Source organism: Gordonia asplenii, assembly GCF_012933505.1.
Classification (GTDB): domain Bacteria; phylum Actinomycetota; class Actinomycetes; order Mycobacteriales; family Mycobacteriaceae; genus Gordonia; species Gordonia asplenii.
Genome location: NZ_JABBNB010000030.1, coordinates 1 through 57671 on the forward strand (window position 1 = coordinate 1; position 57671 = coordinate 57671).

General features: G+C 65.9%; 50 protein-coding genes (1 of these 50 running past the window's edge). 17 read left to right on the plus strand and 33 right to left on the minus strand.

Translation table 11 applies throughout. From position 1 onward, the window contains the following. Positions 1-262 precede the first annotated feature (262 nt). A complete protein-coding gene (gene lysX, locus HH308_RS22735; protein ID WP_170196542.1) occupies positions 263-3613 on the minus strand; it encodes a bifunctional lysylphosphatidylglycerol synthetase/lysine--tRNA ligase LysX in 3351 nt (1116 codons plus the stop codon). 58 nt (positions 3614-3671) lie between these two features. Here lysX and HH308_RS22740 point away from each other — a divergent pair, with 58 nt between their 5' ends. Further along, a complete protein-coding gene (locus tag HH308_RS22740) occupies positions 3672-3884 on the plus strand; it encodes an RNA-binding S4 domain-containing protein (RefSeq protein ID WP_170196543.1) in 213 nt (70 codons plus the stop codon). Positions 3885-3898: 14 nt separating this feature from the next. On the opposite strand, the gene HH308_RS22745 is transcribed toward HH308_RS22740, so the two are convergent. Together HH308_RS22745 and HH308_RS22750 are read right to left on the minus strand one after the other, a co-directional pair. Continuing rightward, a complete protein-coding gene (locus tag HH308_RS22745; protein WP_170196544.1) occupies positions 3899-4054 on the minus strand; it encodes a hypothetical protein in 156 nt (51 codons plus the stop codon). Positions 4055-4293: 239 nt separating this feature from the next. Then, positions 4294-5181, minus strand: a complete 888-nt coding sequence (locus HH308_RS22750) for a cutinase family protein (protein ID WP_170196545.1) — start codon at positions 5179-5181, stop codon at positions 4294-4296. Between HH308_RS22750 and HH308_RS22755 the strand changes: the two genes are divergently transcribed. Continuing rightward, the gene (locus tag HH308_RS22755; RefSeq protein ID WP_170196546.1) at positions 5180-5344 is read left to right on the plus strand and encodes a hypothetical protein; all 165 of its coding nucleotides are present in this window, start codon (positions 5180-5182) and stop codon (positions 5342-5344) included. The genes HH308_RS22750 and HH308_RS22755 overlap by 2 nt on opposite strands. On the opposite strand, the gene HH308_RS22760 is transcribed toward HH308_RS22755, so the two are convergent. After that, complete coding sequence (locus tag HH308_RS22760; RefSeq protein WP_170196547.1) at positions 5341-6792, minus strand: glutamate synthase subunit beta; 1452 nt, start codon at positions 6790-6792, stop codon at positions 5341-5343. The genes HH308_RS22755 and HH308_RS22760 overlap by 4 nt on opposite strands. After that, a complete protein-coding gene (gltB, locus tag HH308_RS22765; protein WP_170196548.1) occupies positions 6785-11428 on the minus strand; it encodes a glutamate synthase large subunit in 4644 nt (1547 codons plus the stop codon). The genes HH308_RS22760 and gltB overlap by 8 nt, the downstream gene beginning before the upstream one ends. A 399-nt stretch (positions 11429-11827) precedes the next feature. On the opposite strand from gltB, the gene HH308_RS22770 reads away from it, so the two are divergent. Continuing rightward, positions 11828-12922: an alpha/beta hydrolase gene (locus HH308_RS22770; protein WP_312870817.1), complete on the plus strand. Its 1095-nt coding sequence runs from the start codon at positions 11828-11830 to the stop codon at positions 12920-12922. 91 nt (positions 12923-13013) lie between these two features. Here HH308_RS22770 and HH308_RS22775 read toward each other — a convergent pair whose 3' ends face one another. Beyond that, positions 13014-13316, minus strand: coding sequence for a hypothetical protein (locus HH308_RS22775; protein WP_170196549.1), 303 nt, complete (start codon positions 13314-13316; stop codon positions 13014-13016). A gap of 336 nt (positions 13317-13652) precedes the next feature. Then, a complete protein-coding gene (locus HH308_RS22780; protein WP_170196550.1) occupies positions 13653-13958 on the minus strand; it encodes a hypothetical protein in 306 nt (101 codons plus the stop codon). A gap of 154 nt (positions 13959-14112) precedes the next feature. Between HH308_RS22780 and HH308_RS22785 the strand changes: the two genes are divergently transcribed. Continuing rightward, positions 14113-14880 carry an isocitrate lyase/PEP mutase family protein gene (locus HH308_RS22785; RefSeq protein WP_170196551.1) on the plus strand — a complete coding sequence of 256 codons (768 nt, stop codon included), beginning with the start codon at positions 14113-14115 and terminating at the stop codon, positions 14878-14880. A 150-nt stretch (positions 14881-15030) separates the two neighbouring features. Here HH308_RS22785 and HH308_RS22790 read toward each other — a convergent pair whose 3' ends face one another. The 6 genes from HH308_RS22790 to HH308_RS22815 form a co-directional block, all read right to left on the minus strand. Beyond that, on the minus strand, positions 15031-15957 hold the full coding sequence (locus HH308_RS22790) for a ketopantoate reductase family protein (RefSeq protein ID WP_170196618.1): 927 nt from the start codon (positions 15955-15957) through the stop codon (positions 15031-15033). A 38-nt stretch (positions 15958-15995) separates the two neighbouring features. Then, entirely contained in the window at positions 15996-17165 is a 1170-nt protein-coding gene (locus HH308_RS22795) for an enolase C-terminal domain-like protein (protein ID WP_170196619.1), read from the minus strand. Beyond that, positions 17162-18697, minus strand: a complete 1536-nt coding sequence (locus tag HH308_RS22800; protein ID WP_170196552.1) for a class I adenylate-forming enzyme family protein — start codon at positions 18695-18697, stop codon at positions 17162-17164. Before HH308_RS22800 ends, HH308_RS22795 begins: the two co-directional genes overlap by 4 nt. Before the next feature lie 71 nt (positions 18698-18768). Continuing rightward, positions 18769-19890: an alpha/beta hydrolase family protein gene (locus tag HH308_RS22805; RefSeq protein ID WP_170196553.1), complete on the minus strand. Its 1122-nt coding sequence runs from the start codon at positions 19888-19890 to the stop codon at positions 18769-18771. Then, the gene (locus HH308_RS22810; protein ID WP_170196554.1) at positions 19887-20459 is read right to left on the minus strand and encodes a VOC family protein; all 573 of its coding nucleotides are present in this window, start codon (positions 20457-20459) and stop codon (positions 19887-19889) included. The genes HH308_RS22805 and HH308_RS22810 overlap by 4 nt, the downstream gene beginning before the upstream one ends. An 88-nt stretch (positions 20460-20547) precedes the next feature. Further along, positions 20548-21174 carry a TetR/AcrR family transcriptional regulator gene (locus HH308_RS22815; protein ID WP_170196620.1) on the minus strand — a complete coding sequence of 209 codons (627 nt, stop codon included), beginning with the start codon at positions 21172-21174 and terminating at the stop codon, positions 20548-20550. A gap of 292 nt (positions 21175-21466) precedes the next feature. On the opposite strand from HH308_RS22815, the gene HH308_RS22820 reads away from it, so the two are divergent. After that, a complete protein-coding gene (locus HH308_RS22820) occupies positions 21467-22414 on the plus strand; it encodes a DUF389 domain-containing protein (RefSeq protein WP_312870818.1) in 948 nt (315 codons plus the stop codon). On the opposite strand, the gene HH308_RS22825 is transcribed toward HH308_RS22820, so the two are convergent. From HH308_RS22825 to HH308_RS22835, 3 genes are all read right to left on the minus strand, one after another. Next, complete coding sequence (locus tag HH308_RS22825; protein WP_170196556.1) at positions 22392-22934, minus strand: polyhydroxyalkanoate synthesis regulator DNA-binding domain-containing protein; 543 nt, start codon at positions 22932-22934, stop codon at positions 22392-22394. The two genes, HH308_RS22820 and HH308_RS22825, sit on opposite strands and share 23 nt — an antisense overlap. Before the next feature lie 135 nt (positions 22935-23069). After that, positions 23070-23360, minus strand: a complete 291-nt coding sequence (locus tag HH308_RS22830) for a YtxH domain-containing protein (protein ID WP_170196557.1) — start codon at positions 23358-23360, stop codon at positions 23070-23072. 100 nt (positions 23361-23460) lie between these two features. Beyond that, positions 23461-24852: a DUF445 domain-containing protein gene (locus HH308_RS22835; RefSeq protein ID WP_170196558.1), complete on the minus strand. Its 1392-nt coding sequence runs from the start codon at positions 24850-24852 to the stop codon at positions 23461-23463. A 192-nt stretch (positions 24853-25044) separates the two neighbouring features. Here HH308_RS22835 and HH308_RS22840 point away from each other — a divergent pair, with 192 nt between their 5' ends. After that, positions 25045-25620 carry a DUF937 domain-containing protein gene (locus tag HH308_RS22840; protein WP_170196559.1) on the plus strand — a complete coding sequence of 192 codons (576 nt, stop codon included), beginning with the start codon at positions 25045-25047 and terminating at the stop codon, positions 25618-25620. 70 nt (positions 25621-25690) lie between these two features. Here the strand turns inward: HH308_RS22840 and HH308_RS22845 are convergent, their stop codons facing one another. The 3 genes from HH308_RS22845 to HH308_RS22855 form a co-directional block, all read right to left on the minus strand. Next, complete coding sequence (locus HH308_RS22845) at positions 25691-26137, minus strand: DUF779 domain-containing protein (RefSeq protein ID WP_170196560.1); 447 nt, start codon at positions 26135-26137, stop codon at positions 25691-25693. 15 nt (positions 26138-26152) lie between these two features. Beyond that, positions 26153-27676 carry an acetaldehyde dehydrogenase ExaC gene (gene exaC / locus HH308_RS22850; protein ID WP_170196561.1) on the minus strand — a complete coding sequence of 508 codons (1524 nt, stop codon included), beginning with the start codon at positions 27674-27676 and terminating at the stop codon, positions 26153-26155. 110 nt (positions 27677-27786) lie between these two features. Continuing rightward, positions 27787-29040 carry a GAF domain-containing protein gene (locus HH308_RS22855; RefSeq protein ID WP_170196562.1) on the minus strand — a complete coding sequence of 418 codons (1254 nt, stop codon included), beginning with the start codon at positions 29038-29040 and terminating at the stop codon, positions 27787-27789. Positions 29041-29233: 193 nt separating this feature from the next. Here HH308_RS22855 and HH308_RS22860 point away from each other — a divergent pair, with 193 nt between their 5' ends. From HH308_RS22860 to HH308_RS22870, 3 genes are all read left to right on the plus strand, one after another. Then, positions 29234-29797 carry a LemA family protein gene (locus HH308_RS22860; RefSeq protein WP_170196563.1) on the plus strand — a complete coding sequence of 188 codons (564 nt, stop codon included), beginning with the start codon at positions 29234-29236 and terminating at the stop codon, positions 29795-29797. Positions 29798-29874: 77 nt separating this feature from the next. After that, entirely contained in the window at positions 29875-31170 is a 1296-nt protein-coding gene (locus HH308_RS22865; protein WP_211188757.1) for an oxygenase MpaB family protein, read from the plus strand. Between the two features lie 33 nt (positions 31171-31203). After that, complete coding sequence (locus HH308_RS22870; protein WP_170196564.1) at positions 31204-31587, plus strand: YccF domain-containing protein; 384 nt, start codon at positions 31204-31206, stop codon at positions 31585-31587. A 28-nt stretch (positions 31588-31615) separates the two neighbouring features. On the opposite strand, the gene HH308_RS22875 is transcribed toward HH308_RS22870, so the two are convergent. From HH308_RS22875 to HH308_RS22890, 4 genes are all read right to left on the minus strand, one after another. Beyond that, the gene (locus tag HH308_RS22875) at positions 31616-33133 is read right to left on the minus strand and encodes an ATP-dependent DNA ligase (RefSeq protein WP_170196565.1); all 1518 of its coding nucleotides are present in this window, start codon (positions 33131-33133) and stop codon (positions 31616-31618) included. After that, positions 33130-34935 carry a SulP family inorganic anion transporter gene (locus tag HH308_RS22880; protein WP_170196566.1) on the minus strand — a complete coding sequence of 602 codons (1806 nt, stop codon included), beginning with the start codon at positions 34933-34935 and terminating at the stop codon, positions 33130-33132. Before HH308_RS22880 ends, HH308_RS22875 begins: the two co-directional genes overlap by 4 nt. 4 nt (positions 34936-34939) lie before the next feature. After that, positions 34940-36229, minus strand: a complete 1290-nt coding sequence (locus tag HH308_RS22885; protein WP_211188763.1) for an MFS transporter — start codon at positions 36227-36229, stop codon at positions 34940-34942. A 166-nt stretch (positions 36230-36395) separates the two neighbouring features. Next, positions 36396-37595: a PucR family transcriptional regulator gene (locus tag HH308_RS22890; protein ID WP_170196568.1), complete on the minus strand. Its 1200-nt coding sequence runs from the start codon at positions 37593-37595 to the stop codon at positions 36396-36398. A gap of 143 nt (positions 37596-37738) precedes the next feature. Here HH308_RS22890 and HH308_RS22895 point away from each other — a divergent pair, with 143 nt between their 5' ends. From HH308_RS22895 to HH308_RS22915, 5 genes are all read left to right on the plus strand, one after another. After that, complete coding sequence (locus tag HH308_RS22895; RefSeq protein WP_170196569.1) at positions 37739-39160, plus strand: aldehyde dehydrogenase family protein; 1422 nt, start codon at positions 37739-37741, stop codon at positions 39158-39160. Between the two features lie 63 nt (positions 39161-39223). Next, positions 39224-41179 carry a GMC family oxidoreductase N-terminal domain-containing protein gene (locus HH308_RS22900; RefSeq protein ID WP_170196570.1) on the plus strand — a complete coding sequence of 652 codons (1956 nt, stop codon included), beginning with the start codon at positions 39224-39226 and terminating at the stop codon, positions 41177-41179. Between the two features lie 79 nt (positions 41180-41258). Continuing rightward, positions 41259-42047 carry an SDR family NAD(P)-dependent oxidoreductase gene (locus HH308_RS22905; RefSeq protein ID WP_170196571.1) on the plus strand — a complete coding sequence of 263 codons (789 nt, stop codon included), beginning with the start codon at positions 41259-41261 and terminating at the stop codon, positions 42045-42047. 1 nt (position 42048) lies between these two features. Beyond that, a complete protein-coding gene (locus tag HH308_RS22910; RefSeq protein WP_170196572.1) occupies positions 42049-42936 on the plus strand; it encodes an LLM class F420-dependent oxidoreductase in 888 nt (295 codons plus the stop codon). Then, positions 42933-43448, plus strand: a complete 516-nt coding sequence (locus HH308_RS22915; RefSeq protein ID WP_170196573.1) for a nuclear transport factor 2 family protein — start codon at positions 42933-42935, stop codon at positions 43446-43448. Before HH308_RS22910 ends, HH308_RS22915 begins: the two co-directional genes overlap by 4 nt. Here HH308_RS22915 and HH308_RS22920 read toward each other — a convergent pair. Beyond that, positions 43432-44058, minus strand: a complete 627-nt coding sequence (locus HH308_RS22920; protein ID WP_170196574.1) for an MBL fold metallo-hydrolase — start codon at positions 44056-44058, stop codon at positions 43432-43434. The genes HH308_RS22915 and HH308_RS22920 overlap by 17 nt on opposite strands. After that, entirely contained in the window at positions 44059-45147 is a 1089-nt protein-coding gene (locus HH308_RS22925; protein WP_170196575.1) for an S-(hydroxymethyl)mycothiol dehydrogenase, read from the minus strand. It lies immediately after the preceding gene. 178 nt (positions 45148-45325) lie between these two features. On the opposite strand from HH308_RS22925, the gene HH308_RS22930 reads away from it, so the two are divergent. Further along, positions 45326-46570 carry an NAD(P)/FAD-dependent oxidoreductase gene (locus tag HH308_RS22930; protein WP_170196576.1) on the plus strand — a complete coding sequence of 415 codons (1245 nt, stop codon included), beginning with the start codon at positions 45326-45328 and terminating at the stop codon, positions 46568-46570. Between the two features lie 755 nt (positions 46571-47325). On the opposite strand, the gene HH308_RS22935 is transcribed toward HH308_RS22930, so the two are convergent. Further along, a complete protein-coding gene (locus HH308_RS22935) occupies positions 47326-49065 on the minus strand; it encodes an acyl-CoA dehydrogenase family protein (RefSeq protein ID WP_170196577.1) in 1740 nt (579 codons plus the stop codon). A gap of 41 nt (positions 49066-49106) precedes the next feature. Next, positions 49107-49898: a helix-turn-helix transcriptional regulator gene (locus HH308_RS22940; protein ID WP_170196578.1), complete on the minus strand. Its 792-nt coding sequence runs from the start codon at positions 49896-49898 to the stop codon at positions 49107-49109. 99 nt (positions 49899-49997) lie between these two features. Here HH308_RS22940 and HH308_RS22945 point away from each other — a divergent pair, with 99 nt between their 5' ends. Next, positions 49998-51557, plus strand: coding sequence for an AMP-binding protein (locus tag HH308_RS22945; protein WP_170196579.1), 1560 nt, complete (start codon positions 49998-50000; stop codon positions 51555-51557). Between the two features lie 300 nt (positions 51558-51857). Here the strand turns inward: HH308_RS22945 and HH308_RS22950 are convergent, their stop codons facing one another. After that, positions 51858-52673 (minus strand): mycofactocin-coupled SDR family oxidoreductase, encoded by an 816-nt coding sequence (locus tag HH308_RS22950; RefSeq protein WP_170196580.1) that lies wholly within the window; start codon positions 52671-52673, stop codon positions 51858-51860. A 214-nt stretch (positions 52674-52887) separates the two neighbouring features. Here HH308_RS22950 and HH308_RS22955 point away from each other — a divergent pair, with 214 nt between their 5' ends. Beyond that, positions 52888-53466 carry a hypothetical protein gene (locus HH308_RS22955; protein ID WP_170196581.1) on the plus strand — a complete coding sequence of 193 codons (579 nt, stop codon included), beginning with the start codon at positions 52888-52890 and terminating at the stop codon, positions 53464-53466. A gap of 62 nt (positions 53467-53528) precedes the next feature. On the opposite strand, the gene HH308_RS22960 is transcribed toward HH308_RS22955, so the two are convergent. The 5 genes from HH308_RS22960 to HH308_RS22980 all read right to left on the minus strand — a co-directional run. Then, complete coding sequence (locus tag HH308_RS22960) at positions 53529-53951, minus strand: organic hydroperoxide resistance protein (RefSeq protein WP_170196582.1); 423 nt, start codon at positions 53949-53951, stop codon at positions 53529-53531. 48 nt (positions 53952-53999) lie between these two features. Next, positions 54000-54440: a MarR family winged helix-turn-helix transcriptional regulator gene (locus HH308_RS22965; RefSeq protein WP_170196583.1), complete on the minus strand. Its 441-nt coding sequence runs from the start codon at positions 54438-54440 to the stop codon at positions 54000-54002. Between the two features lie 55 nt (positions 54441-54495). Continuing rightward, positions 54496-55644, minus strand: coding sequence for an N-acetylglucosamine-6-phosphate deacetylase (locus tag HH308_RS22970; RefSeq protein ID WP_211188765.1), 1149 nt, complete (start codon positions 55642-55644; stop codon positions 54496-54498). A 5-nt stretch (positions 55645-55649) separates the two neighbouring features. Continuing rightward, positions 55650-56669 (minus strand): SIS domain-containing protein, encoded by a 1020-nt coding sequence (locus HH308_RS22975; protein ID WP_211188766.1) that lies wholly within the window; start codon positions 56667-56669, stop codon positions 55650-55652. Between the two features lie 94 nt (positions 56670-56763). Beyond that, positions 56764-57671: the 3' portion of an N-acetylglucosamine kinase gene (locus tag HH308_RS22980; RefSeq protein ID WP_170196586.1), read on the minus strand. It continues 10 nt past the right edge of the window; only the last 908 of its 918 coding nucleotides appear in the window; its start codon lies beyond the right edge, outside the window; it ends in the stop codon at positions 56764-56766.

Consider the following 57671-nt stretch of genomic DNA (forward strand, 5'->3'; position numbering starts at 1 on the left):
ATCCACTCCGCTGGTTGAACCGGGCCGGAGCGTTAGCGTAGGCCCGTGTCGAAACCACGCAACCCGACGATGCCAGCACACCAAACACCTAGCGACAGCTGGCAATTCATCTCACCATGATTTCGACACGCTCGTCGCTAACGCTCCTCACGGCTCAACCACCGGACGGGCACCACGGTTTCGACACGCTCGTCGCTAACGCTCCTCACGGCTCAACCAGCGGAGGGCCTGCCGCAGCGAATCCCGGCCCCAACACCGGGCCCTAAACCGGCTTCACCAATGGGAATGCGAGCGACTCGCGGATCGACTGGCCGGTGATCAGCATCGCGATGCGGTCCACCCCGAGTCCCAGACCGCCCGTCGGCGGCATCGCGTATTCGAGCGCCTGCAGGAAGTCCTCGTCGATTTCCATCGCTTCCGGGTCACCGCCCGCGGCCAGCAACGACTGTGCCGTCAGCCTGCGGCGCTGTTCCACCGGATCGGTGAGTTCCGTATAGGCGGTACCCAGCTCGACGCCCCAGGCGACCAGATCCCAGCGCTCCGACACGCCGTCGATGCTGCGGTGCGGTCGGGTCAGCGGCGACACCGACGACGGGAAGTCGATGTAGAAGGTCGGCGTGGTGGTCAGCGCCTCGCCGAAGTGCTCGTACAACTCCTGCACGATCTGCCCCGCATCCCACGTGGGGCGGATCGGAACGCCAACGCGCGCGCTGTGTTCGCGTAGTTCCTCGACGGTCGTCGACGGCGTCACCTCGACTCCGACGCCGTCGGTCACGACGTCGTAGACCGAACGCACCGGCCACTGTCCGGAGATGTCGACCCACTCCCGTTCGCCCGCATCGTCGGTGCGCACGATCTTCGGCGATCCGTGCACGGCGGTCGCCGCGTACTGGATCATGTCCCGGGTGAGGTCGAGCATCTTGCGGTAATCACTGTGCGCCTCATAGGCTTCCAGCGAGGTGAACTCCGGATTGTGCGAGAAGTCGACACCCTCGTTGCGGAAATTGCGGCCGATTTCGAAGACCCGCTCGACGCCGCCGACACAGAGTCGCTTGAGGTAGAGCTCGGGGGCGATACGCAGATACAGGTCGAGGTTGTAGGCGTTGATGTGCGTCAGGAACGGCGTGGCGTTGGCGCCGCCGTGAATCCGTTGCAGGATCGGCGTCTCCACCTCGATGAAGTCTCGGTTGTCGAGGAAGTCGCGCAGCGCGCGCACCACCGTGCTGCGGGTCTTGAGCAGGCGCCGACTGTCGGCGTTGATCGCCAGATCCACATACCGCTGCCGCACCCGCGACTCCGGGTCGGTGAGCCCACTCCACTTGTCCGGCAACGGATGCAGGCACTTTCCGATCATCGTCCACGACGTCGCCAGCACCGACGTCACGCCGGTTCGGCTGGTTCCCATCGGTCCGGTGACGCTGATCAGGTCGCCGAGATCGACGCTCGCGGCGAAGTCTTCAGTTCCGGGCCGCAGCGCGGCGGGCTCCACCAGGACCTGTACCTCGCCCGACCAATCGTGCAACTGCGCGAAGACCACCCCGCCGAAGTCACGCACCCGGGTGACGCGCCCCGCGACGACGACCCCGGTGCCCGCTTCGCTCGACATCGCGTCGACAACCGTGTGCGACGGCGGATCGGCGACCGGGTAGGGATCGATTCCCTTGTCGCGCAACGCTTGCAACTTCGCCATCCGCACCCGGACCTGTTCCGGGCGACGCGAGGTCTCCTTGTCGGCGACGCGCTCGACGTCGAGCTGAACGAGCAATGCACCGAGGTCCACACCCGCGGGCACCGACGATTGGCCCGCTACGTACTGGCGGCGCCGCCAGGTCAACGACGGCAATGTGATGAAGCCTTCGGCCACCACGCTGGCCAGACCCACCCGCGGGATCATCCGCGAGTCTTCGTAGCAGAGGTAGCGCGGCACCCAGTCCGGGAAGTATTTCGCGTTGGACTTGTACAGCGATTCCATCTGAAAGAACTTGGAGCCGAACATCAATACCGAGTACGACAGCCGCATCACCGGTCCCGCGCCGATCTGGCTGCCCTGTTCGAAGAACGCGCGGAAAGTCGCGAAGTTCAGCGAAATATCGGTCACGCCGACGTCCTCGGCGTTGCGGGCCAGCTCGCTGACCATCAGCTCGACGATGCCGTTGACCGATTCGCGGTCGCGCCGCATGACGTCGAGTGACACTCCGGTGCGCCCCCACGGCACGAAGGACAGCATACCGACCACCTTCGGATGGTCGGTCTCCAACCCCGAAACCGCCTCCACCAGAAGGCAATTGCCGTCTTGATCGTCGCCGAGCCGGCCGAGTGCCATGGCGAAGCCGCGCTCGTCCTCGGTGTCGCGCCACTGGTCGGCAAGGGACACCATCTCGGCGCGCTCGGCGTCGGACAGTTCCGAATGACGTCTGATCCGCACGCCGATACCGGCCCGTTTGGCGCGGGTCACCGCCTGTCGCACACTCTTCATCGTCGGACCGTTGAGGCTGAAACCCGCGGTGTGCAGAATCGCCTCGTCGCCGATGCTGAGACTGCTGAACCCGGCGAGATGGTAGGCCTGCGCGCCGCGGGAGCTCGCGCCCATCGCAGACGGATGCCATCCGTAGCGGTCACACAGGGTCAGAAAAGCCTCGATGGCGGCCGGCCACGACTGCGGGTCGCCGATCGGGTCACCACCGGCGACGCCGACGCTGAGTTCGACGCGGTAGGTGATCGCTGCCCGACCGTCCGGCGCGAACACCACCGCCTTGTCGCGCCGCGTCGAGAAGTACGCGAGCGAATCGTCGTCGTTGAACGTCGTGATCAGGGCCCGGACAAGCCGCTCGTCGTCGACTGTCATGAACGACTTGAGACGCTGCGAGCGCAGTAGTACGACGGCCGCGGCCATCAAGGCGAGCGCCCCGAACAAGCCGAGCAGTCCGTTGATCGGCGGATAGGTGTGGTGACCGTCGAAGGTCCGCGAGTCGACCGACCCGAACGCGACCACCCGGTTGAGGGCGTAGGCCAGGCGCTCACCGTGCTGCAGGTCACGCGGGAACAGCATCACCAGTCCCCAGCCGATCAGGGTGGCGACGGCAAGCCCGCCGAACAGCACCGCGAGCGCTGCCAATCCGGCGCCGCGCCGCACGCGCGTATAGAACTGGCGGTAGGTGACGATCAGAAAGGCCAACGCGACGACGTCGAACCCGAGACCCACGTAGATGCTGATGCGTTCGGTGTCGTCGACGTCGAACTGCGAGGCGATCGGGTCGAACAGGTACACGACGTTCGACGCCATGAAGAGTACGAGATAGCCGACGAAGATCCACCAGGCCATCCGCTTGCGCCGACCCAGCGCGATGGCGACCATGGCGAGCACGAACGCCCACGCGAAGCTCGTGTCGGGCATCGAGATGATGAAGCTGTCGATGAAGTCGCGCGGCACATGGATGAGACGCCGAAACGGCGGCAGGATGCTCGACGCCAGGGACAATCCCGCGAGCACGCCGAGAACCGTCGCGGCGATACGCGGGGCGTCGGCGCCGAACCCGCGGGGACGTCGAATATGTTCGATCAGGTCATTCGAGCGCCAGTTCGCCTCGCGCGCCCGCACCGTGTCCACTGCCATGGGTCAACGGTAGCCTCCGGGTCGGACAGGCACGGCAGTCGACACTACAATCGCAGCGGTGAGCGATATTCCGATCCGCGACGACTCAATTCGCTTGGGACAGTTCTTGAAACTAGCTAATCTGATCGACTCGGGCGCAGACGCCAAAGCTGTCATCGCCGACGGAATGGTCAGTGTCAACGGGGAAGTCGAGACCCGGCGGGGGCGGCAACTGGTCGTCGGCGACACGGTCGAGTTCGAAGGCGAGAGCGCCCGCGTCATCGGCGAGTAGCGCACGCCCCGCCGCTATGAGGTGAGGCTCTTGAGCTCCGCGCTCGTGATCAACCGCTCGGCTTCCTCGGGAAACAGGCGGGACACGCGTGGACGACGCAGGCGTCCGGCCGCGATGGTGGTCAACGACAACGACTTACGATGACTGAGACGTGCGGATGCGTGCCTCATATCAATCACTCCCCGGGAGTTACTCTGCTGCGGGTTGCAGCTGGCGGTCAATCTTCTACGTTCAACTGTAGTGGCAATTCTCGATGGCGCACTTCCAATGGCGAAGAAGTGGCCAACGACACTAGGCACTGCCCAGCAAGCGTTACATATGAACTATCGAGTAGGGCATCGACGCCGTTACCCGTGTAGGACGAACGGATGAACGCACGTGCGTCGACATGCGAGTTGCGAGCCTTCGGTTACCGCAGCTTCGCGAGGAAGTTGTGGGCCCAGGCCACCGCGGTCACGCCGGGCTTCACTTCGAATCTGGTGTAGTCCGAGTGGGCGCCCGACTCGAGGAACCGGTTGAACTCGATGATCTGCTCGCGTGCCTTGGCGTTGCTCAACTCGCCCGGAATGGCGCCCAGCCCGCCGCGCAGCGTCAGGTCGACGAAGATGGCTGCCGCCTCACCCTGATACTGCGCGATCTGACTGGGCGTCGGATCACTCGTCTCGGCCAGGTAGCCGACGATGCGGGTGACGTAGTAGTCCCGCGGAACGTTGCAGTAGAGGTCCTGCGGTGCGCAGATGGTGAAGGTCTTGTTGCTGACCCACCCGAATCCGTTGAGCCGCGCGCCGCCGCTTCCCTGACCGGTCAGCGGCGGCCCGACGAGCGCGTCGCGCCGCGACCGCCGCGGATCTGAGATGAGCACCGCCCCCGCGAACTGGCTCGGTCGGATCACGCCCTGGCCGGTTCCGATCTCCGATGCGACGTCACCCGCGGCGTCGGCGCCCTGGCTGTAGCCGGTCAGCGCGATCCGGGCGCCGGGACAGCGACGCAGCATGGCGAGCGCGAGTCCGCGGGTATTGGCGGCGGCCTGCGCCTTGGAATGTCCGTAGATGGCGCCGCCGTTCTCCCAGGGGAAGGCGGTCGCGTTGTATCCGACGATCTCGACCTGCGTCTGCGGCCCCAGTCCGGAGATGACCGAACCCAACACACCCGGGCCGGACGCCCACGTGCCGGGCACCGCGAGAACGAAGATCTTCGGGCATCCCGACGTGGGCTGCGCCTGAGTCGCCGCGGGCATGACCAGTCCCCCGGTGAGCGCCGATACCACTGCCGCCAACACGATAAGGCCGCGTCGCATGACCACGTTCATCTCCTTCCGAGCCCGCCGAGTGTTCTTCGGCGCGTTCGACGGTGCAAGTGTAGTTATCTTCGCCTACGTCGGCGAACCCGTCTTTTCCCGCAAAGACCGCGAGCCCGGACATATGTCCGGGCTCGCGACTGCGTTGCGTCTGACTATCTAGCGCTGTGCGACCTGAGTCGGAACGATCGGTGCGGGCAGATCCGACGATCCGGTCAGGAATTCATCGGCGGCAGCCGCGGCCGATCGGCCCTCGGCGATCGCCCACACGATGAGCGACTGACCACGGCCCGCGTCACCCGCGACGAACACACCGGGGACGGTGGTCTCGAATTTGTCGTTGCGCTTGATGTTGCCGCGAGCGTCGTATTCGACGCCGAGCTTGTCGAGCAGGTCGCCCCGCTCCGGCCCGACGAAGCCCATCGCGAAGAGCACGAGGTCGGCCTCGATCTCGAAGTCACTGCCTTCGACCTTCTCGAACCGTCCCGCGTTCATCTTGACCTCGTGGGCCTTGAGTGCGGTGACCTTGCCGTCGCTACCGACGAACTTCTCGGTGTTGACCGAGTAGACGCGATCGCCGCCCTCTTCGTGCGCCGACGACACGCGGTACATCAGCGGGTAGGTCGGCCACGGCGTGGACTCGGCGCGCTCGGTCGGCGGCTTGGGCATGATCTCGAACTGGTGCACCACCTCGGCACCCTGCCGCAGCGACGTGCCGAGGCAGTCCGCGCCGGTGTCGCCGCCGCCGATGATGACCACCTTCTTGCCGGTCGCGGTGATCTGGTCGACCACCTCGTCGCCGTGCTGGATGCGGTTGGCCTGCGGCAGGAACTCCATCGCCTGATGGATGCCGTCGAGCTCGCGGCCCGGCACCGGCAGGTCACGCGCGATGGTCGAACCGTTGGCCAGGATGACGGCGTCGAAGTCGCCGCGCAGTTGCTCGACGGTCACGTCGACGCCGACGTTGACGCCGGCCCGGAAGACGGTGCCCTCGGCTTCCATCTGCTCCAGGCGGCGGTCGATGTAGTGCTTCTCCATCTTGAACTCGGGGATGCCGTAGCGCATCAATCCGCCGATGCGGTCGGCCCGCTCGAAGACGGTGACGTCGTGTCCGGCACGCGTAAGCTGCTGCGCCGCAGCCAATCCGGCCGGACCCGACCCGACGACGGCAACCTTCTTGCCGGTCTTCTCGGTGGCCGGCAGCGGTGTGACCCAGTTACTCGAGTAGGCGTTCTCGATGAGCTCCACCTCGACCTGCTTGATGGTCACCGGCGGCTGGTTGATGCCCAGCACGCACGACGCCTCACACGGAGCCGGGCACAGGCGACCGGTGAACTCCGGAAAGTTGTTGGTCGCGTGCAGCCGGTCGATGCCGTCGGCCCACCGGTCGCGGTAGACCAGGTCGTTCCACTCCGGAATCAGGTTTCCGAGCGGACAGCCGTTGTGGCAGAACGGAATACCGCAGTCCATACACCGGCTGGCCTGCGTCTTGAGGGCGGACTTGTCGAAGTCGGTGTAGACCTCTTTCCAGTCCATCAGGCGCAGGTCGACGGGCCGGCGATCCGGGGTCTCGCGGTCGGTGTGCTTGAGGAATCCACGTGGGTCAGCCATTGTTTGCAGCCTCCATGATCGCGTCGTTGACGTCGCGGCCGGTCCGTTCGGCGGTTTCGATCGCCAGCAGGACTCGCTTGTAGTCGCGGGGCATCACCTTGCGGAAGGCGGCCTTCGCGGTGTCATTGAGCCCGCTCGCTCCGCTCCCGGCGCTCGTGTCGAAATTGTCGAGAATCGCTGCGGCGACAGGCGATTCGGTCTCGTTGCGGTGCTGGGCGATGATGTCGGTGAGGAACGCGACGTCGTCGTCGTCGAGTTCCTCGATGTCGACGAGCTCGCGATTCAGGTTCTCCGACAACACATTGCGCGGGTCGTAGACATAGGCCACGCCACCGGACATGCCGGCCGCGAAGTTACGTCCGGTGTCGCCGAGGACCACCACCCGACCACCGGTCATGTACTCGCAGCCGTGGTCGCCGACGCCTTCCACGACGGCGGTCACGCCCGAGTTGCGGACGCAGAACCGCTCACCGACGACGCCGCGCAGGAAGATCTGCCCCGACGTCGCGCCGAAACCGATGACGTTGCCCGCGATGATGTTGTCTTCTGCGACAAAGCCTTCCGGTGTGGCAGCCGCCGGCCGAACGACGATCCGGCCGCCGGAGAGTCCCTTGCCGACGAAGTCGTTGGCGTCGCCCGCCAGCCGCAGCGTGATGCCCTTGGGCACGAACGCACCGAAGCTGTTGCCCGCCGACCCGGTGAAGTCGATACGGATGGTGCCGTCCGGAAGTCCGTGGGCGCCATAGGCTTTGGTGACCTCGTGGCCGAGCATCGTGCCGACGGTGCGGTTGACGTTGGTGATCTTCGACGTGAACGACACCGGCTTCTGGGTGTCGATCGCCTCTCGCGCCTGCGCGATCAGCTGGTTGTCGAGGGCCTTGTCCAGACCGTGGTCCTGGGTGCCGGTGCAATACAGGTCCTGGTTCATGAACGGCGAAGCCGGGAAGGCCAGGATCGGCGACAGGTCGAGCTTGCCGGCCTTCGCCGAACTCCAGTGCGCCAACGCCTTTGCCGTGTCGAGCGCCTCGACCTGGCCGACAGCTTCCGCCAGGGTGCGGAAGCCCAAGCGCGCCAACAGTTCCCGAACCTCTTCGGCGATGAACAGGAAGAAGTTCTCGACGAACTCCGGCTTACCGGCGAACCGCTCACGCAGCAGCGGGTTCTGGGTGGCCACACCGACCGGGCAGGTGTCGAGGTGACACACGCGCATCATGATGCAGCCCGACACGACCAGCGGCGCGGTCGCGAAACCGAATTCCTCGCCACCGAGCAGCGCGGCGATCACGACGTCGCGGCCGGTCTTGAGCTGACCGTCGACCTGCACCACGATGCGATCGCGAAGTCCGTTGAGCAGCAACGTCTGCTGGGTCTCGGCCAGACCGAGCTCCCACGGTGCACCCGCATGCTTGAGCGAGGTGAGCGGCGTGGCTCCGGTGCCGCCGTCGTGACCGGAGATCAGCACGACGTCGGCGTGTGCCTTCGACACACCCGCGGCGACCGTTCCGACGCCCACCTCGGAGACCAGCTTCACGTGGACGCGGGCCTTCGGATTGGCGTTCTTCAGGTCGTGGATCAGCTGTGCGAGATCCTCGATCGAGTAGATGTCGTGGTGCGGCGGCGGCGAGATCAGCCCGACGCCCGGCGTCGAACCGCGGACCTCGGCGACCCACGGGTACACCTTGTGCGGCGGAAGCTGGCCGCCCTCACCGGGTTTCGCGCCCTGCGCCATCTTGATCTGGATGTCGGTGCAGTTGCTCAGGTAGTGCGACGTCACGCCGAAGCGGCCCGACGCGACCTGCTTGATCGCACTGCGCCGCCAGTCGCCGTTCTCGTCGTGGTGGAAGCGGCGCGGGTCTTCGCCGCCCTCACCCGAGTTCGAGCGGCCGCCGAGGCGGTTCATCGCGATGGCGAGCGTCTCATGGGCCTCGGCCGAGATGGAGCCATAACTCATCGCACCGGTGGAGAATCGCTTGACGATCTCGCTGGCCGGTTCGACCTTGTCGATCGGGATCGGGTCGCGGTCACCGAAGTTGAAGTCGAAGAGTCCGCGCAGCGAAGCCATCCGGCGAGACTGGTCGTCGACGAGCTTGGTGTACTCCTTGAAGATCGAGTACTGGCCGGTGCGTGTCGCGTGCTGCAACTTGAAGACGGTGTCCGGGTTGAACAGGTGGTATTCGCCTTCGCGACGCCACTGGTACTCACCGCCCACTTCGAGTTCACGGTAGGCGCGCTCGGCGGGCCGCTCGCTGAACGCCAACTGGTGGCGCGCGGCGACGTCGGCGGCGATCTCGTCGAGACCGATGCCACCGAGCTGGCTGTTCAGCCCGGTGAAGAATTCATCGGTGACTTCCTGCGAAAGGCCGATGACCTGGAACAACTGGGCACCGGTGTACGAACCGACAGTCGAGATGCCCATCTTGCTCATCACCTTCAGCACGCCCTTGCCGGCTGCCTTGATGTAGTTGGCACGGGCCTTGGCGAAGTCGGTCGCGAGGTCGCCGGTGGCGCCCGGCAGACCGAGTGCATCCCGTTCGAGCAGGTCTTCGATCGATTCGAAGGCCATGTACGGGTTGATCGCAGCCGCACCGAAGCCGACGAGGGTGGCCATGTGGTGCACCTCGCGGGCATCACCGCTCTCCACGACGATCGAGACATAACGGCGTGTCTTCTCGCGGACCAGGTGATGGTGCACGGCCGACATCAGCAGCAGCGACGGGATCGGCGCGAGAGTCTCGTCGGACTCGCGGTCGGACAGCACGATGATCCGCACGCCGTCGGCGATCGCCTTCGACGCCTCGGCGCGCACGGCGTCGAGCGCGGTCCGCAGTCCGGTGCCGCCCTCGGCGACCGGGTAGAGGCCGCGGATCACGATCGGTCGGAACTCCGGGTACTTCTCGACGTCGATCTCGACCAGACGCGCGAGGTCGTCGTTGGCGATGATCGGCGAGGCGCCGACGATCTGCCGGCACGACGTCGCGTCCGGGTTGAGGATGTCGTGCTCGGCACCGAGACGGATGCCGAGGCTGGTCACGACCTCTTCGCGAATGGCGTCCAACGGCGGGTTGGTGACCTGGGCGAACAGCTGCTGGAAGTAGTCGAAGAGCATCCGCGGGCGGTTGGAGAGAACCGCGATCGGGGTGTCGGTGCCCATCGAACCGATCGCCTCGGCGCCGGTGCGCGCCATCGGCGAGACGAGCAGGTTGAGATCTTCGGTGCTGTAGCCGAACACCTGCTGGCGCAACGCGACTCGGTCGTGCGGCATGTGGGTGTGCGGCGGCGACGGCAGATCGGCGAGGCCGACCTGGTTCTCGGCGAGCCACTGCTCGTACGGGTGTTCGGCGGCGAGCTGGTCCTTGATCTCGACGTCGTCGACGATGCGGCCCTGCACGGTGTCGACCAGGAACATCTTGCCCGGCTGCAGACGCAGCTTCTGCACGACGTCGGCGTGGTCGATGTCGAGGACGCCGACCTCCGAGCCGAGCACGACGAGGCCGTCGCGGGTGACCCAGATACGCGAGGGGCGCAGTCCGTTGCGGTCGAGCACGGCGCCGATCACGTCGCCGTCGGTGAAACACACCGACGCCGGACCGTCCCAGGCCTCCATCAGTGCCGAGTGGTACTCGTAGAACGCGCGGTGCTCGGGCTTCATCGACTCATGGCGTTCCCACGCTTCGGGGATCATCATCAGCACGGCGTGCGGCAGCGATCGGCCGGCGAGGTGCAGCAGTTCGAGCGTCTCGTCGAAGCGAGCGGTGTCCGACGCTCCCGGGGTGACGATCGGGAAGAGCTTCTCGCTGACGTCCTCGCCGAACACCGAGGTGTCCATGAGCGCTTCGCGGGCACGCATCCAGTTCTCGTTGCCGTTGACGGTGTTGATCTCACCGTTATGGGCGACCCGACGATACGGGTGCGCCAGCGGCCAACTGGGGAAGGTGTTGGTGGAGAACCGCGAGTGGACCAGGCCCAGCGCGCTCTCCACGCGACCGTCCTGCAGGTCGAGGTAGAAGTCGCGCAGCTGCGGGGTGGTCAGCATGCCCTTGTAGACGAAGGTCCGGCCGGACAGGCTGGGGAAGTAGACGGTCTCCGACGCTTCGGCGCCCTGACCCGCACCCTTGTTGCCGAGTTCGTGCTCGACGCGCTTGCGGATGATGTAGGTCCGGCGTTCGAGTTCCATACCCGACGCGCCGGCAATGAAGACCTGCTTGAAGGTAGGCATCGCATCGCGGGCGAGCGCGCCCAGGGAGGACTCGTCGGTCGGCACGTCACGCCAACCGAGGATTTGCAGGCCCTCTGCCTCGACGATCTTCTCGACGCCGGCGACCGCGTGGCGGGCGTCTTCGCTGCCCTGCGGCAGAAACGCGATGCCGGTCGCGTACTCCCCCTGCTCGGGCAGCGTGAAGTCGACGACCTCACGGAAGAACCGGTCGGGAACCTGGATCAGGATGCCCGCGCCGTCGCCGGTGTTCGGCTCGGCACCCGCCGCGCCGCGGTGCTCGAGGTTCACCAGCGCGGTGATCGCCTTTTCGACGATGTCGCGGCTGCGTCGTCCATGCATGTCGACGACGAACGCGACGCCACATGCGTCGTGTTCGTTGGCCGGATCGTACAGCCCCTGTGGGCCGGGAGCCTGCTTCATTATTGCCCCTACTCTGTGCGCGACGCTGCGCCGCGAAATTCAACGACAAGAATCATCCGGACATACTTCGCGCGAACCCAGGGGTTACGGGTGCGCTCGCTTGCGGCGGCTGGGCTGCAGTCGCCGTGATGTCGCGAGCGTCGCCCAGGTGTTTCTGGTAGCGACGTCCGGGCCAGCGTCGTTGCTGACCGAATTCGGATCGGAACACCGGGCTTGGTGGCCAGGCTTCTCGATGCCTACTGCCCACGAGAGCATTGGTTGTATTTTCGCACGCTTGGGCGCAACTATCGAAATCAATTGCCGAAGGCTGCCGCGGCTGGGCGCTGACCTGCGGTGATCGGGTCGGGAAAGTTCGCGATTCGGTGCGTGGCCCCAGCTTTGACATCTTATGGTGACTTTGTGTCAATACTTGCCTCGCCGCCGCTCCCGGCCGCCACCGGTCGGCCGACCATCAGCTGCGCGGCCCGTCGCTCGACGTCGCCGGCGGCCGCGCGCCACGACGACTGGCTGCGTCCACACGGATCAGTGCGTTCCCGGATGGTCAACGGCTACCTCTCGCTGGTCGCGCCGCGGGCGATGGCCGCGGTCGAGCTGATTCCGCCGGCATTCGCACCGGCGATGGTGACCACATTGCGTCCCGCGGTGAATTCGACGCTGGTCGCGCTCAGTCCGACACCTCGCGGGACCACTGCGCGCCCGGTATCGGTGTCGGTGCGCGGCACCCTGCCCGGCCGACCGGTCGAACATGTACGCGGCGAGTGGGTCTACGGACCCGATGTCGAAAGACCGGTGGACCCGGCGTCGGCGTCGATCATCTACTACCTGCACGGCAGCGGTTACGTCGTCTGCTCGCCGCGGACGCATCGCGGACTGGTGTCGAGACTGTCGCAGCGGACGAGTCGCGCCGTGTTCAGCCTCGACTATCGGCTCGGCCCCCGCTATCACCAGCCGGCGGGCGGCGACGACACCATCCGCGGCTACCACTGGCTGCTCGACCTCGGGTATCGGCCGGAGAACATCGTCGTCGCGGGCGATTCCGCGGGCGGGCATCTCGCGCTGGACCTACTCGCCGACAATCATCGGACCGGGACGGCGCAACCCGGCGGAATGGTCTTGTTCTCGCCGCTGCTCGACCCGACGTTCGGTCTCGCGGTGAACCGGCAGGCGCGCGGCGTTCGGGATCCGATCATCGATGCGGCGGCCGCCGCACGCTTCCTCGAGCTCTACACCGGTCGCGTCCAGCGCGACGACCCGCGCGTCATCGCGCCGATCACCGCGGGAATGTCGTTGCCGCCCACGCTGATTCAGGTCGGCGCGCGCGAGGTGATGGCCGACGACGCGCGTGGCATCTACGACGAATTGCGAGTCGCGGGCGGGTTCGTGCAGTTACAGGAGTGGCCGGATCAAGGTCACGTGTTCCAGATGTTCCCGTATCTCACGCCGGAGTCGAGGCGCGCGGTCAGCGAGGCGGCCCGGTTCATCCGCGGGTTGTAGTCCCCCGCCCCGCAACAACTGAAAACCCCCCGTCACGAGGAGGGATTCTCCTCGGGCCGGGGGATTGTTTTCAGAGTTGTGTTCGGCTGTCTCACGCGGTCTTGCGGACGATCGAGAGCTTCTCGACCGAATCGGTCAGCGAGATGACCTGCTTGCGAATCGACTCGATGTTCTTGTCGGTCGGGCGCACAGAGTCGCGGATGTCGACGACGCGGCGGCGAGTGCCTTTCTCGACGTCGGCGGCAGTGTCGATCAGGTCGTCGAGAACATCTTTGGTGGAGTCGACGAACGACGACAGGAAGTCAGCCAGATGAGCCGTCTGCTTGACGCTCTTCTTCTTGGTGCCCTTGGCCTTGGCGGTAGCGGCGGTCTTGGTGGTGGTCTTTGTAGCCATGTCAGTGTCTCCTTGGTTGAGGTGTTCCCGTTTGCGTAATCAATACTTTACGCATCGCGTTATTGATTACGCAATGCGTTGTGAGACAAGTCACGTGAGTGCCACCCGCCGGTTGAGCCGGGCCGGAGCGCAAGCGAAGGCCCGTGTCGAAACCACGCGACACACTCAAACTCGCGCGCCATGCCCGGGTTTCGACTCGGCTTCGCCTCGCTCAACCAACGGAAGAGGCGCTCGCTCAACAACGGAAGCAGTGGGCCCCGGACATGAAAATCCCCCGACGACGTGGAGAGATTCTCCACGGTCAGGGGATTGTTTTCAGAGCTGTGTTCGTCTGTCTCACGCGGTCTTGCGGACGATCGAGAGCTTCTCGACCGAATCGGTCAGCGAGATGACCTGCTTGCGAATCGACTCGATGTTCTTGTCGGTCGGGCGCACAGAGTCCCGAATGTCGACGACGCGGCGACGAGTACCCTTCTCCACGTCGGCGGCAGTATCGATCAGATCGTCGAGAACATCCTTGGTCGAATCGACGAACGACGACAGGAAGTCAGCCAGGTGAGCGGTCTGCTTGGCGCTCTTCTTCTTGGTGCCCTTGGCCTTGGTGGCGGTGGCGGTCTTGGTGGTGGTGGTCTTGGTAGCCATGTCAGTGTCTCCTTGGTTGAGGTGTTCCCGTTTGCGTAATCAATACTTTACGCACCGCGTTATTGATTACGCAATGCGTTGTGGCTGAGCTCACAGTTGAACCGGACCGCGCGAAACTCTCGACGATGTCGTACCCACGGAGTAGGCAGTACACATGACTACCCCCACCGACACCCTGCGCGGCTACGCCGACACCCTCCTCGCCCTGCATCAGCCCGGAAACCCCGTCGTCCTGCCCACCGTCTGGGACGCTTGGTCGGCAAAGCTCGCCGTCGACGCCGGATTCTCCGCACTCACCGTAGGCAGCCACCCGGTCTCGGACTCGATCGGCAAACCCGACAACGAAGGCCTTACCTTCGACGATCTGTTGACCCGGGTCGCACAGATCACCGCTGCCGTCGACGTCCCCATCTCCGTCGACATCGAGTCGGGTTACGGCGAGACCGCGCAGCGGTTGATCACCGGACTCCTCGACGCAGGGGCCGTCGGCCTCAATATCGAAGACACCGTGCACAGCGAGGGCGGACGCCTGCGAACATCGACCGAACACGCGGAACTCGTTGGCGAACTGCGAAAGTCAGCCGACGATGCCGGCGTGCACGTCGTCGTGAATGCACGCACGGACCTCTTCATCCGCAACGACGGCGACGATTCGGACCGAGTCGAACGCGTCATCGCCCGCCTCAACGAGGCCGCTGACGCCGGCGCCGATTCGCTGTACCCGGTCGGGCGCCACGACCCCGACACGCAACGTCGGCTCACCGGCGAACTGCGCCTGCCGGTCAATGCGATCGCGTTGCCCGGCGTCGACGATCCGGCGTCGTTCGGCCCGCTCGGCGTCGGCCGGATCAGCTTCGGACCGTTCCTACAGGGGGCGCTGGCCGGACACGCGACAACGCTGTTGGGTCGCTGGACCGACTGAGACATCGGCAGGCAGTGTTGCGGCCCCGAGGCGCGCAACTGTCGGTATCCGGTAGCAGCGTGGCGCCTGGAACACAGCGCGAACGAACTGGCGTGCCCGGCCACTTTCGCCTGCGGGTCCCGGCCGGCACTCCGTTACCGGCCAGGACGACTACGACCTTGTGTCCCAGCGGGATTCGACCGTCAGCACCAGTGCTGCCAACGTGGCATTGACCGGCGCATGCAATCCGACCTTGGCGGCCTCGACCGGCACGGCACCGTTTATCACCCCGATCTCGCTCGGGCGCAGCGCTTCATGATCGAGGAGTGCCGACGGCTTGGCGTCCGGCATCTGCCGGCCGAACGCGATCGCGAACTCCACTGGATCGGCGACGGTGATCGGGATCTCCAACGCACGGGCCGTAGTCCAGGCCTCTGTCGCTGCGTCCTGACTGATCGGGGCCATAACGGCATCATCGATCACCTCGCCGACCGTCATTCCGGTCAGCGCGCATGGTGCGCTGTACGCGACGTTGCAGATCAGCTTCTCCCATTGCATCGCAGCGATATTCGATACGGCTTCCGCATCGAAACCGCCAGCCCTCCAGGCCTGCGCAACCCGTTCGACGCGTTCTCCGCTGAGTCCCGCATAGCTGCCGAGTCGGATGGCTCGCATCGCGTTGTGGTGTGCACGGCCGGGTCCGGTGCGCGCGGCGCCGAAGCCGCTGGCGATCCCCACCGCCAGCCGATCCGCCCCGACATGTTCGGCCACGAGGTCCGCCGAACCCAATCCGTTCTGAATTGTCAGGACCACTGTGTCAGTGCCGAGGAGCGGCCCAAGTGACCGCGCTGCGGCCGCGACGCCCGCTGCTTTGACCGCGAGCACGACCAGATCGACTGGCACGTCGGGTACGGATGTGTAGGCAGGCAGTCGAATTCCGAATTCCCCGTCCGGGCCATCGACATATAGGCCCGCGGTGCTGATGGCAGCCACGTGATCGGCCCCTCGGTCGACCACGATCACATGGTGACCGGCACGAGCTAATCGTCCCGCATACACCGAGCCCATTGCACCGCAGCCGACCACGGCTACCGACATGGGTGCAGCGCGGTGTACCTGGCTCTCCTCGGCGTCGCTCATCCCAACAGTGCCCCGATCTCGACGTCCAGACCTGGTTTGCCTTCGAGTCCGAATCCTGGGCGCTGTCCCGGGGTGATGACGCCGTCGACGACCGCGCAGTCGTCCGTGTACCCGCCGAAAGGTGCGAATACACCCGGATACGCCTCGCAGCCACCGAGTCCCATACCAGTGACGATGTGCAGATTGATCAGGTGCCCACCGTGCGGCACCGCCTGCCTGCGATCAAACCCTCGCTGCTCCATCAGATCGATCATCGCGGCGTACTCGGTAAGGCCATAGCTCAGCCCCGCATCCATCTGCAACAGGTCGCGATCGGGCCGAAGTCCGCCGAAATCAAGGAGATTCACGGTATCGCCGACCGAGAAGAGGTTCTCACCCGTCGCGAGTGCGCCGCTATATGCCCCGGCGAGTTCACGATGCGACCGCAGATCCAGCGGGTCGACCGGTTCCTCGTACCAGCGCAGCCGATACGGCTCCAGCGCCTGGCCATACGCCAGCGCAGTCGCACAGTCGAAACGCCCGTTAGCGTCGACGGCCAGCCGTCCGCCATCACCGACGACGCTCAGCACTGCCTCGATGCGGCGTCGATCCTCGTCCAGCGGCGCGCCGCCGATCTTGATCTTCACCGCCTGATAGCCCGCATCGAGATAGCCGCACACCTCATCGACGAGTCCTCGGTCATCCCCGTCGCTGCGGTAATAGCCGCCCGCGGCATACACCGGAACTCCAGCGCTATTCGGTTGTCTGCCATGGTGATCGGCGATGATGGCATGCGCGGGTACATCGTCGATCTTGGCCAGCAGATCCCAGCACGCCAGTTCGATCGACGCGGCAGCCGCTGCGCGATCGCCGTGCCCTCCGGGCTTCTCGTCGCGCATCGCGGATGCCAGCACCCGCGCTGGATCGATCCGCCCGCTATCGGTGTCCAGCAATGTTTCTGGTGGTGCCGCAAGCACTCTCGGTATCATCCGGTCTCGGAGGATGCCGCTCTGAGCGAATCGGCCGATCGAGTTGAAAGCCACCCCTGCGACTGGGCGGCCGTCACGGATCACATCACTGATCACCGCGACCAGCGACACCGTGTGATCGGCGAAGCTGACCACCGAGTTGCTGATCGCTCCACGAAGCGGCACACTGCGCTCGCGAATATCGACGATGCGCATCAGGTGTCGGCCCGCTCTGCCACGAGGTCTGGTAGTCGGTGTTTGACGACCTTGCCGCTGGCCGTGCGCGGCAGCTCGTTGACTACCTCCACGTGTGTCGGGCATTTGTAGTGCGCGATCCGCTCCCGGCAGTACGCGATCAATTCCCTCGGGTCCGGGTCGGTTGCGTCGGCGGCGACAACCACCGCCACCACGGTCTCGCCCCAACGGTGATGCGGCATCCCGAACACGCCCACCTCACTGACCGCCGGATGCTCGGCCAGCACGTTCTCGATCTCGACCGGGTAGACGTTCTCGCCGCCGGTGATGATCATGTCCGACATGCGGTCGGTCAGATAGAGATAGCCGTCAGCGTCGAGGTGTCCGGCATCCCCGGTACGGAACCACCGATCCGCATCGAAGGCTTTGACGTTGTCCTCGTCGTTCTGCCAGTATCCGGGCGTGACCAGCGGGCTGCGCGTCCAGACTTCGCCGGTCTCCCCGATGGCGGCATCGCCAGCGGTTCCGGGTACCCGCACCGCGATCTCGACACCGGCGGCCGGCCGCCCGGCCGATGCCAGCCGCGCGCCGCCGGTCCGGTGATCCTCGATGTCGAGAAATGTGATGGGACCGCAGGTCTCGGTCATGCCATAGCTCTGGATGAAGTCGCAGCCGAGGACCGATTGCGCCTCGACGATCAACGCCGGCGGCATCGGTGACCCCGCATAGATGAGGGTCTGCAGTTGGGGCAGCTCGATGGTCGCCGCCTCGGGTACACGCACCATCTCCTGCAGGATTGCCGGCACCGTCAGCATGTGGGTGGCCCCTACCTCCACCATGGTCGCGAGCACGCTCGCCGGTGACGCGCCGCCGGTACCGACGAAGCGGGCGCCGCGACCCAAGCAGTAGAAGAGCCAACCGGTTCCGGACAAGTGGAACAGCGGCGCCGGAACGCAGATCACCGAGTTGTCGTCAATGACCCAGGGAGACGCGGCGGCCAGATTCGCCGCGATCTGGCCGTTGGTGACGCGTACCGCCTTGGGTGTGCCGGAGGTACCAGAGGTGTACATGAGAAGGACATCTTCGTCGGCCGGGTGATCGCGGGCGGGAACTTCAGTGGGCCCGTCCGCGCCCCAATCGGCATATTCTCCGACACGGTCTCGCTCTGCGTCGAACACCACGGTCACCGACTCATTCGACAGCGCCGGATTCACCAGCGCCGCAAACGCCACGTCGGCCACCACGACCGTCGGTCGGCAGTGACGGAGCAGACGATCGACCTCGCTCGGTGACAGCCGCCAGTTGATCGGGACCGCCGCGATGCCGGTCTTGCTGGCCGCGACCATGATCTCTGCCCACGTCACCGGGTCGGCACCGACATACGCGATCGGCCCGGGAATTCCGGCGAGAACGGTCGAGAGCTGCGACGCACGACGGTCCAATCCCGCGAAAGTCTGCCGATGGCCTGCGACACTTGCGACCGCGATCGCATCGGGTTGGACCACCGCCCAGTGCTCGGTCATCGAGGCGATCGATTCCCACATCCGTATGTCCATGTCGCCGTTTCTCTTTCGCGGAAGTCGGGTGAGGCTGGTGTCTCGTGTCGGAGCACTCGTGCCCCGGGTCGCTAGTTCAGCCGGTCGGCGATCCAGCCCGCGACGAGATCTGCCATCTCGACCCGGGCGCCGTCGTCGCCGTTCGGCCGCCGGAAGTAGTGGTCGGCCGAGATGACATGCTGCTGAATGTCTTTCGATCCCAAGGCGGCCACGATGGCTGCGGCATCGCTGGGAAACACACCGGTGTCGCCGTCGGCATTGATCACCAGTGCGGGTTCGGTGATCCGCCCGAGGTGGGGAGCCGCACTGGTCTGCGAATCCTGGAGACTCCAGAGCGAAAGCCAGGTGCGCAGACTATTGGTGCCGGCGATGCCGAAGATCGAGTAGTTGGCCCTTGCCGGAACACCGGCGTAGCAGGAATTCGGCTCTCGATTCGTCGGCTCGATCGACGGATCAACCATCCGCGGATCGGCCCACGCGCGGTACAGGTTGAAGAGCCGGTCGTGATATCCAGCCTCCTGCACGCGCGCGAGCTCCTTCTTGACCCAGTCGGTGATCCGATGATTGCGGGCCACCTGAGCCGCGCGGTACCGGTCGATGAACTCGGCGTCGAACGGTGGCGTGCGCCCATCTCGGAACAGGCTGAGCTCGGGATCGGTTGCCAGTGGATCGTTTTCGTCAGTTACCGACGGATCGAACCAGTTCGTCAGTACTTCTGGACGCCCCAGGTGCGCGGCGGTGGACACATAGAGATCGGCCGCGGGCAGGTCTTCCACGCCGGTCGCCGGGCGCATGCCGTCTAGCGGCCGGACATTCGCCTCCTTGGCCTGTGACTGATAGGCGGCCATCAATGAACCGCCACCCGAGTTCCCCAGCAGCACGACATTTTCCACACCCTGTTCGCGCAGCCAGCGCACCCCTTGTCCGATGTCGACGAGCGCGTGATCGAGCAGAAAGGTGTGCTCGTTCCCGCGGAAACGGGTGTTCCAGCCCAAGAATCCGATGCCCCGCTGGGCCATGTATTCGGCGAGATAGTGCTCGGAGAAGTCGATCGCATAATGCGCGGCGATCATCGCCGTCTTCGGCATCGCGCCGGCCGGCCGGTGATACACCCCCTGGCACGGATGGCCGCCCGCGCCGTGCCGCGCCGCCGTGGACGAATCGAGCGCGACCCAGTCGCGTTCGATTCTCACCGCTGATTCGCCAGGGCTCGGATCCGTCGCTCACTCGCTGTCCGCGGTGTATGCGCCACGTCGTCGGGCGTGAATTCCCGGAGCCAACAGGCGAATTCGAGGAGAATACCGTCAGGATCCTGGAAATAGAACGACCGCACGTACACGCCGGGATGCATCTGTCTCGCGACCTGGGTCTCGCTGTCGTCATGGTTGACCACCGGACCGACCGCGACTCCGGCCTCCTTGAGCTTGCGGCGGTACTCGACGAACTTCTCGGCCGGTACGTCGAACGCGATGTGGTTCATCGAGCTGACCGCGCTGATCCACTCGCCGAAACCGGGTTTCTCGACCGGTGCCGACGCACCCGGGATCCCGTCGGGGGCCTCGGTGAACCAGAAGAAGGCAAGCGAGTTGCCGTTACCGGCATCGAAGAAGAAGTGCTGTCCCAAGCCGCCGGGCAGCTCGACCGTCTTGGTCAGCGGCATCCCCAGGACGCCCGAGTAGAAGTCCACGGTCCGCTGCATGTCGGAGCAGACGAGTGCCAGATGGTTGAAGCCCCGGAATTCAAAGGGACGATCTGTGGTCATGGTCACACCTTTCGACAGACCTGATACTAACGTCAGATTCATATTTTGGAAACCCCTCGACCGGCGCGGACGAGTGTCCGGTCGGCGGCTACGGATACCAGTAGATGGCTCGATACCAGATGTCCGCGAGCGTGGACACGGCCACGTCCTCCGCCACCCCACGGCCGTGACGGCGGTCAGCCAGCTGCTCGTAGCAGAACTGGTTGAGCATTGCGACGATCGCCTCCGCCGTCACATCGGGCCTGATCCCCGGGCAGTATCCGTCCGACTGCGCGCGCACGATCGTCTGCGCGATGCCGTCGATCGCAACACCGCACAGGTCGTGCCAATAGTGGGCGAAATCGTCATCGACCATCGCCAGCTGACTGATCGCGATCATCTCCGCCAGCCGATCTCGGTAAGTGTCCCAATGCGCATGGGCAGAACGATCGATTCGATCACGCGCCGTGAGCCCGTGTTCGTACGCGGGAGCCACCCGCTCACGGACCTCGTCCTGGAATCCTTTCGCCCAGTACCTGACGAGATCTTCCTTGGAGTCGAAGTAGTTGTAGAACGACGCCGAGGACCGGCCCGACTCGGCAGCGATATCACTGACCGTCAGTCGCAGGAAGCCCTTGTCCTCGATGACCTTTCGCGCCGCCGCCTCGATCGCCGCCAGCGTCTCCCGCCCGCGCGCGGTCGGACGCGCAAGTGCCCTCTTCGGTTCCGGCTCCATCATCGGCGATGCCCGCCCGGCAGATCCCTCACGCGAGACACGTTACGACCCACCGGGCAACCGCACGTATGAAACATCGTGCGCTATCCGAGACCAGAGACCGCTATTTCAGCGCAGGTGAGTGACGGAGGCGTCGTGGTACGCGCGGCGAGCCGGCGTGGGAAAGTCGGCAAAATAGCAGGTCACCAAGGGCAGAATGCCCTTGCCGGAACAAATATCGACGGGTTTTCGCGAGCGGCCAGCCCCCCACGCAGCTGGCGTACACGCTCGGGTACCGGGCAGAATCTCGCCTGTGCTGAACATCCGGGTCATTGCGCCCGCTCACCTCTGCGACGCCGCCCGTGCACTCGTCGACGACGATCCCACCGTCGCCGACGTCGTGCAATTGGCCGGTACAGCCGACAACGGTCTGCTGCTGTTCGACGTCGCGCGCGAGAACGCCAATGCAGTCCTCGCCGGGCTTCGTGCGCTGGGCATCGAACGGTCGGGATCGATCACCCTCACCGAGCCGCTGACGACGATCTCCGACGCCGCGCACGCGGCCGAGGCCCACGCACCCGGCCATCCCGACGACGCCCTCGTCTGGGAGCAGATCGAAGACCAGGCCCGGGACAGTTCGCGTTGGTCGTGGTCGTTCATCGGATTTCTGTTGCTGGCGACGCTGATCGCCAGTGTCGGGCGGTACACCGATCAGCCCATCCTCATCGTCGGAGCGATGGTCGTCGGACCGGAGTTCGCCCCGATCAGTGCCGTCTGCATCGCCCTGGTGCGTGGGCGTCTATCGCTGATCCCTCGCGCGTTCGGCACTCTGCTGGGCGGATTCCTGCTGGCCTGCGCTCTGACGTGGATGCTGTGGGCGATCGCCTACGCACTCGGCTGGATCGACTTCACCAAGGCGACCACCGGCGAGCTCACCGAGTTCATCGTCGCCCCCGACATCTGGTCGTTCCTGATCGCTCTGCTCGCCGGGTGTGCGGGCGTGCTGTCGCTGACCTCGTCGAAGTCAGCGGCGTTGGTCGGCGTGTTCATCTCCGTCACGACCGTGCCCGCGGTGGCCACCCTCGGCCTGACCCTCGCGGTGGGCGCCTGGGCCGAGACCTGGTCGGCGTTCGTTCAACTGGCGGTGAACGTCGCCGGACTACTCATCGCGGGAACCGCGACGCTGCTGGCGCAACGGCTCGCGTGGCACCGGTTCGGCCGGCTGCCCAAGGCGATGATCACTCCCCGGTCTGCTGCTTGAGGAGCAGCGTCACCGCCTCGGTCAGCTGCGCGACCTGATCGCGCAGCTCCTGGATCTCGGCCTCCTGCCGCTCGATCTGGGCGTTGGCTTCGTTGAGACCGTTGGACTTGTCGGTATCCCCGCCGGCCAACGCTCGTGCGGCGTTCACCAGCGCGGCGATGTCGGCGGAGCTTGTTCGTTTTCCGGTCACCGCCTCCTCCTTCTTCTCCGAACCGATATCTGAAATGCGGCTGTCCAAACCCGTCCCCTCGACGACGGTCTTGGCGACGTCAGCCGGCGCCCGCAACAGATCGGCCAGGAAATTCGACGACCCCGGCGTCGACTGCGCTTTGCGCCGGAGCACCTGCGCGAGCACCTCGTCGGTACGATCGACACCCGAGTCATGGTCGCGCACAACGACTTTCTTCCCGTCGTCGAGTAACGCCGCCACCTCGTCGAGCGTCGTGAACTTGCGCCGGACCGAGTCGTACAGTTTGCGGTTCGAGTACCGCTTGATCAAATATTCTTCGTCGTCAGACATCTGCCGTCCTCATATCCGCGCCTGCCACGCCCGTTGCCGGCGTCATCGTCCCAGCCTAATCGTCGCCGAACACGACAAACGCCCGGACGCGGTCTTAGGACCTCGGCCGGACGTCAGCGCGGGAAAGCGCGTCGATCACTTAGTCGAAACGCGCAGGTTGGCGAGCTTCTCCACCTGATCGGACAGGTTGCGGACCTGCTTGCGCAGCGACTCGATGTCGATGTTCGACGGCGTGACCGTCTCGCGGACGTCGTCGGCGCGCTCACGAACGTCCTTCTCGACGTCGCCCGCGGTTTCGAGCAGGTCGTCGACGAGATCCTTGGTGGAGTCGATGACCGACGAGAGGAAGTTGGTGATGTGAGCTTCCTGGGTCTTCTTGGCCTTCTTGCCTTCGGTGGACTTGGTCGACTTCTTGCTGCTTGCCATGCTGATCACTCCTTGTTGGTGTTCGCGTTTGCGTAACTAAGACATTACGCAGACGCGTAAGTTTACGCAACGCGTTGTGATGCAGTTCACACCAATGGAGTTAGTGGACCAGGTTCTCCATCAGCACCACCTGCAGGTCACCGACGAGGAAGCCCAGGATGGCACCGACCATGATCAGGGTGTTCTCGTCGGCCTGGAAGGCCGGACGCAGCACGCCCTCGAACTCCTCCGGAGTCATGGCGACCATCTTCTCGACCATGGTCTCCTTAATGCGTAACGCCGAATCGAGATACTCCTCGGCCGGGCCGGCCATCAGCTTCGGCATCACATCGACGAGGTCTTCGGCCGCGGCCTGGCACATCGGCTGGATCTGCAGCACATCGAGCCCGACTCCGGTGACGCCCTTGAGCGGCACACTGGCCGCACCCGTGACCGCCCCCAACAGGTTGCCCACCGAGACCGGGCCCACGCCGAGCTCTTTGAGTCCCGACAAGTCGCCGACCTGGGATTCGACCATCTTGTCGACGTCGCCGACCTCGTCGCGCAGCGACTCTTCGATGATCCCCGCGAACAGGTCGACGAGCTTCTTGCGGTGCGGTCCTTCAAACAATCCGCGGACCAGCCGGTCAGCGGTAAGCACGCGCGTTGCGATCAGCACGCCGTATTCCTGCGAGACCGGGATCTTGTGCTTGAGGAACAGTCCGTGCCACTTGATCACGCCGAAGTACTTCTTCGGCTCCTTCGGGTTGAAGATCAGGCGCAGCGCGGCCCAGTCGGTGAACCAACCGGTGAACAGGCCGAACAGCGGCATCATGATCGGGCTGCGGAAGATCAGCCACACGCAAACCTGGACCAGACCGATGAGGAAACCGAAGAACAGGCCACTGCGCCGGATGAAGGCGAACTCGCGGCTGCCGACCTCCAGGAACATCTTCTCCAGGGTGTCTGGATCGGCAAGGAACTCCTTGGTCACCATCGCCTGCAGATCGAACACCTCGTCGATGTTTTCGGTCAGCGAATCCACCAGGGACACAACGGCATCGGGTGCGGCGCGCTGCGTCCTCTCCACGACGAGGTCGCGCGCCGGGCTGGGCAGGATGTTCCACGCCGCCGGCTGGTACTCCTCGGCGACGTCGCGGACGATCCGCGCCACTTCGGCACGCATCGGTCGATCGATGAGCGCCGCGAGTTCGGCGCCGTCGACGCGCTCGATGATCTCCTGGGACGAGATCAGCCGGCCGGTCAGGGTGTCGCAGAGCACCTCGACCATCTCCGGCGCCCGTTTGGGGATGATGCCCTGCCACCCGATCGGGCCGATGCCCTTGAACTTCTGCGGCCGGAACATCATCTTGATGGCCACGATCTTGGTGCCGTAACCGATGAGTGCCGCGATAATCGGCATCGTCGCGTACACCCACCAGTGATGTTCGATGTCGGTGATGATCTCGGGAACGGATTGAATCGTCGCCGTAAAGATGTCGGACCATTGCATGACAGCGATTGTTCCGCACATAACCGCGGTGATAGGCCGTTTCCCGACACACATGGTCGGTCGACCAGAATCTTGTCCCACGACTCGTAAAGGCGATGGACGCGCCGCTATCCGACGTCCAGCGCGTTGACATGTCCGATCGGACGAGTCGGGCAGTAGTGTGATGCCCGACTCGTCCAATCAAGGAGAAGAATGTCCGACCTCGATGAACTCTTGAAGCAGATTCCCCTCGACGACATCGCCGCGCAACTCGGCGTCGAACCCGCCGAAGCCGACGCTGCGGTCAAGCAGGCTGTGCCCGCATTGCTGCACGGACTGCAGAACACCGCCGAGGCCGGGGACGGCACAGCTGACCTGGAAGCGGCGGTCGGCGACGAGGACGGTGACCGGATCGTCGCGTCGCTGTTCGGGGACAAGACCGACGACGTCGCGCACGCACTGTCGGGTCAGGTGCCCGCCGCGTCGGTCAACCAGGATCTGGTCAAGCAGTTGCTGCCGATCCTCGCGCCGATCGTCATCGCGTTCGTCTTGAAACGGGTCGGCGGCGGGCACAATGACACGACCGAGCAATCGACACAGCCCGAGCAGCCCCAGCAGAACAACGGCGGCGGCGGTCTGGGTGACATCCTGTCCGGCGCGCTGGGCGGCAACGGAGGCGCGCTCGGCAGCATCCTCGGCGGTCTGCTGGGCGGCTCCAACAGCGGCGGCGGCAACGCCGGGGGCGCACTCGGCAGCATTCTGGGGAGCATCCTCGGCGGCAAGAAGTAGCCCGCTCCCGAACCCGACGAAAGACCCCGATGTGGTTGTACGACAACCACATCGGGCCTTCTGCCAGACTTCACTGCTCCAGTTGAGCACCCACCATCGGCGGATTCTGCGCGAGGATCGCGTTCTCCTCGGGGGTGAAAGTCCTTGAGCGGGAAAGGAACCGCACTCCCTCCGGCGCTTCGAGACTGAATCCGGCACCGCGCCCGGGCACGACGTCGAGGATCAGCTGGGTGTGCTTCCACAGATCGAACTGATCGCCGTTGATCCAAATCCGCACTGCCGGAAGCGGATCGGGCAAGCCGATCTCACCGACCAGGACGTCGCGTTGACCGATGCGATAGTCACCGACGGGGTAGCACATCGGTGCCGACCCATCGCAGCAACCGCCGGATTGATGGATCATGAGCCCGCCGTGCAACTCCGACAGTTTGGTCAGGAGCTGCACGGCGGAGTCTTTGGCGACAACGCGATCGGGAACCGCACCGGTGGATGTGTCCGTCACGTCTTGCGCTGTCATCGTTATCTCTCTTCTTTAGAAGAATCCCTTGGCGCTCTGGGCGTAGCCGACCAGCAGGTTCTTGGTCTGCTGGTAGTGCTCGAGCATCATCAGGTGGTTCTCGCGGCCGATGCCCGACTGCTTGTAGCCACCGAATGCGGCGTGGGCCGGGTAGTCGTGGTAGGTGTTGGTCCACACCCGACCGGCCTGGATCTCACGGCCCGCACGGTACGCGGTCGCACCGTCGCGGCTCCACACGCCGGCGCCGAGGCCGTACAGCGTGTCGTTGGCGATGCTCATTGCTTCTTCGTAGTCGTTGAAGCTGGCGACGGCAAGCACCGGTCCGAAGATCTCTTCCTGGAAGATGCGCATCTTGTTGTCGCCCGCGAACACGGTCGGCTGGATGTAGTAGCCGCCGGACAGGTCACCGCCGAGGTCGGCCGGCTCGCCGCCGGTGAGGACCTTCGCACCTTCCTGCTTGCCGATCTCCAGGTACGACTTGATCTTCTCCCACTGGTCGTTCGACGCCTGGGCGCCCATCATGGTGTCGGTGTCGAGCGGGTTGCCCTGCTTGATCGCCTTGACGCGCTCGATGGCACGGCCGAGGAAGTCGTCGTAGATGCCCTTCTGGATGAGCGCGCGGCTCGGGCAGGTGCAGACCTCGCCCTGGTTGAGCGCGAACATCGTGAAGCCTTCGAGGGCGCGATCGAGGAAGCCGTCGTCTTTCGACGCGACGTCGTCGAAGAAGATGTTGGGGCTCTTGCCACCGAGTTCCAGGGTGACCGGGATCAGGTTCTCCGACGCGTACTGGCTGATCAGGCGGCCGGTGGTGGTCTCACCGGTGAAGGCGATCTTGCGGATGCGGTTGCTCGACGCGAGCGGCTTGCCCGCTTCCACACCGAAGCCGTTGACGATGTTCACGACGCCCGGCGGGAGAAGGTCCGCGATGAGCGACATGACGTAGAGGATCGACGCCGGGGTCTGCTCGGCCGGCTTGAGGACCACCGCGTTGCCCGCGGCCAGCGCGGGAGCAAGCTTCCAGACCGCCATCAGAATCGGGAAGTTCCACGGGATGATCTGGCCGACGACGCCGAGCGGCTCGTGGAAGTGGTAGGCGACGGTGTCTTCGTCGACCTCGGAGATGCCGCCCTCCTGGGCGCGCAGAGCGCCGGCGAAGTAGCGGAAGTGGTCGATGGCCAGCGGAATGTCGGCGGCGAGCGTCTCGCGGACCGCCTTGCCGTTCTCCCAACATTCGGCCACGGCGACCTTCTCGAGGTTCTCCTCGATGCGATCGGCGATGCGCAGCAGCACCAGCGAACGCTCGGCGACCGAGGTCTTGCCCCATGCGGGTGCGGCGGCGTGCGCAGCGTCGAGGGCCAGATCGATGTCCTCAGCGGTGGAGCGCGCGACCTCGCAGAAGGTCTGACCGTCGACCGGCGACGGATTCTCGAAATACTGTCCCTTGACCGGCGGTACCCATGCACCACCGATCCAGTTGTCGTAACGGGACTCGTAGCTCATCACCGAACCCGGCGTGCCCGGCTTTGCATAAACAGTCATGTGTGCGCTCCTTCTCAAGGCGGAACTGAATGTGAACTGATTCACACCCTAGGGTCGGCAACGTTGCAACGAGGTTGCACGCGTGGTTGCACGGGTGCCGACGTCCCGTATTACCTGCTCAGACGCCGATCCAGCACGCGGATCCGACCGGTGACCAACGCGCGGTCGGGGTGGTCGGCGCCCAGGCGGCGAGCGAGCGCCTGCCACGCTTCGAGGTCTTCCCGGCCGTGCACCGATTCGGTCCAGCGGGTCAACGCCGCGACGTCCCGACTCGATATGGCCCGCGACCGAATGTCCTCACGGAGTTCCTCGAACAGATCGACGATGCCCGGTGCGATGGAATCGGCCAGCAGTCCGCCCCTGCCGAGCGCGTCTATCGCCGACGACAGCGGCAGCCCGGCCCGGACCTGAACCTGCACCTTGTGCCAATCGGACTCGACGTCGACGCCCAGCCGGTACGGGCGCGACGCGATGATGTCGGCGCCGAGGTCGCGCCGTAGTCGAGAGATCTCCGCGCGTACGGTCACCGCATCGACGCCGTCCTCGGCCAGAGCCATCGCCAATTGCTCGGTGTTCATTCCCTCCGGATGCGCCTGCAGCAATGTCAGGATCTCGGCATGCCGCCGCGACAGTTGACTGACCGAGCCGTCCGCGGGAATCCACGTGTACGGATCCCCGCCGAGGACGCGCAGTTCGGCCGTCGCCCGGGCAAACACTCTCGGATCAGCGAGATCGACACTGGGAGAACGTAATTCACGTTCCACCGCCGCGACGACGGACCGCACCGCGGCCAGCGCGAAGGGCGCCGCGGCCGCGCGGCCGCCGGTGACGTCGACGACGCCGATGACATGCCCGGTGATCGGATCGTGCACGGGCGCCGCCGCGCAGTTGAATTCCTGAACCGATTCGGTGAAGTGCTCGGCTCCGACGATCTGCACTCCGCGGTCGACGGCGAGTGCGACCCCGGGCGCATTGGTGCCGACGGCGTCCTCGCTCCAGATAGCTCCCTCGACGAAGTCGATCCGGGCGGCCTCGTCGCGCGCGGACCGGTCACCCTCGACCCACAGCAGACGGCCGTGTTCGTCGGTCAGCGCGACCACGACACCGGTGTCGGCGATGTCGTCGAGCATCAGCGATCGAACGAGCGTGCGCGCCGCCGACATCGGATGCGCCTGCCGGTACGCCTGGAATTCGGCGGCCGACATCGTGGCTCCGCCGGGATGCTGCCGGGCCGGGTCGACGCCGCGCAGGACCGATCGGCTCCAGGATTCACGAACGATGGTGCGGACGCCGGGATCATTGGGTGTGCCACCGGACCGCAATTTCTCGTAGGCAGCGCGGACTGCAGATGCCGCGTCGCCCATACCGCCTCCGGTTCCCGCGGGCCGCATCATTCTCAAGTGCCGACGGCCCGAATTCCAGTGTAGCGAGTGCGCTGTGACCTGGGTAACTACGGTCGGCGAGGTCGGCAGACTGCGAATCCATCGCCGCAGGTGCCCCTACGATCGCGCATAACCGAGTAACTTCGGCAATTACCGCACACGGAAGGCGACGATCATGAATGAATCGACCGCGACACTGGTGGTAGTCGGCGTGCTCATCGCCGCACTCACGATCCTCGGGATCGTCGCCTTCCGTAGGCTGCGACGCGCCGATCGCGCGACGTCGACGGCCCTGCGCGAGATCGACGCAGCGTTGCATCGACGCGCCGCCCTCGTCGACGAGATCGCCGCCCTGATGGACACCTTCGGCGCGCATGACGATCCCGCGCTGCTCCACGCGCGCAAGGCCGCGGCCTATGCCGTCGACACCGACAGCGTCGAGCACAAAGCCGCCGCCGACGACTGCACGCTTCGAGGTCTGACGAAGACGCTGGCGGCCACCGAGAACATCCCCGACCTCGCCGACTCGTCGGATCTGCGCCGAATCCGCGCCGAACTGTCCGACGCCACCGAATCGCTCGCCTTCGCCCGGCAGTTCTACAACGACGGCGTGCGGCAACTCAACGACCTGACGAAGACGGTTCCGTGGGTGTTCTTCGCCGGGTTCGCCGGCGTCAAACCACGCTGCTACTTCCAGGTGCCCCAGCGCCCCGGCACCGGACCCCGCGTCGAATCCTGACTATCTCGTGGTAGCCTACCTGCGAATTGAGACGCATTCGAATATCCGTCTCACCCCATTCGTCTCAGGAGGCGACGATGACCGACGCAGTTGAACTAACGGCCGACCAGACTGGCGACCGCATCGTCACGCGTCCCCGCCCCACGGCCTTCACCTGGCGGCCCGGCTATCCGGGCACCGCCCACGGTCGGGTGCGCGAGGCCGTGCTGCGCGCCGCCGGCTTCGACCTCGCGCCCCGCGACGACCTCGCCGCCGACTACTTCGACCGGCTCTGGCTGACCGATCCGCTCGCCGAACGCTTCGTCGACGAGGTCTATTACGGCGACATCGGCTTCGAACGCGGCAAACAGATGTTGGAGCAGGCGGCGCGGGACGGCATCGATTCGATGCCCGACGCCCCGGCGTCGATGCGTGCGTTGTTCGACGAGCTCGAGGCGGTTCCGGAGTGGGCCGACGTCGAAGAGATCGAGCGCGGCGCAGCCGTCTGGCGACGCTGGGCCTACGACATGGGTGCGATGGGCAACGCGGGCACCATCGACACCTACACCGAGGCGTGGCTGGCGGTTCCGTTGTCGCTGTCCGGTGGGTACGCCGGGGCCAGCGCGCTGAACCGCTATCTGGAGACGAGCCGCTGGTGGATCGAATGCGCACAGCCCTACGCGGTGACGACCGTCGGATCGATGGCCAAGTTGCTGTCGATCAAGGTCCGGGTGATGCATGTGTCGGTTCGACGCGGCGTCGCCAACCACCCGGAATGGGATGAAGCCAAGTGGGGCAAGCCGATCAGTCAGTCGGCGCAGATGCTCACGCTGCTCGGCGGCAGCGTGGCGCCGGGACTCGCGCTGTTCGGGATCGGCCATCTGTCGAGCCCCGCCGAGCTGCGCGCGGTGCTGGAGTTCAACCGCTACCTCGGCTACCTGCTCGGCGTGGACCCGCAACTGTGCCCGGCGACCGTCGCCGACGGTGTGCGGATGCTCTTCCACTTCGACGCCACGCGCTCGCTCGACTCCGGCGACGTCGGGTCCGAACTCGCCGCCTCGTTCGTGCCGTCCTTTGAGCCACAGCCGGATTGGTCGTTGCGCGACAAGATCCGCGGCCACTTCCACCTCCAGTTGCAGGCCGGTTTCTCGCGCCTGTACATCCTGCCGTGGAACCGCAAGAGATTCGACGGCCTGCCCGGCGGATGGCTGGGTACCGGGTACCTGCTGGCTCGCCTGCCGATCATCGTCGGCGTCGAGCTAGCTCGACGGGTGTTTCCCAGCGTCGACGCCGCGTGGCAGCGTCGTCGCACCGAGGCGTGGCGAGCATGGCTCGACTGGCAGACCCGCGACAACGAGCACTCGTTCAAGCCCACCACGCAGATGCGCCGCTGACGCCGACCCGACCGCGCCGCGCATACTGGAGGAATGAAGTTCATCCTCAACGTCATTTGGCTTGTGCTGTGCGGATTCTGGATGGCAATCGGGTATCTGGTCGCCGGAATCATCTGCTGCATCCTGATCATCACCATCCCGTTCGGGATCGCGTCCTTCCGGATGGCCAACTACGCGCTGTGGCCGTTCGGCCGCACCGTCGTACGCAAGCCGACCGCGGGCACGGCGTCGGCGATCGGTAACGTCGTCTGGATTCTTCTCGCCGGACTCTGGCTGGCCATCGGGCACATCTGCACCGGAATCGCCATGTGCATCACCATCATCGGCATTCCGCTGGGCATTGCCAGCTTCAAGATGATCCCGGTGTCTTTGATGCCGCTCGGCGCGGAGATCGTGTCGACCGACCAAATGTCGTAGGTTCACCGCGACAGAATTCTGCGAAAGCCTACTTCCGCAGCCCCCGCACCGTCTCGATGGTGTCGGCATCTCCGGCGTCCTTATCCGGTCGGTACCTGACCACCCGCGCGAAACGCAGAGCCACACCGCCCGGATATCGCGAACTCCCCTGCACTCCGTCCAACTCGATCTCGACGACGAGTACCGGCCGCAGATACACCGCCCACTCGTCCCTCGACGACTCGTGTTTCGGGAATTCCGCTGTCTGCCAACGCAATAGCTCGTCAGTCAGGCCTTTGAACGTCTTCCCGACCATGATCGGCAGGCCGCCCTGCGGATCACGTGCGCCCAGATGCAGATTCGACAGCCACCCCCGACGTCGCCCCGAACCCCATTCCGCACCGAGGACTATCAGGTCGACGGTGTGCGTCGGCTTGACCTTCTGCCACGTCTTGCCCCGGCGTCCCGCCGCGTACACGCTGTCGAGCGCCTTGACCATCACGCCCTCGTGCCCGGCGGCGAGTGCATCGGCGTTGATCCGCTCGGCATCGGCGGCGTCGACGGGCCGCGCACTGGGAATCCGATGATCCGGCGCCACCCGCCCCAACGCCGCGAGCCGCCGCGCCAGCGGATCGTCGATCAGGTCGACGCCGTCGACGTGCAAACAGTCGAAGAAGTAGGGGCGCAACACATCTGCGGCCGACGCCGCTCCCGACGATCCGAATCGACTCATCGTCTCCTGAAACGGCCGCGGCCGCCCGGCGTCGTCGAGCACCAACGTTTCGCCGTCGAGAATTACTGTATTGCAATCGAATCCGCGTACCACCTCGACGATGTCAGGCAATCGATCGGTCACGTCGTTGAGGGTTCGCGTGAAGATCCGCACCTCGTCGTCCCGACGGTGCACCTGAATCCGCGCGCCGTCGAATTTGTGATCGACGACGACGTCGGGCCCCAGCGCCGCATACGCGTCGGCCATCGACTCCGCCGGTGTGGCGAGCATCGGCGACAGCGGTCGGCCGACTTCGATCGTCAACGCGCCCAACGCCTCTGCTCCCCCGGTACGTGCGAGCACGGCGGTCTGCGGCAATGATCCGGTGAGCATCACCGCCCGCCGCACCACGTCGAGTTCGAGTTTCGACGCCACCGCGATCGCGTCGGCCATCACTCCGGCGAGCGCTCCCTGGCGCAGTTCGCCGGAGATCAACCGTCCCAGGAACTTCTGCTCGGCAGGCGATGCCGCGCCGAACAGCGCCTCGACCGCCTCGCTTCGCCGACCCGACGATCCCGACCCCGACAATCCCGCGATCGCGGTGAACGCGGCGTCGACGTCGCCGATCGTCAGCGTCGAATCCTCCACCGCCGCAATGTCTCGTGCTGCGACCAGCCCGCGCCAGCCGACGCCGATCCGCCCCTGCGGCAGATCACCCGCCAGCCACGCGACGACGACGGGGATCTCGTCGACGTCGGCGGCGGCTATCACCTCGGCGATCCCGTCCCGCTTGGCCCGACGCGACGACGTCGCCGCGACCGCACTCGACGCCTCGACCACGCGACTCAGTCTCACGCGCTCGCCCCGGTCGTCGATGCATCGTCGTCGTGCCGCTTGCCGCGATGTTTCCTCTTGTGCTGCTTGGGATGTCGTGGCTCATCGACCACCGGCGAATCCTGTCCGCCGGCGGACTCCCAGGCCCGGAAGCCGGCGACTGCGGCCGGGATGTCGGCGTAGACGTGGTCGGGATCGACGTCGCCGAGCACGCCGTTGGTGAGCAAGGCGTCGCGCAGTTCGGGGTCGACGCCGGCCAGCACGAAATGCGCGTGGTGGGAATGCACATAGTCGATGAGATCGTTGAGCACCTTCGACGCCGAGTAGTCGACGTCGGCGATGGCCGAACAGTCGAGGATGAGCCACCGGACCGGATCGGGGGCCGCCTCGATCAGCGACATCACGTCGTCGGCGAACCGAGAAGCATTGGCGTAGAACAACTCTGCGTCGTAGCGGAAGACGATGAGACCGGGCGCCGACTGGGTGCCGGGCTGCGCGGAGATGAACGTGGGTGCACCGTTCTCCCGTACGCCGATCACGAACCGATTCGGCGAGTATTGCCGCCGGATGATCTCGATCAACGACAGCACCATGGCGATGATGATGCCGTCGCGCACAGACATGAACACGACGACCGCGGCCGTGACGAGGGCGATCGCGAACTCGATCCTACGGACCTCCCAGATGCGGCGAAGGTCGTGAAAGTGGATGAGCCGCACCGCGATCAGTGAGACGATCGCGCCGAGGACGGCATGCGGCAGATAGGTGAGCTGGTCGGTCAGGAACAACACGACCGCCAAGGCCACGACAGCCATCGTGATGTTCGCGACCTGGGATCGACCATGTTGCTCATCGAGAAGTTCCGTCTTGGTGGGGCTGCCGTTGACGACGAACGTGCCGGTGAGCCCGGCCGCGACGTTGGCTCCGGCCAGGCCCAGCAGATCCCGGTTGACGTCGGGTTCCTGTCCGTGTCGCTGCGCGAAACTGCGTGCGGTCGCGGCACTTTGGGCGATGACGACCAGCGCGCAGCCGGCTGCGATGGGCAGCACGGTCACGACGTCGTGCCAGGCGAGGCCGCCGGGCCAGCCGAACTTCGGCAGGCCTCCGCTCACCGACCCGACGACGGGGAGCCGATCAGACCAATGCGCCAGTCGCACAACGACTATCGACCCGACGACGATGAGGACCGCGAACGGCACATGGCGCGCGAATCGGTCTCCGGCGAGGATCGCCCCGAGCGTGATGGCCGCAAACGCCACCGCCAAGAAGTTGACGTCGCCGAGATGCCGCACCACCGAGACGATCTTCTCCGCGGCGTTGCCGTGCTCGCCGGGCAGCCCGAGGATTGCCGCCAGCTGCCCGATGAACACCGAAACACCCACGCCGGTAAGGAATCCCGTCAACACCGACGTCGACAGAAAATCCCCGAGAAAGCCCAACCGCAACACCCAGGCGATCAAGAGCAGCACGCCGGTGACTATCGCGATCAGCGCGCACCAGTCGAGCCACCGTTGCGTACCGGAACTGAGCCCGGCGATCGCCAGTCCGGTGACGCCGGACGCCATCAGCGCCGCTGTTGCCGAGTCGGCACCGACGACGAGGAGTCGCGACGCCCCCAACAGCGCGAAGATCACGGCGGGAATGATGATCGTATAGAGCCCCGCGCTCACCGGAACCTGCGCGATGGAGCTGTAGCCCATGCATTCCGGAATCGCCACCGCCGCCAGCGTGACACCGGCAACGATGTCCGCCCGCAACCAATTTCGCTGATATCCGCGCAGGGCCGGCGGAATGACCGTCGACACCCAACCCGACGTCGCCAATGCGCTACACCTCGCTCAACTCCACATCGCGAGTCTCCCGCACGGCGAGGATCGCGATGAACGTCAGCGCACCCGCGATCGCGAGGTACACACCGACCCACGCTACGCCGTAACTGTGCACCAGCCACGTTGCGATGAACGGCGCCACGGCGGCGCCGATGATCGACGCGAAGTTGTAGGCGATACCCGACCCGGTATAGCGGACATTCGTCGGGAACAGCTCGGGCAGCACCGCGCTCATCGGCCCAAAGGTCAAGCCCATCAACGTCATTCCGACGATCAAGAAGGTCAGCATCACCGAGTCGGTGACGCTCGACGGGTCGAGGAACCAGCCGAAGGACACACCGAAGACGATGATGCCCGCGGTGATGATCAGCAACACCGGACGTCGGCCGAAGCGGTCGGCCAGCCAGCCCGAGACCGGCACGAAAGCCGCGAAGAACAGCACCGAGATGAGCTGCATCCCAAGGAAATCGGTGTACGAGATGGAAAGTTTCACTCCGGAGGCGTCGACCACCTTGCCGGTGCCGTAGGACGTGGTCCAGGTAGTCACCACGTAGAACAGCGTGTAGGTCGCGAGCATCACGAAGGTGCCGATGATGAGTTGGCGCCACGACGTCTTGACCACTTCGGCCAACGGGGTGCGCACCTTCTTGCCCTCGGCGACGGCCTGCGTGAACACCGGCGTCTCGGTGAGCTTCAGCCGCACGTAGAGTCCGACGACGACGATGATCGAGCTCGCCAGGAACGGCACCCGCCAGCCCCAGGTGAGGAAGGCGTGATTGCTCGCCGCGGTCTTGGCGTCGAAGTCGAGCCACTTCATCAACAGCAGGAACATGCCGTTGGCGAAGAAGAATCCGATGGGCGCACCGAGCTGCGGCCACATCGCGGCCCACCCGCGTTTACCCTTCTCCGCGGTCTCGGTGGCCAACAATGCCGCGCCCGACCATTCGCCGCCCAGTCCCAATCCCTGGCAGAAACGCATCAGCGCGAGCAGAGTGGGGGCCAGGTAGCTGACGCTGGTGAACGTCGGCAGCAGCCCGATGACGAAGGTGGCGATACCCATCGTCAGCAGTGAGCCGACCAGCGTCGCCTTTCGCCCGACCCGGTCGCCGAAGTGGCCGAACAGCATCGAGCCGATCGGTCGGGCGACGAACGCCAGACCGAAGGTGGCGAACGACGACAGGAGTGCGGCCGTGTCGTCGCCCTTGGGGAAGAACAGCGTCGGGAAGACGAGGACCGCCGCCGTCGCATAGATGTAGAAGTCGAAGAATTCGATGCTGGTGCCGACCATCGACGCGATGACGATACGACGACGTGGAACCGGCGGCGCGGACTCAGGTGTGCTGGCGATGTCTGTCACTGACTGAGATTACAACGCCGCGGACGGCCGAACCTGCGGGAACCGCAGATCAATCGTCGTGCGGCCGTGGGCAATCCAGTCTCTCCTCGACACCTGCCTACCACGCGTCGACGATGTGCAACGCCAGCTCGACATAGACGCGACGCTCGTCGACGCCGTGGCCCAGCAGTTCCTCGGCCTGGCGGATTCGATAGCGGATCGTGTTGGGATGGACCGTCAATCGCTCGCCCGCGACGTGTGCGTTGCCGGCCGACGACAGGTAGACGCGCAGCGTGTCGCGCAGGCGGGCGGTGGTGTCGTCGGCTGCGGCCAGTTGCCCCAGTTCCCGGCGCGCCATCCGCCGCGCTCCCTCCCGGCCGGTCAATCCATATGCCAGACAAGTCAATTCGACGTCGGCGTACGCGGTATACGGACGGCCGCGGGACACGCTCTGCGCGGCGAGCGCCTCGAGATGGCTGTCGCGGAACCCGTCAATCCCACGCGACGACGTACCGCTCGCGACCGAGGCCAACGGTTCGGTGCAGCACAGCCGTCCGTCGGCCGGTGCGGCCGTCGCCACCCAGCACCACATCGCCCTCGACCCGCTGCTCACCGCGAGCAGATTATGCGAACCGACGTCGCCGGCGACCGCGCGAGCCGTCGTGTCGAGGAGATGCTGCACGTCGGCGTCGGGCGCGTCGTCGGCGACGCCCACGACGAACGCGACGTGCCATTGGTCGAGAGGATAGGTCAGTGCCGCGCTCGCCGCCCCGACGTCGACCGTCTGCCCGCCGAGGATGGCCTGCACCACCTCGGATCGCCGCGCGAGTGATCCGCGCTGCCATTCTTCACGTTCGGCCGTGTAGGCCATGATCATTTCTTCGACGGCGGTGTCGAGCCAGTCCTGCATACGTCCCCAGAACTGCATCAGGATCGTCGATCGCAGCTCGGCGTCGACGACGTCGTCGGTGAGAATGCCGGTGATGTACGTCCACACCGCGCGTTGACCCACCCGGTATATCGAGAGCAGGACAGGCAGCTCGGCACCCCGCCGCGCGAGTGTGCGGGCCAGGTCGAACGCCTCCGAACCCAGCTGCACCTCGAAATCGTCGCGAGCCACCTTCGCCGCGAACCCACGCCAGTGCGCGCGGGTGCTCGCGTGGAGTTCGGCGAGGAACGTCGCGTCGGAATCGAGGTCGGGCAGCGTGCTGATGATCCGCCTGTTGACCATGTCGACGAGGCGATCGAGCTGCGCGCCGTCCTCGGACTCCTGCGCGAACCGATGCAACCATTCCTGCGGCGTCGTCACCGAATCCATCCTCACCACCCTCGTCGTTGCGTTTGTCGCCGTCGACAACGGTTCCGGAATTTGTTGTCGGCGACCATCAAGACCGTGCACGGCCTCACAGCCGATTCTGAATGCGGCCCAGTTCACACCCGATTCTCCACCAGGGGGTTCCCATGATCGAGCACCGCTCGCACTACATCGACGGCGCATGGCAGTCGTCACACGGCACCGGACGGCTCGACGTCGTCAATTCCGCCACCGAAGAAGTCATCGGGAGCGTCGCGGCCGGCGACGCCGACGACGCGAAGGCAGCGGTCGCCGCGGCGCGGGCCGCATTCGACGCCTGGGCCGCGACCCCGGTGACCGAACGCGCCGCGTACCTCACCCGCGCCGCGCAGGCGTTGCGCACCCGGCAGACCGAGGTCGCGACACTGATCAGTCAGGAGGTCGGGATGCCGTTCGCCTACAGCAACGTCGTGCAGACGGGGTTGCCGCTGCAGTCATTCGTGTCGATCGCGCAGGTCGCACTCGACTTTCCGTTCGAGGAACAGGTGTACAACTCGCTGGTCGTGCGCGAGCCGATCGGCGTCGTCGTCGCGATCACCCCGTGGAACTACCCGCTGCATCAGATCGTCGCGAAGGTCGCGCCCGCGCTGGCAGCGGGCTGCACCGTCGTCCTCAAACCGAGCGAGGTCGCACCCCTCAACGCCTTCGTGCTCGCCGACGTCTTCGACTCCATCGGGCTTCCGCCGGGTGTGTTCAACGTGGTCACCGGTACCGGCACCGACGTCGGCGAGCCACTCGTCGCTCATCCCGACGTCGACATGGTGTCGTTGACCGGCTCGACCGTCGCGGGGCGGCGAATCGGCGCGGTCGCCGCGCAGAGCATCAAGCGGGTCGCTCTCGAACTCGGCGGCAAGTCCCCCATGGTCGTGCTCGACGACGCCGACCTCGTCGCCGCGGTCGGGGCCGCGCTCAACGGCTGTTTCCTGAACTCCGGGCAGACCTGCATCGCCCTGACTCGGATGATCGTCCCGCGGGCCAGGCTCGCCGAGGTCGAGGCGATCGCCAAATCCGGTGTCGAGGCCATCGCGGTCGGCGACCCCTTCGATCCGGCGACCGTTCTCGGACCACTCGTGTCAGAACTACAACGCGACCGCGTCGTCGGGTACATCCGCACGGGCATCGACGAGGGCGCCCGCGTCGTCGTCGGCGGACCGTCGGCACCCGCCGGGCTCGATCGCGGGTACTACGTGCAGCCGACGGTGTTCTCCGACGTCACACCGGACATGACCATCGTGCGGGAGGAGATCTTCGGTCCGGTGCTGGTCATCCAGGCATACGACGACGAGGCCGAGGCGGTCCGACTGGCCAACGATTCGATCTACGGCCTCAACGCCGCCGTGTTCTCCGCCGACCAGGACCGGGCGGTGACGTTCGCCCGCCGGATCCGGGCCGGCCAGGTGCAGATCAATGAGGGCGCCTTCAACATTAACGCTCCGTTCGGCGGTTACGGCCAGTCCGGCAACGGCCGCGAATTCGGCAAGTGGGGCCTCGAAGAGTTCCTGGAGACCAAGTCGATGCAACTGCCCTGACCGACGCTCCGCCGCCCCCACTCCCTCCCATCTGGATCGCTCACTTCGCTAAGGACTTCAGCCATGACCAACACTTTCACCGCCCTGCAGCAGGCGACGCTGACCGCCGTCGTCGATACCTTCGTCGCCTCGGTCGATCGCGACGACGACCCCGACCGCTTCTACGCCACCAAGGGCAGCGACCTGGGTGCCGACGCCGCCGTCGCGCATTATCTCGCCAGTCATCTGCCCCCGGAACAATTCGCCGGCTTGGCCCAGCTCCTCGACACGGCCGCCGTCGTCGGCCTCAAGAATCAACCGCAGAGCGTGCGCGAGGTCATCGTCGGCAATCTCGCCGGCATCTCACCGGAGACCCGGGGCGCCGTTGCGGCGCTCTACCAGTTGTCGGTGTTGTTCTCCTACGGCCTGTTCGACGCCGAGGGGCGAAACCCACTGTGGACCGGAATGGGCTATCCCGGCATCACGCGGCAGCCACCGGCCACCCCAAAGACCCTGACGGTGATCACTCCGACCGAGGACGTCACCCTCACCGCCGACGTCGTGGTGATCGGCTCAGGCAGCGGCGGCGGCGTGGCAGCCGGGATGCTGGCACAGGCGGGTCGCAGTGTCATCGTGCTGGAATCCGGCGGATACCGCAACGAGTCCGACTTCGTGCAGTCTGAACTCGTCGCCTACCAGAACCTGTTTCTGCGCGGCGGCTTCTTCCCCACCGCCGACGGCATGGTGTCGCTCGCGGCAGGCGGAACCGTCGGCGGCGGCAGCACGGTGAACTGGTCGAACTCCCTGAAGACGCCCGACGCCGTACGAGCGGTCTGGGCCGACGAGTACAAACTGAGCGACGTCACCGGACCGGAATTCGACGAGCATCTCGCGGCGGTCTTCGAACGGGTGAAGTGCAACAGCGGCGTCGCGCTGCAGAACGAGCCGCACCACCGGCTCTCCGACGGCGCAGACGCGCTCGGCTACTCCTACGTGGTGGCCGACCTGAACATCGATCCCGATCGGTTCGACCCGGCGGTCATCGGCTACAGCGGCATGGGTGATCAGACCGGCGCGAAGCAAGGCACCCTGCGGACCTATCTGCAGGACGCGTCGGATGCCGGTGCCCGACTGATCCCGCAGACCCGCGCCGACAAGATCGACGTCGTCGACGGCCGCGCCGTGGGGGTCAGCGCGACGTATACCGCTGCCGACGGGCAGACCCACCGGGTCGTCGTCGAAGCCGCCGACGTGGTCGTCGCGGCGGGCAGCTTGGAGACCCCGGCAGTCCTGTTGCGTTCGGGTATCGGCGGGCCCGCGGTGGGCACCGGCCTCCATCTGCATCCGGCGACGCTGGTCAGCGGCGTGTACGACGAACCGCAGGATCCGTGGCACGGTCCGGCGATGGCGGGTGTGATGAACGAATTCGCCGAGAAGCACGACGGCCACGGCTATCTGATCGAATGCGTCCAGCATCTGCCCGGGCTGTTCACCACCGTCGTCCCGTGGCTGTCGGGCGCCGGCCACAAAGAGCTGGCGAAAACCTACAGCCGCCGAGCCGACTGGGTGATCCTCGTCAAAGACCGCGGTGCCGGGACGGTGACCCTCGACGACGCGGGCAATGCGGTGCACCACTACCCGTTCTCCGACGAACTCGATCGGCGCAACTTCCGCGAGGGCATCGAGACCGCCATCCGGATGCAGGAAGCCGCCGGCGCGCAGCAGATCTTCGCGGCGGGCCAGCCGTTCGCTCCGTGGACGCGGGGCGAGGATCTCGAGACGTTCATCGCCGCCGTCAGCGAGATCCCCATCGGCCCCGGCGGGATTCCGGTCTTCAGCGCACATCAGATGTCGAGCGCGAAGCTCGGCGCCGACCCCACCACCGCGGTCGCCGACACCGAAGGGCAACTGCACGACACTCGGGGCGTGTGGATCGCCGATGCCAGCGGCATGCCGACCTGCTCCGGCGTCAATCCGATGATCTCGACGATGGCGCTGGCCCGGCGCACCGCCGCCAACATGCTCGCGACGACCCACTGAGCGGACGCACCACTACGGTGCACGACGCCACCTGTGGTAAACCAAACAAGTACTTGCTTGGTTTGCTGGAGGTGGCGTCGTGCCGAGTTCGCAACAACATGGTCCGTGGGCCCTCGTCGTCGGCGGCTCGGAGGGCGTCGGTGCCGCATTCGCCGAGCAACTCGCCCACGACGGACTCAACGTCGTGCTGGTCGCGCGCACGGCGTCGACGCTGGCGGACACCGCCACCGGGATCCGCGCACTCGGTGTCGAGGTACGCACCATCGCCGTCGATCTGCTCGCCGACGACGCCACCGCACAGATCGCCGACGCCACCTCCGACATCGCGGTGGGGCTGCTCATCCTCAACGCGGGCGCGAACACCTACGGACACGACTTCGTCTCGGGCGATCTCGACCGGCTCAGCCAGATGGTCACCTTGAACATTTCGCGACAACTCGAACTCGTCCACCATTTCGGCGGACCGATGGCCCAGCGCGGTCGCGGCGGCATCATTCTGGTCGGCTCGCTCGCCGGCTACCTCGGCACCGCACACGAGTCGGTGTACGCGGGCGCCAAAGCCTTCAGTCGTGTATTCGCCGAAGGACTCTGGGCCGAACTGCAGCCGCACGGCGTCGACGTTCTGGAGTTGGTCCTCGGCGTGACCCGCACCCCCGCGATGGAACGCGCGGGTCTTCGCTTCGACCTGCCCGGCCTCAACGTGGCCGAACCTGCCGACGTCGCGGCCGAAGGGCTCGCTCACCTCGCCGACGGTCCCGTGTGGGTGGCCGGCGGCAATTACGAAGCAGCACAGAAACGCTCGCGATTTCCACGAAATATCTTGGTACGCAAGGCATCCGATGCCATCGCCGCGATGATGGGCCGCTGACGTGCGTCTCGGCGTCGCGCTGCCCGTCGTCACCGCGCACCCGGCGTCATCGAATGCGTGGGAGGCCGCTGCCGGAATCGGCGAGATATCGTCGATCGCCGCGGCCGCCGATGCCCTCGGCTACCACCACGTGACGTGCAGCGAACACGTCGCCATCCCCGCCGACGTCGCCGCCGAGCGTGGCGGCACCTACTGGGATCCGTTGGCCACCTTCGGTTTTCTCGCCGCGACGACGTCGCAGATCCGCCTCGCCACCAACGTTCTGGTACTGGGCTACCACCACCCGCTCGAGGTCGCGAAGCGATACGGCACGCTCGACCAGGTATCCGGCGGGAGACTCGTCCTCGGCGTCGGCGTCGGCAGCCTCGAATCCGAATTCGCTGTGCTGGGTGCACAATTCGCCGATCGAGGCGCGCGCGCCGACGACGCCCTCGCCGCGATCCGCTCCGCTTTCTCCACCGGCCGCCCCACCCACGACGGCCCGTTCTACTCCTACGACCACATCGTCGTCGAACCGCATGCTGCGCAACGCCGGGTTCCTGTCTGGGTCGGCGGCCGGACGCGCCGGGCGTTGCGTCGGGCCGTCGAATTGGGCGACGCCTTCTGCCCATTCGCGCTGTCGCCCGAGGAGATCGCGGCGATGCTCGCCGACGTCGAGCGGCCCGCCGGATTCGGCGTCGTGCTCACCACCGGTCGACTCGACCCGATCGCCGCCGCCGATTCCGCACTGCGCCAACTGAATCGGCTGCGCGACGCCGGAGCGACCGTCGTCTCGGCGACCATCGCATCGTCGAGCGCCGACCACCACATCGAACAGCTTGAGTCGCTGAAAAACCTTGCCACACAGCTTGATATCGAGTTCACGCCACCCGAGGAGAGCGTCACATGACCATCGAGGAACGCCTCGCCGCCCTGGAACGACGCCTCCAGGTCGCTGAAGATCAGCTCGCCATCACCCAACTCGTCTACAGCTACGGACCCGCCGTCGACACCGGTTCGGCCGATGCCTCGGCGGAGTTGTTCACCGCCGACGCCGTCTACGACGTCGACACCGGGATCATGCGCGGCCACGACGAGATCGGCGCGATGGTAAGCGGCGCAGAACATCAATCGATCATCGCCTCCGGCGCCGGACACGTCATGGCCGCGCCGCAGATCAGGCTCGATGGTGATCAGGCGACGGTCGTGAGCTATTCGATGCTGGTGCTACGACGTTCGGCGGGAACCTTCGTCGTCGCGCGGCTCACCGCGAACCGCTGGGAACTCGCACGCGTCGACGGCCGCTGGAAGATCTCCCACCGCACGGCACGGCTGGTCGACGACTCCGGCGAGGGGCGCACGGTTTTGCAGACGCTGACCCGCCCGGACACCCCAACCGCGACGGTCAGCTCCCGCGTTTGATCCACTCCTCCAGGTGCGGCGCCTCGGCACCGATCGTTGTCGAATCACCGTGGCCGGTGTTCACGACGGTCTCCGGCGGAAGGCCGAGCAGACGTTCGCGAATCGAGTCGATGATCAGGTCGAAACTGGAGAACGAGCGGCCGGTGGCACCGGGGCCACCGTTGAACAGCGTGTCCCCGGAGAACAGCGTCCGCAGTGCCGGCGCGTACACCACACACGACCCGGGCGAGTGCCCCGGCGTATTGATGATCTCCAGTTCGACGCCGCCGACGGTGATGCGCTGACCGTCGGACAGTTCGCCGTGCGCGACGTCGGGATGGGTTTGCTGCCACAGCATTTCGTCGCCCGGATGCAGTAGCACCGGGGCGCCGGTCGCTTCGGCGAGCTCAGGTGCGACGGTCACGTGATCGTTGTGCCCGTGCGTCAGCACGATCGCCTTGACGGTACGACCGGCGACGGCGTCGAGGATCGGTGCCGCCTGGTGCGCGGCGTCGATCACGACGACCTCGGCGTCGTCGCCGATGAGCCAGATGTTGTTGTCGACGTCCCAGGTTCCGCCGTCGAGGGAGAAGGTGCCCGACGTGACGACCCGATCGATGCGTGCGGTCATTTAGAGTTCCACCACCGAACGCAGGACGGTGCCCTTGTGCATGGCGTCGAACGCGGCTTCGATGTCGGTCAGCCCGACACGTTCGGTGACGAACTTCTCCAGCGGCAGACGCCCCTGCTGATAGAGGTCGATGAGCATCGGGAAGTCGCGTTCGGGCAGGCAGTCGCCGTACCAGGACGACTTGAGCGCCCCACCGCGGGAGAAGAAGTCGACGAGCGGCAGTTCGAGTTTCATCTCCGGCGTCGGCACCCCGACCAGCACCACCACTCCGGCGAGATCACGCGCATAGAAGGCGGTCTCGTAGGTCTCCGGGCGACCCACGGCGTCGACGACGACGTCGGCGCCGTTGCCGTCGGTGAGTTCCTGCACGGCGGCGACGATGTCGTCGACCGCCGAGCCGTCGATGGTGTGGGTGGCACCGAGGTCCTTGGCCCACTCCAGCTTGTTCGCGTCGCGGTCGATGGCGATGATCTTCGTCGCGCCGGCCAGCTTCGCTCCGGCGATCGCGGCGTCGCCGACGCCGCCGCAGCCGATCACCGCCACCGAGTCGCCGCGGCCGACGCCGCCGGTGTTCATCGCCGCGCCCAGGCCCGCCATGACGCCGCAACCGAGAAGGCCTGCGACAGCCGGGTCGACGCTGGGATCGACTTTGGTGCACTGCAATTCGTGGACGAGAGTCTTGTCGGCGAAGGCGCCGATGCCCAGGGCGGGAGTCAGTTCGGTACCGTCGGTCAGCGTCATCGGGGCCGAAGCGTTGAAGGTGTTGAAGCAGTACCAGGGACGACCGCGCTTACAGGCCCGGCACTCGCCGCAGACGGCACGCCAGTTGAGGATGACGAAATCGCCGACCGCGACATGGGTGACGTCGGAGCCGACCGACTCGACGATGCCCGCGGCCTCGTGGCCCAGCAGGAAGGGGTACTCGTCGTTGATGCCGCCCTCGCGGTAGGCGAGGTCGGTATGGCAGACGCCGCAGGCCTTGATGTCGACGACGACGTCGCGGGCACCCGGGTCGGGGATCACGACGTCGACGAGTTCGGTGGGTGCCTTCTTGCTACGCGCAATGACGCCGCGGACGGTCTGGGGCATCGAGACTCCTTCTGGGAGATACGTGGATCACGCTCGCCGGTTGTGGTGAGCTACCTGACAACCCTACTAAGTAGCACTGACATCGCGGGCCGAAGTGCGTGGGTCGCCTCAGCGTTGCGCACGTGTCGAATACGGCCGAAAGCCCCATCGACCGCCCGTCCGGCGTACCGTCGACCTCATGGCCGTTTCAGAATCGCAAGCGAAGGAAACCATCATCATCGCGGGCGCCGGGCTGGCCGGCGCGAAGTCTGCAGAAGCCTTGCGCGACAAGGGTTTCAGTGGACGAATCGTGCTGATAGGCACCGAACGCCATCTGCCGTACGAGCGGCCTCCGCTGTCGAAGGAGGTTCTCACCGGGCACAAACACCTCGCCGACTTCACCGTTCACGACGCCACGTGGTACCGCGATCACGACGTCGAACTGCGGCTCGGCGAGACGGTCTCCGGCGTCGATCTCGCGGACAAGCAGATCACGCTGGCCGACGGTGCGACCGTCGGCTACGACACACTGATCCTCGCGACGGGGTCGTCGTCGAAGCATCCCCCGATTCCCGGCGCCGACGCCGACAACGTGTTGTTTCTGCGAACCGTCGACGAGGCCCGCGAGATAAAACATGCGCTCAAGACCGGTTCGACGCTCGCCGTCGTCGGGGCGGGGTGGATCGGGCTGGAGGTGACCGCCGCCGCGCGAGCCGCCGGTGTCACGGTCAGCGTCGTCGAGTCGGCCGATTCGCCATTGCTCGCGGCACTCGGTCCGGAGTTGGGCGAGGTGTTCGCCGATCTGCACCGCGAACACAACGTCGACTTCCGATTCGGCAGCGGCGTCAAAGAGATCACCACCGCCGACGGCCGCGCCACCGGACTTCGGCTCACCGACGGTTCGCTGATCAAAGCCGACGCCGTGTTGGTCGCGGTGGGCGCTGCGCCGAATATCGAGATCGCCGAGGCGGCCGGGCTGGACATCGTCGACGGCGGCGTCGCGGCGAGTTCGTCGCTACGGACCAGCGACCCCGACGTCTACGCCGTCGGCGACATCGCCGCTGCCGATAATCCGTTCTACGACACCAGGATTCGTACCGAGCACTGGGCGAATGCACTCAATCAGCCGGCCGTCGCCGCAGCCGCGATCCTCGGCGACGACGCCGTTTACGACGCTCTGCCCTACTTCTTCACCGACCAGTACGATCTTGGCATGGAGTACGTCGGGCACGCGGCGTCGTACACGTCGACGATCATCCGCGGCAACCTCGCCACCCGCGAATTCATCGCCTTCTGGCTGGACGCCGACGATCGAGTACTCGCCGGAATGAACGTCAACGTCTGGGGCGTGACCGACGACGTGAAGGCCCTGATCCGCTCGCGAAAGTCGGTGGACACCGCGAAGCTGGCCGATACCGGTGTGCCGTTGGCCGACTTGGCGTGACTCCGACGCGGTTCGGCTGGGACGCTTTGGCGTCTCGATGAGCTTGTGGATTGAGCGAGCGCAGCGAGTCGAAATCGCGTGACCGCGGCTGCGGGACGCAACCACAACGAGCTACCGAGAATTCGGAACACCCCGCCCCCCGAGCACCCAAGCCAGGAACGAGCTTCGGAACACCCCGCCCCCCGAGCACCCAAGCCAGGAACGAGATTCGGAACACCCCGCTCCCCGAGTACCGAAGCGAGGAACGAGCTTCGGTGTAACGAGGGGTCTGGCGAGCCGCACGCCCATCTCTGGATGGGCGAGCCGCACAGACAAGCAACACGCCCAATCCTGGGTGGTCGAGGACGGGTCTTACAGCTAGCTGTAGCGACGAGGCATATCTCTGAGGTAGCTGGTCGAGACCCGTGGGGTGACCGCGGCAGCGCCGGAACGCGCACATCAGCGCTGCCGTCCCCCGCACAGTTCACCTCATACCGAGACCCGCGGCCCGCACGGCGTCGGCCGCGGCCGGAAGCTCGACAGCAGAGGTCACGCGAAACCTGTTGTCACCTCCAGGTCCGACTCGGACTCGCCTCTCAACCAGCAAGAAGTGGCAGCCCACCCCGGATCGACCGTGAATCCACACTGAAACCAGCGGTCTGCGGCCGCCGTCGGCGACGAACACGCGACCTGACGTGAACTGGCGTCCCCTTCGCGACGATCCGAGGGCAATATGCCCTTCGACCATCGTCAGGGGGACGCCAGTTGACGGCTCACTACTCCGGCATCGTGTACACCCCGTCGAGTGCCCTCACCTGCTGCCAGACGCGGTCGAAGCCCTCCGCGTCGACCGCGGGGCGTCGAACCGCCGACAAGGCCCAATCCTGTTGTGCCACAGTCGCCGACGGTTTGCCATACAGCGCGACGACGTAGCCGGAGAAGTCTCGGATCTGGAAGTCGAAGATGCGGTTGAGCACATCGTCGTCGAGCCCGATGATCTCGGCCTGCTCGAGGATCAGCTGACCGTAGACGACGAGTGAAAAGAGGTGCCCGATGGTAAGGACAAAGTCGAGGTCCTTCTGCTGCTCGGCACTCGGGGCAGCGGTCAGCAGCAGCTTCTGCAGCGCCTTGGCCTGCTCGTAGAACACCGCGACGTTGGCGAGGTCCGGACGCCGCTCGTAGGAGGCGGTCCAATCGCCGAATCGAACCTTGCCCGCACCGCCGACCGGGCCCTGCGCGAAGAAGAACGCATCGTCGGCGGCGTCGAGGCGAGTGCCGATCTGCGGATACTCCACCGGATTGAACAGGTAATTGGGCATGAACTTGAGGATCTGCGCGACGTTGACGTGCACCGTCCCCTCCAGCCGCGGCAGCCACCCGATGAACCGGTTGGCCTGGTGGAAATACGTGTTCTTCTCGTAACCCTTGGCGGCCATCACGTCGAGCAGCAGGGTCATCACGGTCTCGCCCTCGGAGGTGACCTTCGACTTGGTGACCGGGTTGAACAGGAGGTAGCGACGATCGTCGAGGCTTGCACTGCGGAAGTAGTCGACGGCGCGATCGCTGAACAACTTCATCGCGGTCAGACGCGCGTAAGCATCGACGAAGTTGCCCTGGACGTGGGAGAAGTCGGTGACCGGATTGCCGTACAGAATCCTGTTGTTGGAGTGGGTGATCGCTTCATACAGCGAGTGCTCGCACATGCCGACCGACCCGTGACACAGGTTGAACTTGCCGACGTTGACCGTGTTGAGCGCGGCGGCGAACGCCGCCGGACCGGTGTGCAGGATGTCGTCGGCGGAGACCGGGTACTCGTCGAGTTCGAACGTCGACACGAACATCTGCCCGTGCACGACGTTGTCGATCAACTTGTAATTGGGATGGCGGCTGTCGGCGGTGAAGAAGACGTAGCCTTCTGGGCCGTCGACGTCGGCGCGGCGGCCGAACACCGACACCATCCCCGCGACGTTGCCGTTGCCGATGTAGTACTTGGTACCCGACGCCGTGAAGCCGCCGGCGACATCCGACGCCGCACCTTCCTCGGCGGGGGTCAGGATCATGTCGGTGCTGTAGACGTCAGCGCCGTGGGCTCGCTCGGACAGCCCGAACGCCATCACTTCCCCGTCGACGAGTTGTTGTGCCGCTTTGGTTTTGGCGGTCTCGTTGGCCGACATCCAGATCGGTCCGAGACCGAGGATGGTCACCTGCTCGGCGTACCAGTAGGCCAATCCGAAGAAGCCGAAGATCTCGCTCAGCGCCGCATTTCGGGCGCCGTCCCAGCGACGATTCTCGTCCCCGTCGGCGTAGGCGGCGGGGGTGAGGAACGTCGCGAACAGTTTCTCGTTCTTCTCGAATTCCAGGAAGTCGGCGACCCACTCGGCATTGAGATCCGCCGTGAGCAGGCGCTCCTTGCCGTAGGACTCGAAGAAGTCGATGGTCGCACGCAGCAACCGGCGGGTCTCGGCGTCGAAGTGCGAGTAGTCGGCGGACGTGGGATTCAGGAGGACTCCAGACATGCGCCCACTGTAGGCGATTTCAGATACCGGCGGTCTGTGACCTATGCGATCAGGCCACCCCGGCGCGCGAGCACTACCGCTTCCCGGCGATTCGACGCCCCCAACTTGCGCATCGCGTCGCGCATGTAACTCTTCACCGTGTACAGCGTCAGGGTCAGTTCGGCGGCAATCTGAGAATTCGAATATCCAAGTGCGGCAAGGGAAATCACGTCCAGCTCACGTTGAGTGAGGGCGACGCCGGTTGCCTCCTCGCCGCGCAACAACTCCGCGAGCTCGGTGAGCTGCGCCGCGATGAGCGGATCGTCGACGTCGCCGCTCAGCTGCCGGATCCGCGCGAACGCCAACGCGACTCGATCGTGCAGCGCCGCGTCCTCTGAAGCCTGAGCCAGCGCGGCCCGACGAATGAGCACCTGCTCGACGGCGCGCGCCTCAGCGGCCAGGGAATCCAGCGTTCGCCCGCCGATGACGTCGTCGGTGTGCAGAGCCGCGTACAGCACGGCGACCGGCCGTCGGTCGACGATGATCGGCGCGGCAGCCATCGCACGCAGCCCTTCGGCTGCGATCACCCGGTCATAGCGATGCGTGATCCGCGACGTTCGCAGGTAGTCGTCGACGACGATGGGTCGCCCCAACGACACCACCTTCCCGCCCAGTCCGTGCCCGATGGCGACCGGGATGTCGCGTAATGCCCCCATCGTCGAACCGACGAAATGTCGCAGGCGCAGCCGGTCGGAATCCTCGACGACGCCCAGGAACGCGAGGGAGACGCCGCTGTCGGCACGTAGGCGGGTCAGTGCGTCGCCGACGTCGGCGCCCGACAATTCGACTGACATGGCGGCTGACCTTTCCCACCCTCTTCGGAGGGTGTCGCGTACCGGCGCAGGATGCGATCCTGTGACTCAAGTTACAGACTATCCGCAGGTGAGGAACCCATGTCGCAGACCCAGCCGCCCGCCGTCGACGCCGCTCTGACCGAGTGGCTCACGACCTTCAGTGCCGCCGACGCCAACGCAGCGCACCTGCTCGTCGACCGGCACGATCCGTCTGCCGTCGCGTTCACCCAGATCGACGTCGACGAGCAGGGCGAGTTGGCCATGACCGACCTGACCTACGGCGAGCTCGCGGCGGAGTCGAAGCGGCTCGCCACTGCCCTTGCCGCACAAGGTATTTCGCAAGGTGACACGGTCGGGGTGTTGATGGGCAAGCGAGCCGAGCTGGTGGTGTCGTTGCTCGCCATCGCACGGCTGGGGGCGGTGTACATTCCGTTGTTCACCGCATTCGCGACGCCGGCTATCGAGATGCGGCTCACCGGCGGCAACGCGAAGCTCGTCATCACCGAAGACAGCCAGGTGAGCAAGCTGGACGGGATCGAGGGAATCACCACGATCGTCGCGGGCCCGCAGTTTTCGGCGCTGATCGAGGAGAGTGAGCCGATCGCGACGTCCGTTGCGGCGGGTGGCGATGCTCCGTTGGTGCTCATCTTTACCAGCGGGACAACGGGTGCGCCGAAGGGCGTGCCGGTGCCGGTGCGATCGCTGGCGGCGTTCGTCGCATACCTGACTTATGGGCTCGACGTCCGCGCCGACGACGTCTTCTGGAACGCCGCCGACCCCGGTTGGGCGTATGGCCTCTACTACGGCATCCTCGGTCCGCTGGCCGCGGGGCGTCGAAACATCTTGCTGCACGCCGGATTCTCGGCTGCGGTCACCTCGAAACTGATCACCGAGCTGGGCGTCACCAACTTCGCCGCCGCCCCGACCGTCTACCGCAGCATCAAAACCGATCCGGCGATCTCCGGCTTCCACCTGCGTCGCGCATCGTCGGCGGGCGAGCCGCTGACCCCTGACGTCATCACCTGGTCGGTCGATGCGCTGGGTACCGAGGTTCGCGACCACTACGGACAGACCGAGCACGGGATGTTCGTCAACAATCACTGGCACGACGACCTGCGCAAGGATCTCATTCCCGGATCGATGGGCTATGCGATGCCGGGCTTCTCGGTCGACGTCGTCGACGGCCAGATCGCCATCGACACCACCGCGAGCCCGCTGATGTGGTTCACCGGCTACCTCGACGCTCCGGAGAAGACGGCCCAGCGTTACACCGACGACGGCCGCTGGTACCTGACCGGAGACACCGGCCGCAAGGACGAGGAGGACCGGTTCTTCTTCACCGCGCGCGACGACGACGTGATCATCATGGCGGGGTACCGGATCGGGCCGTTCGACGTCGAGAGCGTGCTGATCACACACCCCGCGGTGATCGACGTCGCCGTCGTGGGACGGCCCGACGAACTGCGCGGCGAAGTCCTGGAGGCATTCGTGGTGACGGCCGACGACGTAGAGGGCGACGCAGCCTTGGAAGCCGAGCTGCAACAACTTGTCAAGACCGGCTTCGCTGCGCACGCGTACCCGCGGACCGTCCACTTCGTGGACGCGCTCCCGAAGACACCGAGCGGCAAGGTCCAGCGGTTCTTACTGCGTCAAAGGTAGGGGCCGATTACAAACTGCCACCTCAGCGTCGGCGAGGGACCCGCTCCCCCGACGTCGGTGACGGGGCAGATTACACTCGGCTCGGCCAAGCCACCACGACCCCGGGGCTGATTACAAACTGCCACCTCACCGCCGGCAAGGGACCCGCTCCCCCGACGTCGGTGACGGGGCAGATTCCACTCAGCTCGGCCAAGCCACGACGACCCCAGGTCCGATTACAAACCGCCAACTCACCGCCGGCAAGGGACCGGCTCCCCCGACGTCGACCACAGGACAGATTCCAATCCGTCCCGCGCCGACTCAGAACACGGTCTGCCCGCCGTCGACGGCGAAGGCGGCGGCGGTGATGAATTTCGCCTCGTCGGACGCCAGGAACGCGACCATGTTGGAGATCTCTTCCGGCTCGGCGATGAACTGGTTGAGGAACGGCATACCCATCCCCTGCAGGCGAGGGTTGGTCGCGGCGGTGTCTTGCAGTCGCTGGACCATCGACCCGGACCCCATCGGCGACGCCACGGCACCGGGATGAACGGTGTTGACGCGGATGTTGTGGTTGCCGAGTTCCGCCGCGAACCCGCGTGCCATCCCGACGAGCGCGTGCTTGCTCGTCGTGTAGTGCACCATGAACGGCTGCATCTTGATTCCGGCGGCCGAACTGATCAGGATCACCGAGCCGCCGCCACGTTCGATGAGGTGTGACGCCGAGGCCATCACGGTATTCCAGGTTCCGGTGACATTGATGTCCATGACGTCGGCGAAGCTCGTCGGGGTGATCTCGTTCCACGCCTCGGGCACGCAGATACCCGCGTTCGCGACGACGACGTCGAGCCCACCGAAGAGTGAAACACCCTCAGCGACAATCGCATTGAGCCCATCGACGTCGCGCGTATCCATCTGCACCAAATGCGATCGCACCCCTTCGCCCTCGACCAGCGCACGCGTCTGCGCCAGATCCTCGGGTGTCGCCGAGTCATAGGGCACGGCACCGGGGAGCGGCCCGGCGATGTCGACGCCGATGATGTGCGCACCCTCCCGCGCGAGCCGGACGGCATGCGCGCGACCCTGCCCGCGCGCGACGCCGGTGATGAATGCGACTTTTCCGTCGAGGGTGCCCATGGCCAGGTGTCCTTGCTGTCGAGTCCGGCGTCGACGCCGGCGAACGTGTCCATATGTAGGGTACACACGAAGTTAAGTCGACTGACTGTTTCAGTGAATCCGGGAGTCGATCGGTTGCCTGAACGACTTACTAAATTCGCAGTCCGCGATAGCGTCGATTGTCGGCCAAAACGGCCACACCGAGTCGCGAACATCTCTGGGGAGACGCACCTTGATGCTGCTGAGATCCTTGCACCGGCGCGCAGCCTCCCCCGGGGTCGACGCGTTGAAGACCTTGGTCCCGCCGCCGGAAACAGCAACGTCGATCAATTGGACCGACGTGCGCAAACGCTTCGGACTGAACCTGCCCGACGATTACGAATTGATCGTCGAACGCTACGGCGCCGGACGATTCGACGGCGCGCTGACCGTTTGGGTGCCCGACGGTCGCGGCGGCGACGATCTCTTCGCTTTCGCCACCGCGGCAGCCGAAGAACTCGAAGACGCTCGCGACGGTGCCCCGACCCATTTGTGGACCGAGCCCGACGGCAGCGAGTGCGCCGTCGACCTCGGCACCGGCGCGATGATGTTCACACCTTGGGGCGCCGCCGTCGGCGGGTACTACGGCTACTGGCACCGCAACCACAAGGACCCCAACAAGTGGCCGGTCCTATTCACCGACCTCGACGGCGTGTGGCTCTACCACCGCCAAGGACTGGCGCAGTTCATGGTCGATCTACTGGACGGAAAGTTCCCCTGCGGACGGCTCCGCGGCGGCGTCGAACATCAGTTCCTCGCCGCGAGTCCGACCTGAAGGCCCAGATCCGACCCGAGAATTCTCGGATCGGATCTGGGCCTGTCAGTGGGATCGCGGAGTCAGTCGTCGCTCACCGTAATCGTGACCGGGATGTTGCCGCGAGTGGCGTTTGAGTAGGGGCAGACCTGGTGGGCCTTGTCGGCGAGCGCCTGAGCGGTGTCGTGGTCGAGATTCGGCAGAGTCACTTCGAGGGTGACCTGCAGGGCGAAGCCGCCCGCATCATTCGGGCCGATGCCCACCCGGGCGCCGACCGACGAGTCGGTGACGTCGGCCTTCTCCTGCCGCGCGACGAGCTGAAGCGCCGAGTGGAAACATGCGGCGTACCCGACGGCGAACAGCTGCTCCGGGTTGGTTCCCTGCCCACTGCCACCCATTTCGGCGGGGATGGCGAGGTCGAGGTCGAGGCGACCGTCCGACGTCCGGCCGTGGCCGTTGCGTCCTTCGCCGGTGGCCAGCGCTTCTGCGGTGTAAATGGCACTCATGACAGTTTCCAATCTCTCAGGGGACTTGCGAGGGGGTTTGGGGACCGACTACGACTCGTCGGGCGACTGCAGCGCCGCGGTGAGTCTCACCAATGAGCCATGCAACGCGGCCGCCTCATCGAGGTCGAGCTTGGTACGTGTGGCGAGGCAGTGCGGGATCTTCACGGCCTCGTCGCGCAGCGCGCGCCCGGCCTCGGTGAGGTGAACCTCGACCCGACGTTCGTCGGCGGCCAATCGTCGGCGCTCGATGAAACCAAGCGCTTCAAGCCTTTTCAGCAACGGCGACAGGGTTCCGGTGTCGAGGTCGAGTTCGGTCCCGATCTCGCGCACCCCCCTGCCGTCGCGTTCCCACAGCACCAGCAACACCAGGTACTGCGGATAGGTGACCCCGAGCTCGTCGAGCATCGGCCGGTAGACGGCCGTCATCGCCCTCGACGCCGCATACAGCGCGAAACACAGTTGCTTGTCGAGTGCGAGTTCGTCGGTCACAAGAAGGACAGTAGCCCACATTTAGATTGTGCGCAACCTAGTTGTGGGCAACTCATTAGACCCATCGCCCTCGCGTGAACACCCCGACGACCCCGGCCCCCTCGTCGACGACGACGAAGTCGGCACGCTTACCCGCCGCGAGCTCCCCGACGTCGGCCCGCCCCAGCGTGCGCGCGGGCGTCGACGACGTCATCGCCACCGCCGCGAGCAACGCATCCGAGTCGCTCAATCCGTTCGGCCCTTCGGTCAACAGCGTGGCCGCTCGCGCGAAAAGCACCCCCATCGTCGCGGTGCTTCCCGCGATCGCGCCCGTATCCCGCACGCGTGCAACCGAATCCACCACGTCGACGTCGAGAACCCCCAACCGGTACGACCCGTCGCGCATGCCGGCAGCAGCCATCGCGTCGGTGACCAGCGAAACCCGGTCGGGGCCCGCGGCCTCCGCGACGTAGGACACCAGGTCGGGATGCACGTGCACCCCGTCGCCGACGATCTCGATCGTGACCCGCGGATCCTCCAGCAGCGCGAGGATCGGCCCCGGCTCACGATGATGCAGCGGACGCATCGCATTGAACAGATGCGTCGCCACCCGCGCCCCGCGCTCGATGGCGGCCCGCGCCTGCGCATACCCCGACTCCGTATGCCCCACTGCGACAAGCACATCGGCGTCGACGAACTGTTCGACGGCATCCAGCGCGCCGGTCAGCTCCGGGGCCATCGTCACCATGGCGATGGCCCCGTCGCCTACCTGCAGCACACGCGTGATCTCCGCGGGGTCGGGATCACGCAGCGTGCCGGGATCGTGTGCGCCGCAACGATGATGGCTCAGCCAGGGACCCTCGAGATGGATCCCGGCGATCACATCGTCGGCGACCAGTCCGCGCAGCGCTTCGATCTGTTCGAGCAACGACGCCGGGCTCGAGCTGACCAGACTCGCGACCGACGTCGTCGTTCCGTGGGACCGATGAAATTCGACGCCGCGTCGAACCTCGTCGGCTACCCCGTCTGTGTAGGAATGACCGCCCCCGCCGTGGACGTGCATGTCGACGAATCCCGGAACTATTGTGTGCGAAGGGAATTCACGATCGGCGGGACGAGGGGGCTGCCCCTCGCCGACGCCGGTGAGCACACCGTCGGCCGCTTCGATCCAGCCCGGGGAGAGCACCTGCCCGTCGGCGACGACACGTGCGGCGGAGACGATCATCGACGTCACAGGGTTTCCGTGACCTTGCGCAGACCGCGCGGGGTGTCCGGGTCGCCGCCGCGTGCGACTGCCAGGTGCAGCGCAAGTTGTTGCAGCGGAATGATTTCCAGCAGCGGCGACAGAACGTCGGGCACACCGGCCGGCAACGAGATGCCGCCCGCGAGACCGGCGATGCGATCGGCGGCGCCGACGCCGAACACGTCAGCGTTGCGCTCCGCGAGACGCTCGAGCACCGGGATCATGGCTTCGCCGCCGGCACCGGCGGGGACCACGGCCAGTACCGGAACCTGCGGGTCGACGGTCGCGAGCGGACCGTGCAGCAGATCCGCACCGGAGAACGCCTGCGCCGAGAGGTATGACGTCTCCATCAACTTCAGCGCTCCCTCGCGGGCGGTCGGGTAGGAGTAGCCGCGGCCGGTGGCGATCAGCCGCTGCGCGAACCGATAGCGCTGCGCCACCTCGCGAACGTGCGCGTCGCCGTCGAGCACCTGCGCGGCGAGATCCGGAAGTGCTTGTGCGAGTGAGCCATCGCCACCTCGAACACGATCGAGCAGCAGGTAGAGCGCCAGCAGCTCCGAGGTGTACGACTTGGTGGCCGCCACCGACTTCTCGGCGCCCGCGAGCACGTCGATGTGCAACTCGGCGGCCTGCGACAGCGGCGACGACTCGTTGTTCGTGATCGCCACGGTCAGCGCGCCCTGGGCGCGGGCCACCTCGACCGACTGCACGAGGTCGGGGGATCCGCCCGACTGGCTGACCGCGATGTAGAGGACCTCGCGCAGGTCGGGCTGCGCGCCGTAGACGGTCATCGTCGACGGCGAGACCAGCCCCGCGGGCAGCTGATGCGAGATCTCGACGATGTACTTCGCGTAGAGCGCGGCGTGGTCGCTGGTGCCGCGGGCCACGAACTGGACGAAGCGCGGATTGTATTCGACGATGCGGGCGGCTGCGGCGGCAATCGCCTCAGTTCCATTGTCCAACAACGTCTTCCATGCCTGTGGCTGCTCCGCGATCTCCGCGGCCATCAAGGCTCCGGGCTGATTCGCCTGCGTGGTGGTCATGAAAGTCCTTTCGTAGGTGGCTTGCGCCGATTTCCGGAGAGGGTATGGATCGAGGATGTCACGACGCCGGCCGCGGGGCAGGCGAGTCGTCGTCGAGGAGTCGCCCCGCGAGTTCGACGGCGCCGCGCACCGGGTCGACCGACAGCACCCGGACGTCGGTGATGCCGCGTGCGCCGAGAACCCGGCGGACTCCGCGCTGCAGCGCGGGCTGATGAACGGCCAGGCCGCCGGCCATGACCACCGGGCCCTTCATCTGCAGCCGCGCGGCGACCTGCAGGACCAGCTCGGCGAGCGCCGTGGATGCGGCGTCGACGATTCCGGTGCTCAGCGGGTCGTCCGCCTGAGCCATCTCGAAGACGACCCGTGCGCGTCCGGCCCAGTAGCGGCGGTCGGTCTGCGCGTAGAAGTGATTGAGCAGTTCCATGGCGTCGGACAATCCGCAGTCGGCGGCGAGTTCCTGCCCGAGCGGCTGCCCGGGGTGGTTGTCGTCGATGCTGGCCAGGAGGCGGCGAATCGCTTCTCGCGCAACCCAATAGCCGCTGCCTTCGTCGCCGAGGAGGTAACCCCAGCCACCGGCGCGGGCGCTGGTGTCCCCGGCACGGCCCCAGGCGACCGAGCCGGTTCCGGAGATCACCGCGATGCCGTCGATCACTCCCGCCGCGGCGAGGATGATCTGACTGTCGTGGACCACGCGCACCCGGGCCTGCGGGATGCGTTCGGAGATCAAGTCACGCAGAACCTTCACCGACGACGGGGTGTCGACGCCCGCGGCGCCCGCGCACACCGCGCGGATTCCGTCAGCGCCACCGACACGTTCGATGACGACGTCGAGCTGGCGACCCGCTTCGATGACGCCGACCGACGAGACGTTGGCGCTTCCGACGATGGATTCTGCGACGACGGCGCCGTTGCGGGCGAGGACCGCGTGGGTCTTGGAGCCGCCGATGTCGAGGGCGAGGACTGCGT

Bases quoted from the DNA above. Each gene is read 5' to 3' on its own strand.
- HH308_RS22790 (WP_170196618.1), bottom strand. From the start codon at position 15,957: ATGTCGGTAGCCGTGGTCGGCTGCGGTGCAATGGGCTCGGTGTATGCG.
- HH308_RS22760 (WP_170196547.1), bottom strand. From the start codon at position 6,792: ATGGCTGACCCACGTGGATTCCTCAAGCACACCGACCGCGAGACCCCG.
- lysX (WP_170196542.1), bottom strand. From the start codon at position 3,613: ATGGCAGTGGACACGGTGCGGGCGCGCGAGGCGAACTGGCGCTCGAAT.
- HH308_RS22935 (WP_170196577.1), bottom strand. From the start codon at position 49,065: ATGTCTGGAGTCCTCCTGAATCCCACGTCCGCCGACTACTCGCACTTC.
- HH308_RS22975 (WP_211188766.1), bottom strand. From the start codon at position 56,669: ATGGCCGCGGAGATCGCGGAGCAGCCACAGGCATGGAAGACGTTGTTG.
- HH308_RS22755 (WP_170196546.1), top strand. From the start codon at position 5,180: ATGACCACGTTCATCTCCTTCCGAGCCCGCCGAGTGTTCTTCGGCGCG.
- HH308_RS22890 (WP_170196568.1), bottom strand. From the start codon at position 37,595: ATGGATTCGGTGACGACGCCGCAGGAATGGTTGCATCGGTTCGCGCAG.
- HH308_RS22860 (WP_170196563.1), top strand. From the start codon at position 29,234: ATGAATGAATCGACCGCGACACTGGTGGTAGTCGGCGTGCTCATCGCC.
- HH308_RS22780 (WP_170196550.1), bottom strand. From the start codon at position 13,958: ATGGCTACCAAGACCACCACCACCAAGACCGCCACCGCCACCAAGGCC.
- HH308_RS22900 (WP_170196570.1), top strand. From the start codon at position 39,224: ATGACCAACACTTTCACCGCCCTGCAGCAGGCGACGCTGACCGCCGTC.
- HH308_RS22895 (WP_170196569.1), top strand. From the start codon at position 37,739: ATGATCGAGCACCGCTCGCACTACATCGACGGCGCATGGCAGTCGTCA.
- HH308_RS22845 (WP_170196560.1), bottom strand. From the start codon at position 26,137: ATGACAGCGCAAGACGTGACGGACACATCCACCGGTGCGGTTCCCGAT.
- HH308_RS22955 (WP_170196581.1), top strand. From the start codon at position 52,888: ATGCTGCTGAGATCCTTGCACCGGCGCGCAGCCTCCCCCGGGGTCGAC.
- HH308_RS22825 (WP_170196556.1), bottom strand. From the start codon at position 22,934: ATGTCTGACGACGAAGAATATTTGATCAAGCGGTACTCGAACCGCAAA.
- HH308_RS22750 (WP_170196545.1), bottom strand. From the start codon at position 5,181: ATGCGACGCGGCCTTATCGTGTTGGCGGCAGTGGTATCGGCGCTCACC.
- HH308_RS22970 (WP_211188765.1), bottom strand. From the start codon at position 55,644: ATGATCGTCTCCGCCGCACGTGTCGTCGCCGACGGGCAGGTGCTCTCC.
- HH308_RS22950 (WP_170196580.1), bottom strand. From the start codon at position 52,673: ATGGGCACCCTCGACGGAAAAGTCGCATTCATCACCGGCGTCGCGCGC.
- HH308_RS22930 (WP_170196576.1), top strand. From the start codon at position 45,326: ATGGCCGTTTCAGAATCGCAAGCGAAGGAAACCATCATCATCGCGGGC.
- HH308_RS22815 (WP_170196620.1), bottom strand. From the start codon at position 21,174: ATGGAGCCGGAACCGAAGAGGGCACTTGCGCGTCCGACCGCGCGCGGG.
- HH308_RS22775 (WP_170196549.1), bottom strand. From the start codon at position 13,316: ATGGCTACAAAGACCACCACCAAGACCGCCGCTACCGCCAAGGCCAAG.
- HH308_RS22865 (WP_211188757.1), top strand. From the start codon at position 29,875: ATGACCGACGCAGTTGAACTAACGGCCGACCAGACTGGCGACCGCATC.
- HH308_RS22870 (WP_170196564.1), top strand. From the start codon at position 31,204: ATGAAGTTCATCCTCAACGTCATTTGGCTTGTGCTGTGCGGATTCTGG.
- HH308_RS22855 (WP_170196562.1), bottom strand. From the start codon at position 29,040: ATGGGCGACGCGGCATCTGCAGTCCGCGCTGCCTACGAGAAATTGCGG.
- HH308_RS22915 (WP_170196573.1), top strand. From the start codon at position 42,933: ATGACCATCGAGGAACGCCTCGCCGCCCTGGAACGACGCCTCCAGGTC.
- HH308_RS22835 (WP_170196558.1), bottom strand. From the start codon at position 24,852: ATGCAATGGTCCGACATCTTTACGGCGACGATTCAATCCGTTCCCGAG.
- gltB (WP_170196548.1), bottom strand. From the start codon at position 11,428: ATGAAGCAGGCTCCCGGCCCACAGGGGCTGTACGATCCGGCCAACGAA.
- HH308_RS22945 (WP_170196579.1), top strand. From the start codon at position 49,998: ATGTCGCAGACCCAGCCGCCCGCCGTCGACGCCGCTCTGACCGAGTGG.
- HH308_RS22885 (WP_211188763.1), bottom strand. From the start codon at position 36,229: ATGGTCGGCACCAGCATCGAATTCTTCGACTTCTACATCTATGCGACG.
- exaC (WP_170196561.1), bottom strand. From the start codon at position 27,676: ATGACTGTTTATGCAAAGCCGGGCACGCCGGGTTCGGTGATGAGCTAC.
- HH308_RS22830 (WP_170196557.1), bottom strand. From the start codon at position 23,360: ATGGCAAGCAGCAAGAAGTCGACCAAGTCCACCGAAGGCAAGAAGGCC.
- HH308_RS22800 (WP_170196552.1), bottom strand. From the start codon at position 18,697: ATGGACATACGGATGTGGGAATCGATCGCCTCGATGACCGAGCACTGG.
- HH308_RS22925 (WP_170196575.1), bottom strand. From the start codon at position 45,147: ATGCCCCAGACCGTCCGCGGCGTCATTGCGCGTAGCAAGAAGGCACCC.
- HH308_RS22745 (WP_170196544.1), bottom strand. From the start codon at position 4,054: ATGAGGCACGCATCCGCACGTCTCAGTCATCGTAAGTCGTTGTCGTTG.
- HH308_RS22920 (WP_170196574.1), bottom strand. From the start codon at position 44,058: ATGACCGCACGCATCGATCGGGTCGTCACGTCGGGCACCTTCTCCCTC.
- HH308_RS22960 (WP_170196582.1), bottom strand. From the start codon at position 53,951: ATGAGTGCCATTTACACCGCAGAAGCGCTGGCCACCGGCGAAGGACGC.
- HH308_RS22785 (WP_170196551.1), top strand. From the start codon at position 14,113: ATGACTACCCCCACCGACACCCTGCGCGGCTACGCCGACACCCTCCTC.
- HH308_RS22840 (WP_170196559.1), top strand. From the start codon at position 25,045: ATGTCCGACCTCGATGAACTCTTGAAGCAGATTCCCCTCGACGACATC.
- HH308_RS22940 (WP_170196578.1), bottom strand. From the start codon at position 49,898: ATGTCAGTCGAATTGTCGGGCGCCGACGTCGGCGACGCACTGACCCGC.
- HH308_RS22810 (WP_170196554.1), bottom strand. From the start codon at position 20,459: ATGACCACAGATCGTCCCTTTGAATTCCGGGGCTTCAACCATCTGGCA.